This window comes from Burkholderia puraquae, from assembly GCF_002099195.1.
GTDB lineage: Bacteria > Pseudomonadota > Gammaproteobacteria > Burkholderiales > Burkholderiaceae > Burkholderia > Burkholderia puraquae.
In genome coordinates, this window is sequence record NZ_NBYX01000008.1 from 56,614 (window position 1) to 114,284 (window position 57,671).

The 57,671-nt window shown below is 67.6% G+C and carries 45 protein-coding genes and 1 pseudogene (1 of these 46 running past the window's edge); 18 read left to right on the forward strand and 28 right to left on the reverse strand.

Annotated elements, in window-relative coordinates:
• Nucleotides 1–95: 95 nt before the first annotated feature.
• From B7G54_RS17200 to B7G54_RS17210, 3 genes and pseudogenes are all read right to left on the reverse strand, one after another.
• The gene (locus B7G54_RS17200; protein ID WP_085040341.1) at nucleotides 96–1,340 is read right to left on the reverse strand and encodes a saccharopine dehydrogenase family protein; all 1,245 of its coding nucleotides are present in this window, start codon (nucleotides 1,338–1,340) and stop codon (nucleotides 96–98) included.
• A 43-nt stretch (nucleotides 1,341–1,383) separates the two neighbouring features.
• Nucleotides 1,384–2,301 (reverse strand): annotated as a pseudogene (locus B7G54_RS17205) (acetoacetate decarboxylase).
• Nucleotides 2,302–2,584: 283 nt separating this feature from the next.
• Nucleotides 2,585–3,247: a glutathione S-transferase family protein gene (locus B7G54_RS17210; protein ID WP_085040342.1), complete on the reverse strand. Its 663-nt coding sequence runs from the start codon at nucleotides 3,245–3,247 to the stop codon at nucleotides 2,585–2,587.
• Nucleotides 3,248–3,467: 220 nt separating this feature from the next.
• On the opposite strand from B7G54_RS17210, the gene B7G54_RS17215 reads away from it, so the two are divergent.
• Nucleotides 3,468–4,448, forward strand: coding sequence for a helix-turn-helix transcriptional regulator (locus tag B7G54_RS17215; RefSeq protein ID WP_085040155.1), 981 nt, complete (start codon nucleotides 3,468–3,470; stop codon nucleotides 4,446–4,448).
• Nucleotides 4,449–4,884: 436 nt separating this feature from the next.
• On the opposite strand, the gene B7G54_RS17220 is transcribed toward B7G54_RS17215, so the two are convergent.
• Nucleotides 4,885–5,529 (reverse strand): HD domain-containing protein, encoded by a 645-nt coding sequence (locus B7G54_RS17220; RefSeq protein ID WP_085040156.1) that lies wholly within the window; start codon nucleotides 5,527–5,529, stop codon nucleotides 4,885–4,887.
• 168 nt (nucleotides 5,530–5,697) lie between these two features.
• Between B7G54_RS17220 and B7G54_RS17225 the strand changes: the two genes are divergently transcribed.
• The gene (locus B7G54_RS17225) at nucleotides 5,698–6,105 is read left to right on the forward strand and encodes a DUF3224 domain-containing protein (RefSeq protein ID WP_085040157.1); all 408 of its coding nucleotides are present in this window, start codon (nucleotides 5,698–5,700) and stop codon (nucleotides 6,103–6,105) included.
• 209 nt (nucleotides 6,106–6,314) lie between these two features.
• On the opposite strand, the gene B7G54_RS17230 is transcribed toward B7G54_RS17225, so the two are convergent.
• Nucleotides 6,315–7,553: an SfnB family sulfur acquisition oxidoreductase gene (locus B7G54_RS17230; protein ID WP_085040158.1), complete on the reverse strand. Its 1,239-nt coding sequence runs from the start codon at nucleotides 7,551–7,553 to the stop codon at nucleotides 6,315–6,317.
• Between the two features lie 292 nt (nucleotides 7,554–7,845).
• Between B7G54_RS17230 and B7G54_RS17235 the strand changes: the two genes are divergently transcribed.
• Together B7G54_RS17235 and B7G54_RS17240 are read left to right on the forward strand one after the other, a co-directional pair.
• On the forward strand, nucleotides 7,846–9,117 hold the full coding sequence (locus B7G54_RS17235) for an acyl-CoA dehydrogenase family protein (protein ID WP_085040159.1): 1,272 nt from the start codon (nucleotides 7,846–7,848) through the stop codon (nucleotides 9,115–9,117).
• Entirely contained in the window at nucleotides 9,114–10,514 is a 1,401-nt protein-coding gene (locus B7G54_RS17240; RefSeq protein ID WP_085040160.1) for an LLM class flavin-dependent oxidoreductase, read from the forward strand. Before B7G54_RS17235 ends, B7G54_RS17240 begins: the two co-directional genes overlap by 4 nt.
• Nucleotides 10,515–10,762: 248 nt before the next feature.
• Here the strand turns inward: B7G54_RS17240 and B7G54_RS17245 are convergent, their stop codons facing one another.
• Nucleotides 10,763–12,190, reverse strand: a complete 1,428-nt coding sequence (locus B7G54_RS17245) for an MFS transporter (RefSeq protein ID WP_085040161.1) — start codon at nucleotides 12,188–12,190, stop codon at nucleotides 10,763–10,765.
• 346 nt (nucleotides 12,191–12,536) lie between these two features.
• On the opposite strand from B7G54_RS17245, the gene B7G54_RS17250 reads away from it, so the two are divergent.
• Genes B7G54_RS17250 through B7G54_RS17260 form a run of 3 tightly spaced genes read left to right on the forward strand, consistent with a single transcriptional unit; the run spans nucleotide 12,537 to nucleotide 15,228 of the window.
• Nucleotides 12,537–13,529 carry an aliphatic sulfonate ABC transporter substrate-binding protein gene (locus B7G54_RS17250; protein ID WP_085040162.1) on the forward strand — a complete coding sequence of 331 codons (993 nt, stop codon included), beginning with the start codon at nucleotides 12,537–12,539 and terminating at the stop codon, nucleotides 13,527–13,529.
• A gap of 11 nt (nucleotides 13,530–13,540) precedes the next feature.
• Nucleotides 13,541–14,395 carry an ABC transporter permease gene (locus B7G54_RS17255; protein WP_085040163.1) on the forward strand — a complete coding sequence of 285 codons (855 nt, stop codon included), beginning with the start codon at nucleotides 13,541–13,543 and terminating at the stop codon, nucleotides 14,393–14,395.
• Entirely contained in the window at nucleotides 14,392–15,228 is an 837-nt protein-coding gene (locus tag B7G54_RS17260; RefSeq protein ID WP_085040164.1) for an ABC transporter ATP-binding protein, read from the forward strand. Before B7G54_RS17255 ends, B7G54_RS17260 begins: the two co-directional genes overlap by 4 nt.
• 190 nt (nucleotides 15,229–15,418) lie before the next feature.
• Here the strand turns inward: B7G54_RS17260 and B7G54_RS17265 are convergent, their stop codons facing one another.
• The 5 genes from B7G54_RS17265 to B7G54_RS17290 all read right to left on the reverse strand — a co-directional run bounded on the left by B7G54_RS17265 (nucleotide 15,419) and on the right by B7G54_RS17290 (nucleotide 20,992).
• Nucleotides 15,419–15,949 (reverse strand): OsmC family protein, encoded by a 531-nt coding sequence (locus B7G54_RS17265; RefSeq protein ID WP_085040165.1) that lies wholly within the window; start codon nucleotides 15,947–15,949, stop codon nucleotides 15,419–15,421.
• Between the two features lie 490 nt (nucleotides 15,950–16,439).
• Nucleotides 16,440–18,005 (reverse strand): methyl-accepting chemotaxis protein, encoded by a 1,566-nt coding sequence (locus tag B7G54_RS17270; RefSeq protein WP_085040166.1) that lies wholly within the window; start codon nucleotides 18,003–18,005, stop codon nucleotides 16,440–16,442.
• 292 nt (nucleotides 18,006–18,297) lie between these two features.
• Nucleotides 18,298–18,708 carry a VOC family protein gene (locus B7G54_RS17275; protein ID WP_085040167.1) on the reverse strand — a complete coding sequence of 137 codons (411 nt, stop codon included), beginning with the start codon at nucleotides 18,706–18,708 and terminating at the stop codon, nucleotides 18,298–18,300.
• Between the two features lie 454 nt (nucleotides 18,709–19,162).
• Entirely contained in the window at nucleotides 19,163–20,191 is a 1,029-nt protein-coding gene (locus B7G54_RS17285) for a leucine-rich repeat domain-containing protein (RefSeq protein WP_133059180.1), read from the reverse strand.
• Nucleotides 20,192–20,308: 117 nt separating this feature from the next.
• Complete coding sequence (locus tag B7G54_RS17290; RefSeq protein ID WP_085040169.1) at nucleotides 20,309–20,992, reverse strand: TetR/AcrR family transcriptional regulator; 684 nt, start codon at nucleotides 20,990–20,992, stop codon at nucleotides 20,309–20,311.
• 53 nt (nucleotides 20,993–21,045) lie between these two features.
• Between B7G54_RS17290 and shc the strand changes: the two genes are divergently transcribed.
• On the forward strand, nucleotides 21,046–23,100 hold the full coding sequence (gene shc / locus B7G54_RS17295) for a squalene--hopene cyclase (RefSeq protein ID WP_085040170.1): 2,055 nt from the start codon (nucleotides 21,046–21,048) through the stop codon (nucleotides 23,098–23,100).
• Nucleotides 23,101–23,125: 25 nt separating this feature from the next.
• On the opposite strand, the gene B7G54_RS17300 is transcribed toward shc, so the two are convergent.
• Nucleotides 23,126–23,788, reverse strand: coding sequence for an ankyrin repeat domain-containing protein (locus B7G54_RS17300; RefSeq protein WP_085040343.1), 663 nt, complete (start codon nucleotides 23,786–23,788; stop codon nucleotides 23,126–23,128).
• Between the two features lie 224 nt (nucleotides 23,789–24,012).
• On the opposite strand from B7G54_RS17300, the gene B7G54_RS17305 reads away from it, so the two are divergent.
• On the forward strand, nucleotides 24,013–24,384 hold the full coding sequence (locus tag B7G54_RS17305) for a cupin domain-containing protein (RefSeq protein WP_425266495.1): 372 nt from the start codon (nucleotides 24,013–24,015) through the stop codon (nucleotides 24,382–24,384).
• Between the two features lie 27 nt (nucleotides 24,385–24,411).
• On the opposite strand, the gene ampC is transcribed toward B7G54_RS17305, so the two are convergent.
• Nucleotides 24,412–25,581: a class C beta-lactamase gene (gene ampC, locus B7G54_RS17310; RefSeq protein ID WP_085040172.1), complete on the reverse strand. Its 1,170-nt coding sequence runs from the start codon at nucleotides 25,579–25,581 to the stop codon at nucleotides 24,412–24,414.
• A gap of 612 nt (nucleotides 25,582–26,193) precedes the next feature.
• On the opposite strand from ampC, the gene B7G54_RS17315 reads away from it, so the two are divergent.
• From B7G54_RS17315 to B7G54_RS17325, 3 genes are read left to right on the forward strand one after another with little or no spacing between them, the layout of a single operon-like run.
• The gene (locus tag B7G54_RS17315; RefSeq protein ID WP_085040173.1) at nucleotides 26,194–27,483 is read left to right on the forward strand and encodes a hypothetical protein; all 1,290 of its coding nucleotides are present in this window, start codon (nucleotides 26,194–26,196) and stop codon (nucleotides 27,481–27,483) included.
• Nucleotides 27,477–28,259 (forward strand): DUF1266 domain-containing protein, encoded by a 783-nt coding sequence (locus B7G54_RS17320; protein ID WP_085040174.1) that lies wholly within the window; start codon nucleotides 27,477–27,479, stop codon nucleotides 28,257–28,259. The genes B7G54_RS17315 and B7G54_RS17320 overlap by 7 nt, the downstream gene beginning before the upstream one ends.
• A 14-nt stretch (nucleotides 28,260–28,273) precedes the next feature.
• Nucleotides 28,274–30,262 carry a DUF4034 domain-containing protein gene (locus B7G54_RS17325; protein ID WP_244289361.1) on the forward strand — a complete coding sequence of 663 codons (1,989 nt, stop codon included), beginning with the start codon at nucleotides 28,274–28,276 and terminating at the stop codon, nucleotides 30,260–30,262.
• 78 nt (nucleotides 30,263–30,340) lie between these two features.
• Here B7G54_RS17325 and B7G54_RS17330 read toward each other — a convergent pair whose 3' ends face one another.
• Both B7G54_RS17330 and B7G54_RS17335 read right to left on the reverse strand, forming a co-directional pair.
• Entirely contained in the window at nucleotides 30,341–31,153 is an 813-nt protein-coding gene (locus B7G54_RS17330; RefSeq protein ID WP_085040176.1) for an alpha/beta fold hydrolase, read from the reverse strand.
• A gap of 70 nt (nucleotides 31,154–31,223) precedes the next feature.
• On the reverse strand, nucleotides 31,224–31,706 hold the full coding sequence (locus tag B7G54_RS17335) for a hypothetical protein (protein ID WP_085040177.1): 483 nt from the start codon (nucleotides 31,704–31,706) through the stop codon (nucleotides 31,224–31,226).
• Nucleotides 31,707–32,109: 403 nt separating this feature from the next.
• Here B7G54_RS17335 and B7G54_RS40000 point away from each other — a divergent pair, with 403 nt between their 5' ends.
• Together B7G54_RS40000 and B7G54_RS17340 are read left to right on the forward strand one after the other, a co-directional pair.
• A complete protein-coding gene (locus B7G54_RS40000) occupies nucleotides 32,110–32,244 on the forward strand; it encodes a hypothetical protein (protein WP_006405345.1) in 135 nt (44 codons plus the stop codon).
• A 111-nt stretch (nucleotides 32,245–32,355) separates the two neighbouring features.
• A complete protein-coding gene (locus B7G54_RS17340) occupies nucleotides 32,356–33,132 on the forward strand; it encodes a class I SAM-dependent methyltransferase (RefSeq protein ID WP_085040178.1) in 777 nt (258 codons plus the stop codon).
• A 102-nt stretch (nucleotides 33,133–33,234) separates the two neighbouring features.
• Here the strand turns inward: B7G54_RS17340 and B7G54_RS17345 are convergent, their stop codons facing one another.
• On the reverse strand, nucleotides 33,235–36,114 hold the full coding sequence (locus B7G54_RS17345; RefSeq protein WP_085040179.1) for a glycoside hydrolase family 2 protein: 2,880 nt from the start codon (nucleotides 36,112–36,114) through the stop codon (nucleotides 33,235–33,237).
• 70 nt (nucleotides 36,115–36,184) lie between these two features.
• The gene (locus B7G54_RS17350; RefSeq protein ID WP_085040180.1) at nucleotides 36,185–38,869 is read right to left on the reverse strand and encodes a GH92 family glycosyl hydrolase; all 2,685 of its coding nucleotides are present in this window, start codon (nucleotides 38,867–38,869) and stop codon (nucleotides 36,185–36,187) included.
• Between B7G54_RS17350 and B7G54_RS38645 the strand changes: the two genes are divergently transcribed.
• Complete coding sequence (locus tag B7G54_RS38645; RefSeq protein ID WP_133059181.1) at nucleotides 38,857–39,282, forward strand: hypothetical protein; 426 nt, start codon at nucleotides 38,857–38,859, stop codon at nucleotides 39,280–39,282. The two genes, B7G54_RS17350 and B7G54_RS38645, sit on opposite strands and share 13 nt — an antisense overlap.
• A 34-nt stretch (nucleotides 39,283–39,316) precedes the next feature.
• On the opposite strand, the gene B7G54_RS17355 is transcribed toward B7G54_RS38645, so the two are convergent.
• The 8 genes from B7G54_RS17355 to B7G54_RS17390 form a co-directional block, all read right to left on the reverse strand.
• On the reverse strand, nucleotides 39,317–40,504 hold the full coding sequence (locus B7G54_RS17355) for a beta-propeller fold lactonase family protein (protein WP_085040181.1): 1,188 nt from the start codon (nucleotides 40,502–40,504) through the stop codon (nucleotides 39,317–39,319).
• A gap of 127 nt (nucleotides 40,505–40,631) precedes the next feature.
• Nucleotides 40,632–42,137: a M81 family metallopeptidase gene (locus tag B7G54_RS17360; RefSeq protein ID WP_085040182.1), complete on the reverse strand. Its 1,506-nt coding sequence runs from the start codon at nucleotides 42,135–42,137 to the stop codon at nucleotides 40,632–40,634.
• Complete coding sequence (locus B7G54_RS17365) at nucleotides 42,134–43,423, reverse strand: Zn-dependent hydrolase (protein WP_085040183.1); 1,290 nt, start codon at nucleotides 43,421–43,423, stop codon at nucleotides 42,134–42,136. Before B7G54_RS17365 ends, B7G54_RS17360 begins: the two co-directional genes overlap by 4 nt.
• Before the next feature lie 34 nt (nucleotides 43,424–43,457).
• A complete protein-coding gene (locus tag B7G54_RS17370) occupies nucleotides 43,458–44,159 on the reverse strand; it encodes an ABC transporter ATP-binding protein (protein WP_085040184.1) in 702 nt (233 codons plus the stop codon).
• Entirely contained in the window at nucleotides 44,156–44,923 is a 768-nt protein-coding gene (locus B7G54_RS17375; RefSeq protein ID WP_085040185.1) for an ABC transporter ATP-binding protein, read from the reverse strand. Before B7G54_RS17375 ends, B7G54_RS17370 begins: the two co-directional genes overlap by 4 nt.
• A complete protein-coding gene (locus B7G54_RS17380) occupies nucleotides 44,920–45,963 on the reverse strand; it encodes a branched-chain amino acid ABC transporter permease (protein WP_085040186.1) in 1,044 nt (347 codons plus the stop codon). Before B7G54_RS17380 ends, B7G54_RS17375 begins: the two co-directional genes overlap by 4 nt.
• Nucleotides 45,960–46,820 (reverse strand): branched-chain amino acid ABC transporter permease, encoded by an 861-nt coding sequence (locus B7G54_RS17385; protein ID WP_085040187.1) that lies wholly within the window; start codon nucleotides 46,818–46,820, stop codon nucleotides 45,960–45,962. The genes B7G54_RS17380 and B7G54_RS17385 overlap by 4 nt, the downstream gene beginning before the upstream one ends.
• Nucleotides 46,821–46,889: 69 nt before the next feature.
• On the reverse strand, nucleotides 46,890–48,098 hold the full coding sequence (locus B7G54_RS17390) for an ABC transporter substrate-binding protein (RefSeq protein WP_085040188.1): 1,209 nt from the start codon (nucleotides 48,096–48,098) through the stop codon (nucleotides 46,890–46,892).
• A 228-nt stretch (nucleotides 48,099–48,326) separates the two neighbouring features.
• Here B7G54_RS17390 and B7G54_RS17395 point away from each other — a divergent pair, with 228 nt between their 5' ends.
• The gene (locus tag B7G54_RS17395; protein ID WP_085040344.1) at nucleotides 48,327–49,178 is read left to right on the forward strand and encodes a FadR/GntR family transcriptional regulator; all 852 of its coding nucleotides are present in this window, start codon (nucleotides 48,327–48,329) and stop codon (nucleotides 49,176–49,178) included.
• A gap of 206 nt (nucleotides 49,179–49,384) precedes the next feature.
• Here the strand turns inward: B7G54_RS17395 and B7G54_RS17400 are convergent, their stop codons facing one another.
• Genes B7G54_RS17400 through B7G54_RS17410 form a run of 3 tightly spaced genes read right to left on the reverse strand, consistent with a single transcriptional unit; the run spans nucleotide 49,385 to nucleotide 53,679 of the window.
• Nucleotides 49,385–50,809, reverse strand: a complete 1,425-nt coding sequence (locus B7G54_RS17400; RefSeq protein ID WP_085040189.1) for an aldehyde dehydrogenase family protein — start codon at nucleotides 50,807–50,809, stop codon at nucleotides 49,385–49,387.
• A gap of 30 nt (nucleotides 50,810–50,839) precedes the next feature.
• Complete coding sequence (locus B7G54_RS17405; protein ID WP_085040190.1) at nucleotides 50,840–52,237, reverse strand: aspartate aminotransferase family protein; 1,398 nt, start codon at nucleotides 52,235–52,237, stop codon at nucleotides 50,840–50,842.
• Nucleotides 52,238–52,287: 50 nt separating this feature from the next.
• Complete coding sequence (locus tag B7G54_RS17410) at nucleotides 52,288–53,679, reverse strand: APC family permease (protein ID WP_085040191.1); 1,392 nt, start codon at nucleotides 53,677–53,679, stop codon at nucleotides 52,288–52,290.
• Between the two features lie 251 nt (nucleotides 53,680–53,930).
• On the opposite strand from B7G54_RS17410, the gene B7G54_RS17415 reads away from it, so the two are divergent.
• Nucleotides 53,931–55,025 carry an AraC family transcriptional regulator gene (locus tag B7G54_RS17415; protein WP_085040192.1) on the forward strand — a complete coding sequence of 365 codons (1,095 nt, stop codon included), beginning with the start codon at nucleotides 53,931–53,933 and terminating at the stop codon, nucleotides 55,023–55,025.
• A gap of 332 nt (nucleotides 55,026–55,357) precedes the next feature.
• A protein-coding gene (locus B7G54_RS17420; RefSeq protein ID WP_085040193.1) for a PEP-utilizing enzyme crosses the window boundary here: on the forward strand, nucleotides 55,358–57,671 show its 5' portion. The gene runs 122 nt beyond the window's last position; 2,314 of the gene's 2,436 nt are visible here — the first part of the coding sequence; it begins with the start codon at nucleotides 55,358–55,360; its stop codon lies off the right edge, out of view.

Consider the following 57,671-nt stretch of genomic DNA (forward strand, 5'->3'; position numbering starts at 1 on the left):
CCATCTGCCCCGTCGTGACTGTCCGTTGTCTCCCGAGGTTGATTCGCCATCCGATCTTGATCGACTTCCTGTCGAATGGCCGACGGCACGCGCGCTCAGATCACCTCGAAGCGCAACCCCGCATGGCGCACCAGCCGCTCGATATAGCGCGCGTCGAACATCGTCGCGGGCGTCCAGAAGCCGCCGCCGCGGCCGGTCTTGACGCCGTCGCCGGCGCAGTCCAGTGCAAGACTGATCGCGGCCTGGCCGAGCATCTTGCCGGTGGAGCCGTAGCCCGGATCGCGGTCGCCAGCCACTTTCACGCGCAACGTACGCCCGTCGTCGGCACGGCCGAAGAATCGCAGATCGTAGCGGCCGGCCAGTTGGGCCTCGGCGCTCGGCCCCTCGCCGGGCTTCGGCAGCAGGAAGCGCTCCATCAGGCTGCGCAGCGGCTTGATGACGACCCCCACCATGAACGCGCCGAGGCCTGCCACCATGGCCACCGCGGTCAGGCGGCCCTTGAGGCCCCTGCCCGTCATGACCGCTTCGTCATACGTGAAGCGGCTGCCGTACGCGTTGCCGGCAAGCGCATTGGAGCGATGCACGACACGCTCGTTGATCGCCGCCATCACGAATGGCGCGATCCACGCGTCGAAATCGCGATCGAATGCGGCGGATCGCACCGCACGCTGGCGCTCCGTGAAGCCATGCCCCTTCGGGCACAGCGAATAAGGATCGAGCAGTTCGCGGCGCAACGCGGGATCGGCCGCGGCTTCCCGGACGACGTTGATCACGCTCGCCACCGTGCCGCCCGACGCACCGCCCTTCAGCGTTTTCACCCGCATCTTCACCTGCGCGGCCGGCACGCCCCACTGCTGCCGCGCCTGTTGCTGCAGGAAGTACACGCCCATGTCCGACGGCACCGAATCGAAGCCGCAGCAATGGACGATGCGCGCGCCGGATTGCCGGGCCGCCGGCTCGTACTTGTCGATCATCCGTTTGATCCACTGCGTCTCGCCGGTGAGGTCGCAATAGTCGGTGCCGGTTTCCGCGCAGATCCTGACCAGCGGCTCTCCGTAAAGCGCATAGGGGCCGACGGTCGACACGACCACCCGCGTCTGCGCGCAGAGCGCACGAAGCTGCGCTTCGTCAGCCGCGTCGGCAACGATGATCGGCACGGCCTGCCCGGCCGCGCCCAGTGAATCCCTGACCTGCCTGAGCTTCGCTTCGGACCGGCCCGCAATGGCCCAGTGCAGCGTCTCGCCGGAGCCCGGCAGGTACTCGGACAGGTAGCGGGCCAGGATCTGCCCGACAAAACTGGTGGCACCAAATACGACGAGATCGTGGGTCGGCCGGTTCATGGACGGTTCCTTCGCCGCGGGCGTATCGCGGAGTTGCGTGGCGTCAGCGTTGCTTTCCGGGTTCATCGAAGGCCTTCAAGGGGGTTGGCAGGTTCAGGACCCGTTGCGCGTCCTTCACCACGTCGAGACGCAGGAGGGCGGACGCGCCAAGCCCGTCCAGCAGCTGGCTCAGCGGACCGCCGTGCCGCACGAGCTCGACGTTGCGCGGCAACAGGCGCTGGGCGAACGATAGCGCATTCGTCTGCACCCATGTCTGGTGCCATTCTCCGTCGATGCGATTGATCATGGTCGACGTGCCCATGTGCGACTGAGACGCGACGTGGGTCAACCCGGGCATCGGCACGCTCAGGCTCAAGTCCGGCCGGCCGCCCGGGCCGGCAATGCGGGCGTTGGCGACAGCACCGAGATTCACGTCGATATCGGCGAGCCGCTTGGGCAGCTGATAGCCTCGTACGCCGCGCACCCGCGTGATTTCCGTGGTGACCGGCAGCGCCAGCACGTGTGCAAAGAAGCTCCGGCGCCGCATCGAATCGATCAGCTCGAACGCGTGCGATCCTGTCGCGCCGGGCCGGCGGATCACCACCGCGACGGACACTTCGTCATACGGGTCGTTGTCGCATACCGAGTACGAGAAGAAGGTCAGCGCGACCAGCCCATACCCGGGAAGCGCGCGCAGCGGCTCGAGCGGCACCGGCAGCGTGGTTCGCAGGCGTTCGAGCGGCGCCAGGAACAGCAGCTGGATGCGGCTGGAACGGTAGTAGAAATTCGGCGCCTAGGTCGGGCCGACCCTCGACGCAACCTGACGCTTCGGAATCCGACGGAAAAAATCGATGTTCCCCGCCGCGGGATCGCGCGCCACCGCGTCGAGATCGGGCTTCGTCCGGAACCGGTCGTAGTACCCGCCTTCGGGCACGTCGACCTTGTGCGACCCGAATTCGACCTGTGTAAACCGCCTGTCCATGTTCGTCGCCTCTCGTCGATGATCGACCGTGGCAGGCAACACCCGAAGCCTGCTGACTCACTGCCGTCAGCACGCACTCCAGGAGTTAAGTCAACTTCAAGGTCAATGCGCCGAATAGAGGCGTACGTCGGATTGTGTTTGCACGACCGGCTGGCACTCGCCGTGCGGGTGCCGAATCATTTGGCGGTCGTGCCACGGCCCTTGCCGCGTGTCGCTTCCACGTCCGGATTGCGCAACCGGTCCATCGTCCGCCGCGTACGCTCCGAGCCGTTCAGTTACGCAGTTAGTCGGGCCCGCGAAGAAAATCGGGGACCCCTTCCCCGATCGATGCAAGATAGCCGGCCATCGCGCCAGCGACCTTTCGCACGGCGGGACGTGCCGTCATCCGTTCACGCCACGCAAGCAGGCGGGGCGTTTCGTCCGTCATCGGTGCGCCCTTGCGCGCGCCGAACAACTGCGCCATGTAGAACGCGATGTCGGCGTAGGAATACGACTCGGCCAGAAATTCGCGATCCGCAAGCACGTGCTCCATGCGCCGATAGTATTGCGCCGCTTCGGCGCGCGCAGCCCGAGCGGCCGGATCGTCCGGCATCGCTTCCAGCCCCATCAGCCGGATGACGTGCGGAAAATAGATTTCGTCGCTGCAGTGCTCGAGCTGACGCGCGATGGCGCGGGCCGCCGGAAACGCCGGCCATAGCGCTGGATCGGGCTTCAGATCTTCGAGATACTCGAAGATCTGCGTGGAATCGAAGAGTTCCAGATCGCCGTCGATCAGCACCGGCACCTGCCGCTTCGGGTTGATGCGCAGCACATCCGGATGTTTGGGATCGTAGCCGCGAAGCTGGCTGAACGGCACCATCACCCGCTCGAAGTCGATGCCCTTCTCGTGCGCCGCAATCTCGACCTTCGCCCCGAACATGCTCAGTGGCCCGGAAATTATCTTCATCGTCTGATCCCTCGTGATGTCATGCTGCGCAACCCGCATCGAATACGCTCACGCGCGAACCGCCGAGCGTCCGGCAGGCACCACCCGATGCGTGTCGGCAGCGCGGATCGCGCCAGTTCATGTTCGACCTCCGCGTCGATGCAACGGATCGGGAATGCGGAACAGCATAAGCCCGATAACATGACACCTCATGTCAGGTATTTGAGGTAACGTGTCATCCATGAAAGCGAGCCGCCTGTTGTCGATCATGATGATGCTGCAAGCGCGCGGCCGGATGACCGCACCGGCACTGGCCGACGCGCTGGAAGTGTCCGAGCGCACGATCCTGCGCGATATCGACCAGCTTTCCACGGCCGGCGTGCCGATCTGGGGCGATCGTGGCCGCAACGGCGGCTTTCAGTTGAGCGACGGCTGGCGTACCGATCTCACGGGGCTCACCGAGCACGAAGCGCACGCGCTGATTCTGGCGGGCCTGCCCGGGCCCGCGAGAGAACTGGGCCTCGACGGCATGGCGACCTCGGCGCGGCTGAAGATGATCGCGAGCCTGCCGCCCGGCTCGCGCGAGCACGCCGATCGCGTCGCCAGCCGGCTGCATGTCGATACCGTGGATTGGTATCGCGCGCAGGAAACGCCGGCATTCCTGCGTGAAGCCGCCGATGCGGTGTGGGGTGCGTACCGTATCGACGTGAAGTATCAGAGCTGGCGCGGCGTGTCCCGCCGCGAACTCGAGCCGCTCGGCCTCGTGCTCAAGGGGGGCGCCTGGTACCTGATTGCCCGGGTAGTCGGCAAGCCAGGCGCACTCACGTTCCGGGTCGCGAATATCCTCGAACTCAATGCATCGCGCCGCCGCTTCAAACGTCCTGCGCGATTCGACCTGGCGACGCACTGGCGCGACGCGATGAGCCGGTATGAAGCCGACCTCGATCGGCTGACCGCCCATATCGCCGTGTCGCCGCGCGGCGAAACCTGGCTGGCCAACGCGCGGATCAAGGCCGCGCCAGTCGCGCAGAAGGCAAGCAGCGCGGAGGTGCCGCCGGGATGGAAAACGTTCCTGATGCCCATCGAATCCATCGAGCATGGCGCGCGGAGACTACTGGGGTACGGTGCACATGTGAAGATCCTGGGGCCGCAGGCGCTCAAGGATCAGTTCATCGAAGAGTTGTCGCAGGTGAACGCGCTTTATCAGGCAGGCGACGATTGAAGCACCGCCTACTGCACCGATGCGGCCGCGCGATTCGGAACAATGGAACCCTTGCGCGCATCAAGTTCGAAGTCGCGCTTCTCAACGTGAGATTTCCGGGGCTCGCCGGGCGATCATCGCGCTTCGCCGCATCCCTGACCGCTACCGCCACAGTCCATCGACGGACGATGGACCGTCACCGGCGAACGGCCGACAGTTCCGGCATCGCCGCTCGATCGTGCAGGCCGGAATGCCGGGGATCGGCCGCCACGAGCGCGAGTGCCGCGCCTGTTGCAAACGCCTTGCCGCATTACGTTCCTGTTCGAGGAAGTAGAGGGAAGCGAGTTCGCGACGGAAAATGTCTCTCTCCCGTCGTGGATTTACGATCTGCGGTTTTCTCACTGCGACGACGGCCGCATCCAGATCGACCTGTATCCGTCGAGCGGCTTCGGCACAATCAGATCTCGTCGGAAAACTCGTCGAGAAAGCGCTGCAATCGATCGCGGCGGACAATCGCCAGGCGCGTACCGGTGATGGTCTGGAAACCGGTTGAAAGCTTCAGCAGCTTCGTGCGGAAGTGATCGATCGCGAATCGCGCGTCGTCGAGCTCCCGTTCCGATGCATGCGGATCGGCCGGGTCATACAGCGCGCTGCCCATTCGCCCCGCGACATAAAAGCACCGCGCGACGCCAACCATGCCGATCGCATCGAGCCGGTCGGCGTCCTGCAGCACCTTGGCTTCCAGCGTCTTCGGCGCGATACAGGCGAAAAAACTGTGCGCCTCGACCGCGTGCGCGACGGCGTCGATCTTCGCGTCCGGCCAATCCAGCGACTTCAGCACCTGCCGGGCCTTTTCCGCCGACAGCCGCGATGCCTGCGCGCGAAGCGGCGAATGCTTCTCCACCGCCACGCAGTCGTGCAGCAGTGTCGCCGCAAACAGCACCTCGGCGTCTCCCCCCTCCTTCGCCTGGATCGCGGCTGCGTTCTTCCACACGCGTTGCAGATGCGACGTGTCGTGGGAGCCATCGCCATTGGCGTCGCTCCAGTGCGCCAGCAAGGCCTTGGCCAGATCCTGAAAGGGGGCGAACGCAGGGAGAGTCATCGGGAAAGGCGGTCGAGGTCGGGATGCCGATTATCGCCGCAAGCGCCGCGCGGCACACGATCCACAAGCCGATCCGCCGTTGATTCCGACATATCGGGCAAATCGTTAACGCCGGCAGAACCCGGTTGGCTTATAGTGCGGGTTGCCAATTCGACGAGGAACGCCGCAATGACATTGCTGGCCAATGGTCCATTTGAAGTGAAACTGAATCCGGAATCCCTGAGTACCGTCGCGGAACAGACCGGGCTCGGCCGCATGTCGCTCGACAAGCAGTATCACGGCGACCTGGAAGCCGTCAGTCATGGAGAGATGCTCGCGTTTCGAAGCAGCGTCCAGGGCTCGGCGGGCTATGTGGCGATGGAAACCGTGCAAGGCGTGCTGGGCGGCCACCACGGCAGTTTTGTCCTGCAGCACAGTTCCACCATGACCCGCGGGCAGCCGCAGCAGTCGATCACCGTCGTGCCCGATTCCGGAACGGGAGAATTGCTGGGGCTTTCCGGCTCGATGATCATCATCATCGACAACGGCCAGCATTCGTACCGCTTCGACTACACGCTGCCTGACGCGCCTCGGTAAGCCGACTCAAGGCGACGCGGCAGCGTCACGGTGGCGCCGCGCCCGGACAGTGACGCGTTGCCGTCCCCGCGCAGCATTCACCTGCCCGAGACCCGGCGATCGCGCTTCGACGAAGGCATTGCCGGGTTCGCTCCGGATATCGTGGATGCGTTCGACCGCGGCAGCGCGCTCGACCATCGCCGAGCCGTCACGCGACGATCGCAACGGGTTCAATTCCACGCATGGCGCGCCGGCCGCACACCGTTCAGGTAGTAGTTGCCGACGAGGTGATACTTCCAGCGCACCGGATCGTGCAGCGTATGCGTGCGCGCGTTGCGCCAGTGCCGGTCGAGGTTGTGCTCGGCCAGCGTCGCCTGCGTGCCGGCCAGCTCGAACAGCTTCTCGCCCGCGAGCAGCGCGATCTCCGTCGTCAGCACCTTTGCCTCGCCCACCGCCACCGACGCACGCGCGACATCGTCCTCGGTCACGTCGCCGCGCGCCGCGATCTCGTCGAGCGTACGCGCCGCACGCTCGAGCAGCGCCTCCGCCGCATGCAGCTGAATATGCAGATGGCCGATCTCGCGGATCGTCAACGGATCGTCGGCCGCCCGCTCGACGCCGCTGTCGACCCACGGCCGCGAGCGCGTGCGCACGAACGCCAAGGTATCGTCGAGCGCGGCCCGGGCGATGCCCGCGTCGATCGCGGCCTGGATGATCTGCGACAGCGGGCCGTTCAGCGTCGGCAGATCCGACACGCGCTGGGCCGGCAGCACGTGCGACGCAGGCACGCGCACGTCGTCGAGCACGACGGTGCCGCTCGCGGTGGTCCGCTGCCCGAACCCCGACCAGTCGTCGATCACGGTCAGCCCCGGCGTCGGCTGGCGAATGTACGCGAGCCACGCGCGGCGCTCGTCGTCGAGGCCTAGCACCGGCACGTAATGCGCGAACAGCGCGCCGGTCGAATAGAACTTGGTGCCGTCGACGACGTAATCGTCGCCGTCCCGCCGCACGCGCGTCTTCAGGTCGAGCACGTGCTTCGTGCCCTTCTCCGAGAAGCCGTTGCCGAACCGCTTGCCGCTCAGCACTTCCGAGAAGAAGTGGCGCTTCTGCGCATCGGTGCCGGTCAGCGCGATCACGTCGACCAACCCGAAATGGTTCTGCGGCAACTGCCCGAGCGACGGATCGGCCGCCGCGACGATCTTCACCACCTCCGTCAGCGTCACGTGCGACACGCCCGCGCCGCCGTAGGCCTTCGGCACCGTGATGGCCCACAGCCCCGACTGCGAGAACCATTCGATCTCGTCACGCGGCAGCCGGCGCTCCCGGTCGCGTTCGGCCGCACCGTGCGCGAGCCGCTGCGCAAGCGCATGCGCGGCTTCGATTGCCTGCGCGTCGTCGGCGATCACGCGGGCTGCTTGCGGTTGCGTATCGGCCGGCCGTTCCTGGATCGTGGCGCTCGTCTCTGACATCGGGCTCTCCTGCTGATTGACGGAAACACTCAATCTAGCAGCGCCCCGCGCGCCGGCAAACCGAGCGATTCGCACAACGATATTCCTTCGAATGACAAACGATGCGGCGCGCCACGCGCAACGAACCGCGCGTCAGCGGCGACATCGACGCCCCGGCATCGAAGCGACGCAGCCTCGCCCGCGTAATGCCCGGTGGCGATAACGATGTATGAATCCGTTATTGGATCGTCCGCAGCGTGCTTCCTATACTGGCCTGCCGGCATCGACGGCCCCGCCTTTCAAGGAACACTGCATGACTTCGTCTCCCGCAGCAACCGAACTTTCCACCGGCACCGACTACGACGCGCTTGCCAGTCGCTTCAGGCCGATCTTCGAACGCATCGCGGCCGGCACCGCGGAACGCGAACGCCGCCGCGAACTGCCGCACGATGCAATCGGCTGGCTGAAGTCGGCCGGCTTCGGCGCCGTGCGGCTGCCGGTGCGCGACGGCGGCGCCGGCGCATCGCTGCCGCAGCTGTTCCGTCTGCTGACCGAACTCGCTGCTGCCGATTCCAATCTGCCGCAGGCGTTGCGCGGACACTTCGCGTTCGTCGAGGACTGGCTGAACGCGCCGCCCGGCGCCGACCGCCAGACATGGTTCGACCGCTTCGCGAGCGGCCAGCTCGTCGGCAACGCATGGACGGAAACCGGCGACGTGGCGCTCGGCCAGACCATCACGCAAGTCTCGGAAAAGAATGGCCGCCTCGTGCTGAACGGCCGGAAGTTCTACAGCACCGGCAGCCTGTTCGCCGACTGGATCGACGTGTTCGCACAACGCGCGGACGACGGCAGCGACGTGATCGTCGCCGTCGCGACTGCCCAGCCGGGCGTAATCCGCGACGACGACTGGGACGGCTTCGGCCAGACCACGACCGGCAGCGGCACCACGCGCTTCGAAGACGCGACGGTCGATGCACGGGACGTGATCGACTTCGCGCGACGCTTCAAGTACCAGACCGCGTTCTACCAGCTCTTCCACGTCGCGACGCTGGCCGGCATCGGCCACGCGATCGTGCGCGACGCCGGCGACCTGGTGCGCCGCCGCACCCGCGTGTACAGCCACGGCAACGCGCCGCGCGCGGCCGACGACGCGCAGCTGCAGCAGGTGATCGGCGAGATCGCGTCGTGGGCCTATGCAGCCGACGCGCTCGCGCTGCGCGCCGCGCAGCCGCTGCAACGGGCCTACGAAACGCACTTCGGTGGCGACGCGGCGGCCGAGCACGATGCGAACGTCGCGGCCGAGATCGAATCCGCGCAAAGCCAGCTCGTCGTGTCGGAACTCGTCCTGCGCGCGGCGACGCGCCTGTTCGACGCGCTCGGCGCGTCCGCGACCCGCAGCACGACGGCACTCGACCGCCACTGGCGCAACGCACGCACTGTGTCGTCGCACAATCCGCTCGTCTACAAGGCGCGGATCGTCGGCGACTGGGTCATCAACGGGCGCACGCCGCCGTTCGTCTGGCAGGTCGGCAATGGCGCAGGCACGGGCACGGCCACGCATGCAGAAACGGGAGCCGCCCGATGAGCAAGACCATCCGCTTCAATGCGTTCGAGATGAACTGCGTCGGCCACCAGTCGCCCGGGCTGTGGGCCCATCCGCGCGACCGGTCGTGGCAGTACAAGGATCTCGACTACTGGACCGACCTCGCCCGCGTGCTCGAGCGCGGGATCTTCGACGCGATCTTCATCGCGGACGTGATCGGCTACTACGACGTCTACAAGGGCAGCAACTACCACGCGCTGCACCAGGCCGCGCAAATCCCGGTCAATGATCCGCTGCAACTCGCGGCACCGATCGCGATGGCGACCGAGCATCTCGGCATCGGCATCACCGCATCGACGACGTTCGAGCACCCGTACACGTTCGCGCGCCGGCTGTCGACCGCCGACCATCACACGAAGGGCCGGCTCGCATGGAACATCGTCACGTCCTACCTCGAAAGCGGCGCGAAGAACCTCGGCGATCACGGCTTGCGCACGCACGATGATCGCTATGCGGTCGCGGCCGAATACGTCGAGGTGCTGTACAAGCTGTTCGAGGGCAGCTGGGAAGACGGCGCGGTCGTCCGCGATCGCGACGGCCGCGTGTTCACGCACCCGGAGAAAGTGCACGAGATCGGCCACAAGGGCCGCTTCTTCGACGTGCCCGGCTACCACCTGTGCGAACCTTCGCCGCAGCGCACGCCGGTGCTGTTCCAGGCCGGTGCGTCCGGCCCCGGCAAGGCATTCGCCGCGCAGCACGCGGAATGCGTGTTCGTCGCCGCGCCGACCCGCCCGCAGCTCGCGCGCTACGTGGCCGACGTGCGTGCGCAGGCCACGGCCGCCGGGCGCGACCCGAGCAAGATCCTGATCTACAACCTCGTCACCGTGATCGTCGACGAAACCGACGAGAAGGCGCAGGCCAAGTTCGACGAATATCGCAAGTACGTGTCGTACGACGGCTCGCTGGTCTTCATGTCGGGCTGGACCGGCATCGACTTCGGCCAGTACGCGCCGAACGATCCCGTCCGGCGCGTCGAGACGAATGCGATCGTGTCGGCGGTCGAGCACCTGGCAGGCGGCGACACCGCATGGACGATCGAGGCGCTGGCGGCCTGGGGCGGCATCGGCGGCCTGGGCCCGGTCTTCGTCGGCTCGGCCGCGACCGTCGCGGACATCCTGCAGGAATGGGTCGCCGCCACCGACGTGGACGGCTTCAACCTCGCGTACGCGGTCGCGCACGAAACCTTCGAGGATGTCGTGCGCTATCTCGTGCCCGAGCTGCAGCGGCGCGGCGTGTATCCGACCGGCTATGCGCCGGGCACGCTGCGCGAGAAGCTGTTCGGCGGATCGGCGCGGCTGCCGGACGAACATCCGGCCGCGCAGTTCCGCGACATCGAGCAAGTCAAGCGCGATGCCGAACACGTGACTGCCTGCGCGTGATGGCCTTGCGGCAGCGAGTCGGCCCGCGTGCGGGCCGGCCGGCTTCGCGATGAACGGCAGGGCCGCTCGCCCGACACACCGTCTGAATCTCCCCTCTCCCTTCACTCAAAGCCCGGTGCAGCCTCGATGCGCATTCGGCTTCCGCACTCGCACATCAAGCGGGCGAACGTTGCGGTTGCGGCAACGACGACGCGCGCACTCAAGCGTGCGCGCGCATTTTTTCTGGCGATGATCGATTCCGGCTGCGCTCACACAACGCCGTCGTCGTCGATGTCGCGCGCCGTCGGCTCGTAACGCACGATCAACAGGAACACGATCGGCGTCGCGGCGCTGATCGCGACGACCCAGAACATGTCCGTACCGAGCCGCGCCTGCAGGATCGGCAGCACGAACAGCGCAAGCGCCTGACCGATGCCGCACAGCGAACGCCCGAAGCCGACGCCGGTGCCGCGGATCGCCGCCGGATACGACAGTGTCGGATAGATCATCATCTGCGCGCCGGGCCCGAAACCTTCGGCGAACAACCACGTGCCGAGCATCAGCAGCACGAAGCCGATCGCGAGTGCGCCATGCGGATGCCCCGCCAGCGCAAGCGCCACGAGCGCGACGAACTGGAGCGCGAACCCGGCGATCGCGACATGACGCGACGCATGGCGATGGGCGAGGCGCATGCCCAGCAAGCCGCCGGTGAACGCAAACAGCACGTTCAGCGCCAGCGACGCCGCGATCGTTTCAAACACACCCGCGCCGAGAAACTGCGACAGGATCGACGGCAGGAAGAAGGCGATCGCCGTGTATTCGAACGGGATGCACAGGTTCATCACGCTGGCGACGATCGTGCGCCCCAGGTACGGGCGCTGGAACAGCACGCGAATTCGCACGGGCGGCTGGCTCGGCGCGCGTCGGGCGTCCTCCGCTTCATGTGCGTGAATCCCGTACGACTCGCGCAGTATCCGCGCGGCGTTGGCCAGGTCGCCCTGGTTCGCGGCCCACAGCGGCGATTCGTTCATGAAGCGGTTCCTGAACAGAATGATGACGAGGGCGGGCACCGCGCCGAAGATCAGCGACGCGCGCCAAAGCCATCCCGCATGCTCGGCAGGCAACAGGAAATACAACCCGAAGATCAGCAGGAAGCAGACCGAGGACGCCACGTACCACATCGGGCACCACGCCGCGAGCCGCGACGCCTTGTTGCCGCGGCCGTTGAACTTCGAGAATTCCGCGAGAAACGCCATCGCGACGGGCAGGTCGATGCCGACACCGAGCCCCATCACGAAGCGTGCGCCGATCAGCACCCATGCATTTGGCGCCAGCCCGGCCGCGATCGCCGCGACCACGAAAAACAGCATGTCGGCCATGAACACCTGGTAGCGGCCGATCTTGTCGGTCAGCCATCCGCCGATCAGGCTGCCGAAGATCGTACCGATCATGATCGCCGACCCGACCAGCCCGGTCAGCGCGGGTGTCAGACCGAACTCGCGCGCCACGTCGTCGATCCCGTAGGACAGCGTCGTCAGATCGTACGCGTCAAGAAAGACGCCGCCGAGCGCCAGCAGCACGATCATCCGGGCATGGCTGACCGAGCTGTCCACGGTGTTGATCAGGCGCGCGACGTCGCTTGCCGAGCGGATGGGCGAGGAAACCGGGGTGACGGCGTCAAGATCGATCGAACTCATCGCATTCCTTAGTTTTCACCGAGTAGTCGGCGATGTCAGCATGGAGCCGGAAGCCGGACGTGCTCTTTCACGACCAGCGGGGACCCGATGCAACCGCGATCCTCACGACACGCGATGCCGCCGCGTTCCGGCAGCACGCATTCTGTTCTCCCGATCCGGTTATCCCAAGCGATATAAAGCGATAAATTAATCGGCCCGCGTCATAACGTTGCTCGCCGTCCGCGCTTAGCAGCAGCGCACATGTTCAATCGCGGATTTCTTCGTTCGCGAATCGCCGGTGCTTCGTTACATTAGCCGGTCACCCTGCCTGTTCGCGGCACATTGCCGCCCTTCCGGAGAATCCCCGATGAAGCTGTCCTGGTCCCGCGCATGGCAAGCCGCGGCCCTCGTCGTTGCCGCGTTCGCCGGTCTCTTCTCGGTGCACGCCCGCGCAGCGACGCCCGCGGAAATCCGCGTCGACTATGCGTACTACTCACCGGAGAGCCTGGTGATCCGCCACTTCGGCTGGCTCGAAGACGAATTCAAGGCCGACCGCACGTCGATTCGCTGGGTGCTGAGCCTGGGCAGCAATCGCGCACTCGAATACCTGAACAGCGATGCGGTCGACTTCGGTTCCGCCGCGGGTCTCGCGTCGGTGCTCGCGCGCGCGAACGGCAACCCGATCCATACGGTCTACGTGTTCTCCCGCCCCGAGTGGACCGCGCTCGTGGTCCGCAAGGATTCGCCGATCCGCTCGCTCGCGGACCTGAAGGGCAAGAAGATCGCCGCGACGCGCGGCACCGATCCGTTCCTGTTCACGCTGCGCGCGCTGCACACGGTCGGCCTGACCCGCGACGACGTCGAGATCGTCAACCTGCAGCATCCCGACGGGCGCACCGCACTCGCGAACGGCCAGGTCGATGCGTGGGCCGGCCTCGATCCTCACATGGCTGCCGCGCAGATCGACGATGGCGCTCGCCTGCTCTACCGCAACGTTGCGTTCAACACCTATGGCTTCCTGAACGTCCGCGACGCATTCGCCAGCCAGTATCCGCAGGCGGTTACGCGCGTACTGAAGGTCTACGATCGCGCACGCCAGTGGATCATCGCGCATCCGGCCGATACGGCGCAGATCGTCGCCGACGAATCGAAGGTATCGCCGCAGGTGGCGAAACTGCAGCTTCAGCGCAACGACTTCAGCGATCCGGTTCCCGGCGAAACCCAGCGCGCGGCGCTGAGGGCGGCGGCGCCGGTGCTGACGGCCGAGCAGCTGACCAGGCCCGGCGTCGATCCCGCGAAGATCGTCGATACGCTGATCGATCCGTCGTTCGCGCGCCCGCTCGCCGCCGCTTCGCACTGAGGCGGCCGCTCATGACGGACACCGCTGCCCGCGACGACACGCTTGCGCCTCGTCGCCCCGCATCGTCGCGCGCCGGCCGGCGCGATCCGCTTCGCAAGTGGCGCATCGCGGGCCTCGCGCTGCCGTTCGCGGCGCTCGCATTGCTGGAGGTCGTCGTGCGGCACGGCTGGCTGCCGGACCATCTCGTCCCGGCGCCGAGCGAGATTCTCGACACGCTCGCCCGCATGGGCGTCACGCGCGTGGCGCGCCATGTCGGCGCGAGTACGCTGCGGGTCGCGGCGGGTTTTGCCGCGGGCGCCGCACTCGCGCTCGTCGTCGGTGCGGCGATGGGCCTCAGCCGCCGGATCGACGCGCTGCTCGAGCCGACGTTCCAGGCGCTGCGCGCGATTCCGTCGCTCGCGTGGGTGCCGGTGCTGTTGCTGTGGCTCGGCATCGACGAAGCGCCGAAGATCACGCTGATCGCCATCGGCGCCTTCTTCCCGGTCCACCTCGCGGTGGTCGCCGGCATTCGCGACGTCGACCGCCAGCTCGTCGAGCTCGGCGCGGTGTACCGGCTCGGCCCGCTCGCGCTGTTCCGTCGCATCCTGCTGCCGGCCGCGCTGCCGCAGATCGTCACCGGCTTGCGCACCGGCCTCAGTCTCGCGTGGATGTTCATGGTTGCCGCCGAGCTGATCGCGGCCACGCGCGGCCTCGGCTTCCTGTTGAGCGACGGCCGCGAAACCGGGCGCCCCGATCTCGTGTTCGGGGCGATCCTGCTGCTGGCGCTGCTCGGCAAGCTGACCGACGGCGCGATGGCGCGCATCGAGTCGCACTGGCTCGGTTGGCGCGACGCATTCGACCACACGCCGCGCAAGGTGTCGACATGAGCACGCGTCCTTCCGCGCACGCGGCGCGTGGTACCGATACACCGCTGCTCGACCTGCGAATCATCCGCAAGCTTTACGGCGATCGCACGATCCTCGCCGACGTCCCGCTGCAGGTCGCACGCGGCGAGATCGTCTGCGTGGTCGGCCCGAGCGGTTGCGGGAAGAGCACGCTGCTGCGGATCGTCGCCGGCCTTGACACCGATTTTCGCGGCAACGTGAAGCTGGAAGGCATCGCGCTCGACGGCCCCTCTCCGCGCGTCGGCGTGATCTTTCAGGAGCCGCGGCTGCTGCCGTGGCTGTCGATCGCGGATAACGTCGGCTTTGCGGCCGGCCCTCGCGGCGGGCGCGAGCCGGCCGTCGCCCGTCTGCTCGACGAAGTCGGCCTTGCCGGTGTTGCCCGGCAACTGCCGGCCACGTTGTCGGGCGGGATGGCGCAACGCGCCGCGATCGCGCGCGGCCTGTTCGGCGAACCGGATCTGCTGCTGCTCGACGAACCGTTCAGCGCGGTCGATGCGATGACCCGGATGCGGTTGCAGACGCTGCTGCTCGATGTCGTCGACCGGCACCGGATGGCCGCGATCGTCGTCACGCACGATCTGGACGAAGCGCTGTATCTCGGCGATCGTGTGCTGATGCTGGCCCCCGACCCGGGCCGCGTCGACGACGAGATCCGTGTCGACGTCGCACGGCCGCGCGATCGGCGCGATCCGTCGCTGGCCGTGCTGCGCGCGCAGTTGCTGGACGCATTCCAGCAGCTTCAGGAGCGCCGCGACGAGACGAGGCGCCGGCCGCGCGACCATCAGGCATCTGAAGCCCGACTTCGCGCCGACTGATGCATGGCCGGTGTCCCCCGGCTCCGATCCGGTACGCGTTCGGCGCCGGGATGACACATCCGTCGTGCAGTGCCCGTGCGGCAAGCATCGCCGTCGTATCGAGGCCCCAACAGGGTGCGCGGGCAGCGCGAGCGCCCGCTCGCGCCGCGGCGGCGTGAAATGCCGCGACGCGGCGGTGCACCGGCGCACTTCAACCGTGCGTATGCCGCAATTCGCCGTCGATCGTCTGCGGCAATCTCAGCAGGTTGAAGATCGGGCACACGGCCTCGACCGCCTCATGCAGCGCACGAATCGTCTCCGGCGGTTCGGGCGACACGATATCGAGCGTGTAGCGGAGGTTGTGCGGGAACACCGGCACATGTTCGAAACCGGGTTGCTGCGCGAGCGGATGCTGGTCGCCGGTCACCTCGACTTCGATCGAGTCGATCTTCAGGCCGCGCTCGGCGGCCTGGATCAGCGTGATGTGCGTCAGGCAGCTGCCCAGCACGCCGAGTTGCAGCTCCGGCGACGCCGGCCCGAGGTTGTAGCCTGCGAAATCGGGCGGGCTGTCGCTGATCACCTGGAAATCTCGAATGCGAATTTCCCGCACGCCGCTGCGGCCCAGCGCGCGCACGGTCGCTTTCAGCGGCGTCGCCTTGAGATCCGGATTGCGGTGAGCGGCATCCTTTTTCGCGAGCCAGGCGTCGCGCTTCTGTTCGAGGTAGTCGTTCAGTGTCGTCATGGTCGGGTCGGGTCGCAATGATTGGCCCCGCATACGGCGGCCAATCGAGAAGGGTCTTCATGCTATGCCCTTCCGTGACAGTCACGAAACGATCATTCCAGCAAAGCAATGCGCGGTGCGTGATGTCGCATGGCGACATGCGCGTTCAGGAATCGTGGGCGGTTCTTCACACCCCGGTTTTTCACACCCCGAAAGTTATCCACAATTTCCGTGCATAACCCTGTGGAGAACCTCGACGCAATCGACCGGTCTCCCTGCCGACAAGCATCGCTGCATTACCGTGTTCGCGTCGTGGGCACTGCATGCCGACAACATCGCACCGGGTTCTGCGATCGTCCGAATCTCGTTCTTCACCGGGTCGGTGCACGAATCGCGTCGATATCGGCAGTCCGGATGCCCGCACCAGAAATGTGCTGCTTCGACGAAGGCCGCCTCTCGTCGGATAGACACCCGGCCCGACGTGCGGGCGCCGATCGCCCGCCTCAGCGCGTCACGCGAGCGCCTCGTCACGCAGACGGAACTGCGCAACCGCCGCACTCAGCCGCGAGCCTTGTTCGTCGAGCGACAGCGCCGCGGCCGCGGCCTCCTCGACCAGCGCGGCATTGCGTTGCATCGTCTGCTCCATCTGGATGACTGCGGCGTTCACCTGCTCGATGCCTGACGACTGCTCTTCGAAGGCGTTGCTGGTTTCGCTCATGATCGTGTTGACACGCTCGACCGCGGCGACGAGCTCGGCCATCGCCGAGCCGGCCAGTGCGACGAGGCCGCTGCCGTCTTCGACGCGCTGCGTGGAATGGCCGATCAGTTCGCGGATTTCCTTCGCCGCCGACGCACAGCGCTGCGCGAGCCCGCGCACCTCGGTCGCGACGACCGCGAAGCCACGCCCCTGCTCGCCTGCGCGTGCGGCTTCAACGGCAGCGTTCAATGCGAGGATGTTGGTCTGGAACGCGATGCTCTCGATCACGCCGACGATGCCGGAGATCCGCGCGGAACCGTGCGAAATCGCCGACATCGTTTCGACGACGCGCTGCATCGCCTCGCCGCCGCGCGACGCAATGCCCGCCGCGCCCTCGACGTAGGTGCGGGCGTCGCGTGCGTTGTCCGCGTTCTGGCGCACGGCCGCGGTCAGCTGCTCGACGCTCGCCGCCGCCTGTTGCAACGATACGGCCTGCTGCTCGGTGCGCGCGGACAAGTCGACGTTGCCGCTCGCGATCGTACGGACGTCGCCGACGATCGTCTCGGTGCTTGCGCGCACCTGGCTCACGGTGTCGACGAGGCCGTCCTGCATCCGCTTCAGCGCATTCAGCAGATACGCCATTTCGTTTTCGCCCGGGACGACGACGGTGCCGGTCAGGTCGCCTTTCGAGATCTTCTCGAACTGGTCGACCGCGAGCCTGATCGGCTCGACGATCGCCTTCGCGAGCATGCGCTGCGCAAGGAAGCCGACGACGAGCGCGAAGACCGCGACCGCCGCCATCCCCCACACGATCCGGTGGAAATAGACCCCGGCCGCGTCGTAGCGCGCCTTTTCGCGCGCAACCTGGAACGATTCGAGCGCGTCGATCGCCTCCTGGTAGGCGGCGAACAGCGCGGGCGGCGCGGTACGCTGCGTATCGAGGAAGTTGAACGCATCGTCGCCGTCGAGCTGCGACAGCGCCTTCAGGAACACGCGATCGAGCAGCGCGCGCCGCTGGCTCTGCAGCGTGTCGAACAGCGCCTGCTCGCCGGCGTCGCGCGCATGCAGTCGCGTGTACGCGTCCAGTTCGTCGTTGCTCTGCTTGAGCAGCGTGTGCAGTTGCGCGATTTCCTCCTTCGCGGGCTGGCCGGCGCTGATGATCTGCGCGACGTCGCTCATGCGTTCGCGCAGGACAAGCATCCGCTCAGAGCTGGTCTTCAGGTGCAGCAGCGACGCGGTGTCATCGCGGTACATCGCTTCGAGCGAACCGTTGCCCATATAGAGGGCCGCGATGCACGCGCCGACCACCAATACGAGCAGCACGGTATAGCCGGCGATGGTCGCGACGAGACCACCACGGATAGTGAGTTGTTTTCGCATGACGTTCCCTTGCGCCGGCCGGGCGCGGCCAGCGGTGGATGTGGATTCCGGATCACGAAAGACGCGCGCCGCGTCACAACACGGGGCGCATGGGCTGCGAACGGGTTAACGGCGGGGTGAACGGAAGGGTTTTATCTGTACGCGACGTGAATCTTGACGATAGCGACAGGTAACAAGCGAAGGCGCACGTGACCGGTGTGCCAAGCAGTGCCGACGATCACTTGAGTGGGCCTCGGCCCACCTTGGGCAGGAACGGAGGCATCCTGATCGGTCGATGTATCCCGACCGATACCTAGCCGCCGTTGGCCAGCCTTGAACGGATCTCGTCGGCCGAGAGGTCGCGCTGGTGCGTCGCGATCTGCCATCTGTTCCCCCACGGATCCTTCACCATTGCCCGCCTGTCGCCGTACGGCAAGTCGGCCGGGGCTTCGAGCGGGATGGCATGCGCGGCAAGCGCCCGCCGATAGGTCAGATCGGCATCCTCGACATAGACGTACAGAAACGCGGGCATCGGATCACGCAGGCCATCTTCCCCGCTGATCATCACGACGGAATCGCCGATCCTGATTTCCGCAGGCAACCCCGGGCGGTATTCGCCCTGGGCATGAAATACCGTCCGAATGAATTCGATCAGGTTTTGCGGATCCGGCACGACGATCCGGGGCGTGACGGTAGGCCATCCGTCGAGCTGGAATTTGACCATGTCGGGCAGCCTCCGAAGAGATTTCCGGGAGTATTGTCCTCCCGGCACTCGAGATCTGCAAAGGATCGACTATGGCCGAAACGACCGGCCCGACGGCGCGCGCGAACCGCGCGGCGAGCATCGATTTTCCGGACGAGATCTCGCCGCATACCATGTGGAGCAACGCGGCATCGCTCGATGCGGTCGCGTGAAATGGCTTCCCTGTCTGCATTTCCAGCCTCTCCATCGAATGCCCGGAAAGCAAAAACCCGCCTTCCGGGCGGGTTGTGACGATATCCATTCAGTCGATCGCTATCCCGCCGGCAACATTGCGGCGCAAATAATCGAACGGGTTTGCGAATGGGTCATGCGCATCAGAATAACCAACTCCCGATCGTGAGCAAGCGGATGCGGGACGGCGCGCGTCGGCTTGCGCGCGCGAAGCCGATGCACGCACGACTGCGGCCTACGTGGATCATGGCCAGTAGCCGGCCTTTTCGCCCAGCCCTCGCGCCGCCAAACGGGCGTTGGCGTCGTCGTTCCATTTCACGCTGCCCGAAAACAGGCCGACGGAATGGCAAGCCGGCGGCCAATCGCGATCACGCAACGCATTCAGGTCGAGTGCGACGCCCGACGCACGAAATTCCCGCAACCGGTCCTGCCCGTCCAGCCCGGGCAAGTCGGCCAGCTTCCGGCAATTGAACAGCGCGAGCCGCTCCAGCTTCACGCCAGCCAGGTCCAGCGTCGTGAGCTGCAACTGATCCTCGATGCGCAACGCGGAAAGCGACGGCAAGCGCGACAGGTCGCCCAATGTGGCCAGCCCGCGCACGCGCAGGATCTGCAGCATCTCGATGGTGGCGCTCGACAGATCGTCGATGTCGTCGCGGCCGCCCAGGATCAGCGTCATTTCCGTCAAGGCCGGCATGGCCGGGATGAATCCGAGCGGATGCTTCTTTGCATGGCAACCGAGCGTCAGCTTGCGCAAGCCGGGCAGGCCTGCGATCGCATCGATCCCCTTTGCGTGGCCGTGCACGAAGAGTTCGGTCAACGATGCGCACTTCGCCAGACGCGACAGATCGATGTTCCGCTTCTGGTTTTCAGCCAGCACGAGCCGCTCGAGTCGGCCGAGGTCGAGCGTGGCGAGGAAGTCCGGCCGGTTCAGCCTGAACACGCCGAAGCTCAACCGTTTCAGCCCGGGAAGCCGGCCGATTTCTTCTTCGTGCGCGATCTCGGTCAGGCAATCGACCGACAGGTCCCGGGCGTCTGGCAGGTGGCGCAGCACGACCGCATCGAATGGTGCGCGGTAATGCCCGTAGAACCGGACCTGAAGACGATCCCCGGCCAGCCGGCAGGCTTCATTCAGCGATTGCAGGATCGCCGGCCCGTACGCTTCGGGCGTGCTGAACTGGACAACCAGTCGCTCGCGTTGCGCGCACGCTTCCACGATTTCGATCGGCGAAAGCGTTTCCGGGTCGTTCACCCGGCCACTGTGTACCTGCAGCATGCAATCCCCGCCGATTCGTTCAAGATCCCGTCATCGAGCGGCCAGGGGCGACATCCCGGGGCCGCCCTTGCCTGCGTCGATTCGCGGCCGCCGACGACATCCGGCCCGTGTCGGGCGTCATCCCGGAAACACACCCTGGCTCATCGCATCGAGTTGCCGGACGATCTCCGCGCGCAATTCGGCCGATACTTCGACGCTGTCGAGCAGTTCCGAAATCCACAGCCCATCGGCCGCGAGCCGGCAGATCATCAGCGTCGCGGCCTGCTCGAGCGGCACCGGATCGGGCCGCGTCCATTCGCGCATCGGCACCGACCATCGCGCGCGCGTGTCCTGCTCGGTAATCATCGACGCGACCAGCACGCGCAGCACATCGGTACTCGCGGCCTGATTCGCCGCATCGAGCACCGCATGCAGATAAGCGCGCGCCGCCGCGCCGTCGCCGCCGGAATCCGCGGCCATCCGTGCGGCCATCTGCGCGCCGAACCGCTCGGTCGCCTGCCCGAACAGCGCATCCAGCAGCCCCTGCTTGTTCGCGAAGTGATATTGCAGTGCGCCTTTCGTCACGCCGGCGCGCTCGGCCACCGCATCGAGCGTCAACGCGGCCACACCGTGATGTGTCGCGATTTCCGACGCGGCCGCCAGCAACTGCGCACGCACCTGATCCGGCGCTTTTTTTCGACGCACGCCGGATGTGGCGACGGCCGGCGCCGATGATGCTTCAGGCGCCCGCGCGCCGGCCGCTCCAGCCGGTTCGACGGGCGCGGACATATCGTGCGGCGCAGGTTCGAGGCGTTTTTTCATGGTGCGGATGGTAGCACCCGGGCGTCTCGATATAAACATTCCGGCTGGATGGTATGATCCGCCGCATGAACAAACCCGCCCTCTCTCCCTGGTCCGCGCTCGACACTGCCATCGCCCGTGGACGCGACGCACTCGTGCGTCTCCAGCAGCCGGACGGCAGCTGGTGTTTCGAACTCGAATCCGACGCGACGATCACCGCGGAATACATCCTGATGATGCATTTCATGGACAAGATCGACGACGTGCGCCAGGAGAAGATGGCGCGCTACCTGCGCGCGAACCAGCGGCTCGACACGCATGGCGGCTGGGCGCTGTATGTCGACGGCGAGCCGGACGTGTCGTGCAGCGTGAAGGCGTACTTCGCGCTGAAGGCGGCCGGGGACAGCGAACAGGCGCCGCACATGGTCCGCGCGCGCGACGCGATCCTGAAGCTCGGCGGCGCGGCGCGCTCGAACGTGTTCACGCGCATCCTGCTCGCGACATTCGGCCAGGTGCCGTGGCGCGCGACGCCGTTCATGCCGATCGAATTCGTGCTGTTCCCGAAGTGGGTGCCGATCTCGATGTACAAGGTCGCGTACTGGGCGCGCACGACGATGGTGCCGCTGCTCGTGCTGTGCTCGCTGAAGGCGCGCGCCCGCAATCCGCGCAACATCTCGATCCGCGAGCTGTTCGTCACACCGCCGGACGAGGAACGACACTACTTTCCGCCCGCGCGCGGCATGCGCAAGCTGTTCCTCGCGCTCGACCACACGGTGCGGCATGTCGAGCCGCTGATGCCGAAGCGCCTGCGGCAGCGCGCGATCCGCCATGCCGAGGCGTGGTGCGCGGAGCGCATGAACGGCGAGGACGGGCTCGGCGGGATCTTCCCGCCGATCGTGTATGCCAATCAAATGATGCAGGTGCTCGGCTACCCGGACGATCACCCGCTGCGGCGCGACTGCGACAATGCGCTGGAGAAGCTGCTGGTCACGCGCCCCGACGGCAGCATGTATTGCCAGCCGTGCCTGTCGCCGGTGTGGGATACCGCGTGGAGCACGATGGCGCTCGAGCAGGCGCGCGGCGTGGCGGTGCCGGAAGACGGCGAGCCGGACGACGCACGGCGCGCACTCGACGCACGCATCGCGCGCGCGTACGACTGGCTGGCCGAACGCCAGGTGAACGACCTGCGCGGCGACTGGATCGAGAACGCGCCGGCCGACGTCCAGCCGGGCGGGTGGGCGTTCCAGTACGCGAACCCGTACTACCCCGACATCGATGACACCGCGGTCGTCACCGCGATGCTCGATCGCCGCGGCCGCACGCATCGCAACGCGGACGGCACGAACCCGTATGCGCTGCGCGTCGCGCGCGCGCTCGACTGGATGCGCGGGCTGCAATCGCGCAACGGCGGCTTCGCGGCGTTCGATGCCGACTGCGACCGCATGTACCTGAACGCGATCCCGTTCGCCGATCACGGCGCCCTGCTCGATCCGCCGACCGAGGACGTGTCGGGCCGCGTGCTGCTGTGCTTCGGCGTGACGAAACGCGCGAACGAACGCGCGTCGCTCGCGCGCTGCATCGACTACGTAAAGCGCACGCAGCAGCCCGACGGCAGCTGGTGGGGCCGCTGGGGCACGAACTACATTTATGGCACGTGGAGCGTGCTGGCCGGCCTCGCGCTCGCCGGCGAGGACAAGTCGCAGCCGTATATCGCGCGCGCAATCGACTGGCTGCGCGCGCGACAGCATGCGGACGGCGGCTGGGGCGAGACGAACGACAGCTACATCGACCCGAAGCTGGCCGGCACGAACGGCGGCGAGAGCACGTCGAACTTCACCGCGTGGGCGCTGCTCGCGCAGATGGCGTTCGGCGACTGCGAATCCGATTCGGTGAAGCGCGGCATCGCGTATCTGCAGTCGGTCCAGCAGGAAGACGGCTTCTGGTGGCACCGCTCGCACAATGCGCCGGGCTTTCCGCGCATCTTCTACCTGAAGTATCACGGCTATACCGCGTACTTTCCGCTGTGGGCGCTCGCGCGCTATCGGCGGCTCGCGGGCGCGGCGGCGGCGCAGGCTTCGGCCGCGCGCGGAGCTGCGGCAGTCGCCGCAACGGACACCGCTGTCGCCTGAGCGGTCACGTGCCGGCGCAAGGCCGTCACACGAACCCTTCATCGACCAGCGTGCAGCCGTGCGCCGTGATCTCGTGCCGCTGGCCCGAGCCGCCGACCACGCGGCTCCAGCTGTCGGACACGAGCACGGCCGTGGCGCCGTCGGTGTGCAGCGCATAGCCGAACCCGCCATACATGCCCGGCACCGCGAACCATACGCGTTCGGCCTGTTCGTCGAGTTCAAGTAGCGGTTCGAGTTCGGGCAGGCGCAGCGCGTCGACGCGCAGGTGCGCGATGCGGCCGCGAATCATGTCGTGGAAATGGCGCTGGATGTCGTGCAGCGTATCGTCGGGCGCGACGCGTCGCGGCTGCGGCGTCAGCAGATCGACGAGATGCCGATGCCCGCGCGTCACCGCGATATCGATCGCACGCTCGCCGCGAGCATCGCGCAGCATGCGCCACGCGCCGAGCCGCAACAGTTCGGCAACGACCTCCTTCGGTGCGCCGCCGTATGCAGCCTGATGCAGCGGTGTATGGAGCGACGTGCCGCCCAGCCGCGTCGCGTTGACGAGCCTGGACTGTCTTGCAACGAGATCCAGCATCGTCGCCCAGTCGCCGTTGCGCGCCGCATCGGCCAACGCGTGCCGGCTCGCGACCTGCGCATCATCAAGCACGTCGGCCCCCGTGATTCCATCCCATGCGATGCTCAAGCAGCCTCCTCGTGTGTCGCGCTTGCGTGACCGTGACGTGCGCTCATCATAAGCGTTCGCCGCACCGGCGCGATCGCGCATCGCATTCAGGCCGCGATCGCACGACGCGAGACCCGCTGCCGGCAGCACCGGGAAACCGGCAACCGCCAATACCGCCCGCACTTGTGGAATCATGCGAACGCGCCGTCGGCGCGTTCATTTCACTTCGACGAAGGATGCCAGCCGTGCTCGACATTTCCGCCATCACCGACGCACTCGCCCCGAACGGCGAACCCGTGCAGTATCGCGTGCCGCCCGCGAAGCTGATTGCGGGCGACCCGCTGCAGACGCTCACCCCCGGCTTCACGAGCCCGTGCGGCCGCTTCTCGACGGGCATCTGGGAAAGCACGCCCGGCCGCTGGCACGTCGCGTACACCGAAGCCGAATACTGCGAGATCCTGGAAGGCACGTCCGTGATTGCCGATCCGGAAGGCAACACGAAGACCGTGCGCGCCGGCGATCGTTTCGTGATCCCGCCGGGCTTTCGCGGCACGTGGGAAGTCGTCGAACGCACGCGGAAGATCTTCGTCGCATACGACGAGCAGCCGCCGGCGTAATCAGCTCCGGCCCCGGCGGCGGAAACGTTACCGCCGCCCGTCGAGCGACCCGAGGATCCCGTACGCGACCTTCACACGGTCCTCGATCGGATAGCTACGGTTCGCGAGCATCACGATCGCGATCCGCTTCGCGGGGACAAACGCGACATAGGTACTGAAGCCGTTGGTCGAGCCCGTCTTGTTGATCCATGTATCGGCGCTCGGCGCGAGCGGCGGCTTGATCGCGCTGACCGGTGCCCCGTCGCGCAGCATCTTCGTCGCGTTGCCCGCGAGCAGCGTCGGCAGCGCGACCGGATACGGATACTGCTCCCAGATCAGGTCCTGTGTCATCGGCCCCGCGCGGAAATAGCCGGTGTGCGTACGCTCGAGCGCGCGCTGCAGCCGCGGCGCCGTGTCGATCAACCCCATGTTCGCCTGCACGAAGCGCAGCAGATCGGCCGCCGTGGTCCGCACGCCGTACGCCGGCTGCCACAGCATGCCGCCCGTCATCCGGATCGGCTTGCCGTCCTGCGTATAGCCCTGTGCATAGTCGGCCGTGCGCGCGTCGGGCACGTTGATGTACGTGTGCGTCATCCCCAGCGCGGGAAAGAGCCGCTGCTCCATCAGCACCGCGAAATCCTTGTGCATCGCCTTCGCGGTGAGCCACCCGAGCATCCCGATCGCGACGTTCGAGTACGTGCGGTACGTGCCCGGCGCATATGCGGGCCGCCACGCGTCGAGATAGCGGATCAGGCCCGCGTCGTCGCGGATGCTGTCCGGCACCTGCAGCGGCATGCCGCCGGGCGTGTGCGTGCCGAGATTGAGCAGCGTGACGACGCCGAACGGCTTGCCCTGCAGCGCGGGCAGGTACTTGGCCGCAGGGTCGGCAAGCGACAGTTCGCCGCCCTCCTGCGCATCGGCCGCGAGTGTCGCGGTCAGCGTCTTGCTGACGGAGCCGATTTCGAACAGCGTATCGCCGGTGACGGGCTTGCCGGTTTGCGTCGACATCACGCCGTAGTCGAACACGTAGGGCTTGCCGTCGGCGACGATGCCGATCGCCATGCCGGGAATCGCGTACTGCTTCATCAGCGGCGCGATGTGGCGGGTCACGGTGTCGTGGAGGTCGTCCTGAGTGGCGGCGGCCGCGCGGCCGGCCGCGGCGGTGGTGCACGCGGCGACGAACAGGGTCGCTGCGAAGCGGGTCGCGTTGAATCGCATGGTTGCGGTTCCTTTGATTTCTGATGGTTGCGTGGACAACGGATCCGGCCGCGCCATGCGGAACTCGCAATAGCCGGCCTGCCGAAGCAGGACTATCCACTGTCGACCGGCCGCCAACAATCGACGATATGTTGCGCGAGCCGAAAGAAAATCTTATGAGATACGCGAAGCCTTGCGTTGCCCCGATATCACTCCCGGAGCGCTCGCCGGTTTGTTGGAAAAACCTGTCGGTTTTAACAGCCTTCAATCTCGCGGCCGAATCGCCCCGCATCGAAAATCGGTGAAAAAGAGATAAGTCTTGTCAGATCCGCATACGCGGGCACACCGCGCGATTGATTCAGCCGCGCGGATCGCAGTAGACTCGCGGAAGCAAAAAATAAGATCCCTCCTGAGAGAAGCCATGTATCGCCATTCACTGATCGCCCGCTCCCGCGTCATTGGCTGCCGCCCGGTCGCGTGATTTTCACGCATCGACCGCCCCGCAGCGGGAACACGCAACGCCGCCGCGCCCCGCTCGCGCGCCCGTTCGCCGCTTCGCCCGCCAGCCGAGAGAACCGCCAGGGCCCCGTGCGCACCGCCGGTGGACGCCCTGCCTGACCGGAGAGTGACCCCGTGACCGAAACCGTGGCCGCGTCCGCCTATCGGCCGCGCGATGTCGTCAATGCGCCCGACATCAAGGCAGCCATTGCGCGCCGCAGCGCCGAGCGCGGCGATCCGGCCGACATCCGCGCGTGGCTCGGCAACCATTTCTTCCGCTGGGTCGTCGGCGCGTTCGAGCAGGCGCAGCCGCTCGATTCGCTTGCCGACTACCGTGCACTCGCCGGCACCGGCCGGCCGGCGCCCGACTGGCTCGTGCGCCGGCTCCGCCCGCAACCGGCATCGGTCGCCGCCGATCCAGTGCCGCCACCCGCGGTCGAGCCGAAGCCGCTCTACTTCATCGATCCCGAGCACATGCTGCTGATCGAGCGCGAGCGCATGCTGGTCGAATTCCTGCGCTCGCGCGCCGGCACGCGGCTCGCGCAAAAGCTGCAGCGCATCACGTGCGCGATGGCCCTCGACATGTGGGCGCGCGAGCACCAGCGGATGCAGGCGCGCCGCGACAAGGGCTGGGTGCCGAGCAGCGGCCTCGCGCTGCGCGAGGTGCTGCGCACGCCGAACGGGATCGTGTTCGAATTAGCGGGCGGCCACGCAGCGCTGCGCGAGGAACTGGCCTACGAGTCGTACTACATGCAGCATTGCCTCGGCCAGTTCGCCGATCGCCGCCGGCTGCGCGGCGGGTACGGCGAGCAGTACGCGCAAGCCGCGCAGGACGGACGGCTGCGCCTGTTCACGCTGCGCGGCGCGGGCAACCAGCCGCACGTGACGATCAGCCTGTCGGTGACCGGCGACGGCCTGCGCATCGACCAGATCAAGGGCAAGCAGAACCGCCATCCGGTGCGCCGCTACGCCGACGATGTCCGCCAGTTCCTGCGCGCGCTCGCGCCGCACGGCGAACGCCATCCCGATTGCGAGGGCATGGGGCTCGTGTTCGAGCCCGAGACGGCAGGCGCGGCCGCCGGCGCGTGGACATTCGTCACCGACGTGCGCTCGCCCGACCATCTGCTGAGCGTGATGAGCGAGAACTTCCACCTGATCGAACATTTCGCGCAGCCGCCCGCCGTGCTGCAATGGCTGCTGCTGCGCAACGCACCGTACGCGCTCGGCCAGCTCAGGCAGATCGACCCGGCCGTGGCGGCGGCCGCGCGGCACGCGTTGCCGGCCGATGCGCTGCCCGCCGCGCGCGATCCGGCCGCGCCGCCGGCCGATACCGCGGCCTTCGCGATCGAAGGCATTCCGATCGATCCCGCGCTGTGCGCAGCGCTCGCGTTTCCCGCGACGGCGGACGGGAGCCCGTCATGCTGAAGCTGCTGATCGGCACGGCCGTGCTGTGGCTCGTCTGGTACGTGTGGCGGTCGATCCGGGTCGCCGCGCGGATGGTGCGCGAAGTCGACGCGGACCAGGCCGCGGGCACCGACGCCACGGTAACGGTCCGGCAGACTGCGGCCATCAAGCTCGCACATACGCTCGCCGACCAGGCGCCGCCGAACCGACGCCGCTGGTCGCTTGCACTCGCCGACATCCTGCTGATCCGAAACGGGCTGCGCTGCGATTGCGACGACCTCGTATACGCACTGCCGGACGCGCAGCGCGACAAGCTCGCGGCCCAGTTGCGGCGCGAACTCGACATGCCGGCCAACCTGCCCGAGTGGCAGATCGTGCAGCGCGTGCCGTCGATCCTCGCGGGCTGGATCCGCGGCGTCGGCCGATCACACGAAGGCTTCTACGAACAGCTCGCGGCTGAAGGCCGCGTGCGCGACGCGCTGGCGTTCGATTGCGCGCGCACCGCATTCCTCGTGCGCTGCATCGCGCTGCTCGGCTGGGCGTCCGAACAGCACGCGTGGGTCGTGCTGCTGCTCAATGCGCAGCGCGCGCAGGACAGCTTCGACAGCTGGGAAGACTTCGGGCTCGCGTATGCGCGGGCGCGCCAGCACTGGCTGCGCGGCAGCGGCCAGGACGGCCCCGCGTCGTCGCGCGCCACGCAGGAAGTACGCGAGCACCTGCGCAATCCGTCCGGAAACTGGCTTGCGCTGCCGTGGAAGCGCTACCGCATCTTCGATCCTCAACCCGTTTCGTCATGACCGCCGATACCGACATGTCCTCCGCTCCAGCCGACCTGATTCCGCCCGCGAAGTCCCGATGGCTCATCTGCGACGTCGACGCGCTGCTGCGCGCGGGCGATTTCGCCGCGCTCGACACGCAGCTCGACGCCGCGCTCGCGGCCAGCTTCGCCGACCGCACGGCCGAAGCGCGGTACGTCGACGCGCTGCCGGCCGACCTCCAGCCCTGCCTCGACGCAGGCGCCGAAGGCCTCGCGCGCCTGCGCGCGTGGCAGGCCGCGAACCCGCGATCGGCACACGCGTGGCTGTGCGAAGCGCACTACTGGCATCACTGGGCATACGAGTATCGCGGCGGCGGCTGGGCCGAGACGGTGACCGAAGCCGGCTGGATCTGCGCGCACGCCTGCGCGACGCTGACGATCGTCGCCGCGCTGCGCGCGCTGGTGCTCGCGCCGACGATGTGGAGCGCGCCGAAGGTGATCTTCACGAGCGTGTCGTCGTTCGGCGAGCCCGAGTGGCTCACGCAGCTCGTGCGCGAGCGCCGCTGGCCCGTCACCGAACTGCACCTGAACATCGGCGCCGAAGACGAAGCCACGCGCGCCGAACTGCCGCGCATGCTCGCGCGCTCGGGATTGAATCCCGACGTGCCGGTCGCCTGCCCCGCCGAATTTCCCGACGCGCTGCCCGGCCCCGTCCAGGGCAAGAAGCTGCGCAAGGAAAAGTGGTACTGGATGGAGGCAACGCTGCACATCCACCCGAACCAGTACTTCTCGATGCGCACGTTCATCTGGTACATGCAGCCGCGCTGGGGCGGCTCGCACGACCACGTCCGCGCGTTCGTCGCGTCCGACGCGTGCGCGCACCTCGACGCGGTCGAGAAGGACCGGCTGCTGCACGAGATCTGGCGCGACGAATACTACGGCAATACGCTGGATTCGGATGACGACGACGAAGATGCACGCCGCGCGATCGCCGCGACGCTCGCGCGCGCCAAGGCCGCGCTGCATCCGTATCACCGCTGGGAAACGCTGCACTGGCTCGCGCACAGCCATTTCATGCGCAGCGAATACGAACAGGCGTACGCCCGCCTGCAGGAAGCCGAGCACCACCAGCCGATCGACGACAACCATGCTTTGGCGATGGGCGTGCGCCTGGTGCTCGACCTTGATCCGCAAGGGGCCTGGCTGACCGGGGCGATCGAGCGCGCGTCCGATGCGCGCGCGTGCACGTCGGCGATGATTCTGCGCGGTTACGCCCATCGCACCGGCACGTTCGGTTTCGCACGGGACGATGCACGCGGCGCGGCGTGGCTCGAGGCCGCCCGCACGAACGAGCCCGGCTCGCTCGCATGGAACCAGCTCGCGTCCGCGATGCGCGACGAAGGCCGCCGCCCGGCCGATGCCGTCGCGCTGTGCGAGCTCGGCTACGAGGCCGGCGGCGATTCGTGCGACTACCTGCTCGGCTGCTTCTACGAAGAGGGCATGCACGTCAAGCGGGATCTGTACCGCGCCGCCCATTACTTCCGCGAATCGATGACCGAGGGCGGCAACATGGCTGCGTACAAGCTCGGGTTTGCGTACTACCACATCGCGGAGGCCAGCAAGGACGAAGCCGAACGGATGCGCATGCAGGTCGAGGCGGTCGAGGCCGCGCGCAAGGCGCACGAGATGGGCCATTCCGAGGGCCTCGAAACGATGCTGATGTTCATCGCCGACGTCGACGATCTCCCGTCTCGCCATCGGTACGTCGGCGAACTGCGCAGCCATGCGGAAAGCGGCCATCCGGCGGCGATGGCCGCGCTGTCGTCGATCCTGGCCGACAGCCGCGACAAGTCGGTCTACAACTATCGCGAAAGCGTGCGCTGGATCATGGGCGCCCAAGCGATCGCGCCGGACGACGCATACGTGCGCAACATCACGCGCCTGCGCCACGAGGACGGCATGCTCGGCAAGCTGCTGTACAAGCTGCATCGCAAGCAGATCAAGGCGCACGAGATTCCGGGCGCCGACAACGCGATGGTCTGAGCCCCGGGCGGCTAACGCGCGGGGCCGCGGTCGGGCCTCGCGTGCCGCCTGCATGTCGGCCCGCGGTCGTCCCGTGCATCACCCCGGCAGCCGGTCGAGGAACGCCAGCATCGCCGCATTGAACCGCGCGGGCCGCTGCAGCGGCGCGAAATGGCTCACGCCGGGCAGGATCGTCAGCGTCGCATCGGGAATCGTGCGCGCCAGGTATGCCGCATGCTCGGGCCGGATGAATTCGTCATGCTCGCCCAGCACGATCGTCACCGGCACGGCGATCGCCGCGAGATCCTGCGCGCTGTAATCCGGTTGCGTACGCATCATTTCGCTGACGGCCGCGACGAATGCATCGAACCGGTCCGGCGTCGCCGACAGTTGTACGTAGTCCTTGCGGTGCCGCGCGAAGCAGCGGTCGAGCAGCGGGCTCGGCACAATCTCCTTCGTGCCGCCCGGGTCCATGTTGCATGCGAAGAAGAACACGCCGGCCGCACGTTCCGGCGCGCGATCGGCCAGCACGAGCGCGATGCACGCGCCGTCGCTCCAGCCGACGAAGCGCGCACGGTCGACGTGCAACGCGTCGAGAACCGCGAGCACGTCCGTCGCCATGCGTTCATAGGAATAGGGTCGGTCGTCGCGCGTGCTGCGGCCGTGGCCGCGGCTGTCGATCACGATCGCGCGGTAGCCTGCCGCAAGCAGCGCGGGCACCTGGTTGCCCCAGTTGCCGCTGTGGCCGAGGCCGCCGTGCAGCAGCACGACCGGCGGGCCGTGGCCGAACGACGCGTGCCAGAGGCGCGCACCGTCGTGCTCCAGCCATCCTTGCTCATCGGCCGGCGGCAGCGGCGTGCCGCCCTGCGCGTCGAAGCGAACGAGGTCGTCGTCGTTCAGTGCCGCATTCATCGTTCTGCCGTCCTGTCGAGTGAGACGTGCTTGCGATTGTAATGCGGGCGGCCGACGCGGCCACGACCGGTCAGGCCTGCGTCGATACCAGCCCGCCCGCCGACGAGCCGCCTGTCTTCTGGATCGCCGCCGCGAGTTGCGCGATCGCGGTCGCCAGCGCCCCCGAGATTGCGCCGGCTTCCGCGCTCAGCGACTGCTGTTCGATCGCCGCGGCCGGGTCGTCCTTCGCGCGCTGCGCCGCGCTCGCCATCTGGCGCTCGATCGTGGCCAGCTGCTTCTGCAGCCGGTCGATCAACGCCTTCAGTTGCGCAACGGCCGGGCTGTCCGACGACGCGCCCGATGCACCGAGCGTTTCGCCGGTCGCACCGGTCGAACCCCGCGTGCCGGTGGTGCCGGTCGTACTCGTCGCGCCCGTGGTATTTGTCGCGCCGTCGGTGGATGACGTGGCGCCAGGCGCGGCCGACGTGGTCGCCGCGGCGCCCGGCGAAGCATTTGCGTTCAGGCTGCCGTCCGCCAGCGGGGCGCGCGTGGTCGTGGAGAAATCGATCTGCATCGTGTCGGTCCGTGTGTCGGTAAGCGAATCGTGACTGGGGCAAAACTGCCTTCCAATACGTTTACGGCATTCGTCACACGAAACTTGAGTATCGGGGCCGGACTGATTTGGCCGAAGATCGCCGGGTTTTAGCCGCGAAAGGGCCAGATTGGCGACTGCGCGGCGCTGGTAAAATCGCGGGTTCGCCAGCGGCGATTCGCGCGCCCACCGCCTTCCGGCACAAGCGCGCCACGCCGCCGGTCTCGACTCCCGCCCTTCCGGGCTCGGCACGCAACACGTGCCGACGCCGCGGTTGCGGCTGCGCGGGTCGCCTTTTCCGTCCGCCTGTGCGCCCCGCTCGCCGATTCGAGCGGCGAACGCCGTGCGGCGACGCTCACTTCATCACGCATTCGAGGAGCATACGATGGCCCGCATCGGCGCCTTCTGCATCACGACGTGGCTTGCCGCCGCGATTCTTTACTTCGGCCAGCACTCCGTCGCGATGATCGCGTTGAGCGGTGTCGTCGTATTCGGCGGATTCGATCTGCTGCGTCCGTAGGCACGCGCGGCGCCGCCGCCGCGCATGGTCGCGACGGCCGACGCGACTGTGATAGCCTCTCTCGCACCATCCGTCACGCGCTCGCCTCGCCGGCGAACAGGAGAAGGGGATTTGAATCACGACCTGCATCGCCACCCGGCGGCCATTGCCTGCAAAGTGTGTTCGGCCCACGCCCCCATCTGCGGCCTGGTCGATTTCTCGCGCTGCGGCGCCGACTTCATCGCCGGGAAGAAAGTCGACCCTTATGCGGGGGTTCCGGTCTACTACCACGCTTGCCAGGAATGCGGCTTCACATGGGCACCCATGTTCGACAGCTGGACCCACGACGATTTCGCGCAGCATGTGTACAACGCCGACTATGCGCGCCACGACCCCGAGTATCTCGAGATCCGTCCGCAACAGCTGGCCGACCTGATCTGCACCAGTTTTCCGGACATGCGGGAAGACCGGGTGCTCGATTTCGGCTCGGGGCTCGGCTTGCTGGAACGGAAACTGTCGTCGCGCGGCTTCACGGACGTGACGTCGTACGATCCGTTCTCGCACCCGGTTCCCCCCGACGGCACGTTCGATACGATCCTGTCGTTCGAAGTGTTCGAGCATCATCCGGCGCCGTTCGACCTCTTCGACCAGATCATGCGTTATCGGAAGCCCGACGGCGCGCTGCTGTTCCAGACGTCGCTGATCACCCGGGAGATCATCGATCACGGCATCGATCAGTGGTGGTATTGCGTGCCGCGCAACGGGCACATCTCGTTTTACACCCCCCAGTCCCTGACGCTCCTTGCCCAACGCCACGGGCTCGAATACGGCACGTTCAGTCCATCGCTGCACGTCGTCTTCGACCGCGCGGCGAGACCGCGCTGGCTCGACAAATTTCTCAATCCGTAACGGCTTGCCGGCCGTCCTGCATACAGCGCAGGCCGTCCGCATTCGACCGGCGTTTCACCCGCTCGCTACCGGTTGCACGGCATCACGCAGCATGCGCCTCCGTCAGCATGCGCCGAACGTCGGCACCGCCGGATCGACCGCCAGCGCGCGCTCGTTGAACACGACCGGCACGCCGCCGAGCCCCAGCCTGCAGTTCGGGCGATCGAGCCGCCACCCGTCGACACGCAGCGCGACGCGCGACACCGGCGCGCCGCCCGCATGCGGCAGGTCGATCGCGATCTGCCGCTTCGCGCCCGGCACCAGGTTCAGGTAGTTGTCGCTGTAGAACGCGGGCAGCACACGCGCGCCGGTCGCCGGATCGAACACCTGCAGGTGCGTCATCAGCGCGACGGTGGCGCCGATGTTCGCGACGTCGACCGTGATGCGCGTCGTCACGTCGTCGGCCTCGGCCGACGACGCACGGATCGCGACGGCCGCGCCCGGCATCGTATCGAGCGACGCATACGCGGTGTCGCTGCCGTCGCGCTGGCGCCAGTAGACGTTCTCGGCGAGCGTATTGCCGCCCGAATCGGTCAGCGCGAGCGCGACGATGCACACGCCGGACTTCGCGGCAGCCAGCGCCGACGCGAGGTTCGCCACCACGCGATACGACGCCTTCGCGACGCCGCCGACATCCGCGGTGGCCCGGCTGTTCAGCGTGCCGTCGAGGTTGTACACGCGCATCTCGACGCGGCCGGTGACGGCCGCGGCCGTGTGATTCGCGATCGTCACATCGGCCGTGCTCGCATCGAGAAGCGCATTGACGCGGCGGCACCCGTGCTGCACCGCGAAGAACGACGCATGCGCCTCGAGATCGTGGCTGTACATCTGCCACACGAAACTCGGCTGCGCGGGGTTCGTCATCCACATGATCACGCCGGTGGCCGGCGACGTGATCTTCCCGGCCACGGGGCCGAGCATCACGGCCGCGTTCGCCTCGTAGATCGAGCGGATGCATTCGTAGTTCATCATCTGCGCCTTGCGCACGAAGTCCGCGAGATTCCGGATCGCGCCGTAGCGCAGCGCCGTCATCGCGATGTAGCCGGCGCCGCCCTGCTTGCCGACCGCGGGGTAGTACGCGCCGTTGCCGTTCATGTCGCGGTCGGCCCAGAAGTCGTCGGGGCATTCGTACGAACCGGGCGGCAGCATCGATTCGACGAATTCGAGCGTCGGGATCGAATGCGAGCCGACTTCGTTGTGAAACGCGACCGACGTCGTGCCGTAGCCGCGGCTGAACGCGGCCTGCGGCGATGCCCAGTTGTACGGGCCGCCGGACGAATAGCCGTTCACCGCGCCGGCGCCCGTATCGCCGGCCGAACTCGTGAGGCAAAGGCGTTGCGGGTCCAGTTCGGCGACGAGCGCGTCGAGCCCCTTGACGAGCGCCGGCGGCGGCGAACCTTCGTTACCGCCGCACCAGAGCAGGATCGACGGACGATGCCGGTTGCGTGCGATCACGTCGCGGATGTCGTCGAGATCGCGCGGCACGTTGGCCGGGCCCGACCCGTCCCCTTCCGTCGAGAAGAAGAAATCCTGCCAGACGAGGATCCCGTGGCGGTCGCACGCGTCGAAGAAATCGTCGCTCGTGCTTTGCCCGTTCCAGTTGCGGATCAGGTTGAGGTTCGCATCGCGATGGAGCCGCACCTGGTTGAACAGCCGCGCGCGCGGAATGCGCTTCAGCGCTTCGTCGAGCCCCCAGTTGCCGCCCATCACGAGGATCGGCAGGCCGTTCACGGTAATGGCGAGCTGCCGGCCCATGCCGATGTCGCGCGCGTACTCGATGCGGCGCAGGCCGATGTTCAGCGTGCGCTCGTCCGAGCGCCTGCGCGCCACCTCGATGCCGACCTTCACCGCGTAGAGATTCGGCTCGCCATACCCGTTCGGCCACCACAGGCGCGGCTGCCTGATCGACAGCGCCGCGATATCCGACGACGTGAGCGACACCTTCGTCGTCGTGCTCGATGCGGGAATCGTGAGGTCGTGGCGAAACGGCGCACCGTTGCCGATGGTGCCGACCACGGTCGCGACGAGGTCCGTGCCGGAGCCGTTGTCCAGTTCGAGATCGAGCCGCAACTCGGCGCGCGACAGGTCGGTGGACAACGTGTGCGCGACATTGATCGCCGCGATGCGCACCGCGCCGGTCGTGAACCACGTCACTGGCTGCCAGATGCCGAGCGCTCGATCGGGGATCGTCGGCAGCCAGTCCCAGCCCGCCGAGCAGAAGAACGTCGGCCCGTTCTTCAGCGTGACGCCGGTCGGGCCGCCGTTGCGCCCGCCGCGCGTGACGCCGCTCTTGTAGCTCGGCAGCAGCGGCCCTTCGGAGAAATCCAGCTTGAGGACGCGTACCGCGAGGTTGGCTGTGCCGCCCGCTTGCGGCACGAGCCGCGTGATATCGAATGCGCCCTGTTTGAACGCGCCTTCCAGCCGGCCGACGGGCGCGCCGTTCAGCCAGACCTCGGCGCAGTAATTGACGCCGCCGAAACGCAGCCACAGCCGCTGCCCCGGCTGCCGTGCGGGTGCCGCGAAGGTCGTCCGGTACCAGTAGTCGGTGTCCTTCAGCGTATCGGGAACGGTGTCCGTGACGATGCGGCCGTAGAACGGATCGGGATACTTGCCGTTGACGATCATGCAGTTCAGCACGGTGCCGGGCACCGTCGCCGGCGCCATGCCCGTCACGGCGGCCGCACCCGACAGTTGCGCACCGCCGGCACCCGGCAGGCTGCTCGCCGATGCGAACGTCCAGTTCGTGGCGAGTTCCTGCGCGGCCAGCAGGCTGGGCTCTGGGTCGCCCGGCACGGTGGGCGTGACCGTCGCGGGGCCGTCGGCGCGCGGCGTGCCGGCGGCGCCTGACGCCGGATCGATATCGCCATTGCAGCCGGCGAGCCAGCCCGTGCCGACGAATGCGGCGCTGTAGGACAGGAATTTCCGGCGCGCTTTCGATTTCATCTTGTCGTTCTCCCGGATGACGTCGTCTCGACGGGCGCGCAGGGTGGCCCCTGCGCGTGCCCGCTTGCGTTTATCGCGCGCCGGCCTGGCGCAGGTCCATCGCGGCCGACGAGCCGCCGGCCGTCATCCGCGTGTAATCCGCGTTCGGCCCGGATGGCGGCGTCAGGTGGTCGGCGGCCGCCCATTGCGTCGGCGTCGCGGACAGCACGTAGTTCATCGTGCCGCCGTTGGCGATCTTGCCCAGCGGCAGCCATGACCCCGCGTAGTCAGCACCGTTGACCTTCAGCGACTGGATATACGCAAACGACGGGCGTCCCGAGCTGTCCATCGCCACCTGCCTGTCGCTTTCGAGCCGCAGCGTCTTGCCGTTGCCGAACCAGACGGTGATCCCGCTGAACTGCGGCGTGGACAGCGCGAGCCCCGCTTCCGACGGAATGACCGGGAACATGCCGAGTGCCGCCCACACGTACCAGCTCGACGTCGCGCCCATGTCGTCGTTGCCCGGCAGCCCGTCGCGACCGGTCGTGAACGACTTCGACATGATGATCGGGAGAACGTACTGTGCGCCGCTCGGCTGCCCGGCCCAGTTGTACCCCCACGGCGACTGGAACGACGGTTCGTTGCCGATGTACAGGGCGTTCGACGATTCGCCGCCGTTCAGGTCGCTGGAGGTCGGCACGGTCGAGAACGGCGTGGTGATCGCAAACAGCGTGTTCAGCCGCTTGACGGCCGCCTGCTTGCCGCCGATCGCGTCGATCAGCGCGCTCCAGTCCTGCGCGAAGGTCCAGAAGTAGTTCGGTTCCGTCGATTCATGGAACGAGCCCTGCACGAGCGTGCCCAGCGTGCCGGGCGCCGAGCCGGCCGGCGGCGCGTTGCGCGCGGCGATCACCTTGTTCGTGTAGTCGAAGATGTTGCGCCACCACCCGGCGCGCGTGTACAGCGTGCCGACGTTGTCCGGCGTCACGCCGACCGACGGCGCGTTCAGCACGCTGGCGGGCAACGCCTGCAGGAACGCGGCCGCGGAACGGTCGCTCAGCACGCGCTCGATGGTCGCCGACGACGAATGGCCGTCGTCGCTCTGCGACAGGTAGTGGGCCGTCAGGAAATTGGCGAGCCCCGCTGCACTCGTGCGGTCGTTGCACGCGCTGGACGGATCGAACACGGACTGCTTCGTCAGGCGGGCGGCCGATACCAGGTCGAAATCGGTCGCGCCGAACTTGTACGCGCCGGCGATCACGTTCAGCGCATTGTCGCCCGCCATCGGCGTCGAGTCGTCGCTGCCGTCGACCCAGTGCGGGAACGCGCCGCACTGCAACGCGTCGACGACGAGCGACTGCATCATGTCGCTCGATTCCTTCGGTGCGAGCAGCGCCAGCAACTGCGCCTGCGACCGATAGGTATCCCACAGCGAGAAGCCCGTGTAGTGGTTGCCCGCGCCGCCCTGCGATCCGTCGGTGCGCCGGAATGCATAGTCGCCAACCCTGGCCGTCGCGCGCGGCGGAATGGTGCCGGTCTGGTCGACCGACTTCGGATAGCTGCCGTCCGCGTTCCTCGGCTGGCGCATGCTGCGGAATTCGCCGTTCGTGTCGCTGTAGAGCGTCGGCGTGCCGAACACGCGATAGAGCGCGGTGTAGAACTTCGTCAGATTCGCCTTCTGCGTCGTGTTCAGCGATGCAGGTGTCGCGGCCTGGTCGATCTGGATCGTGTTGAGCCGGTCGTTCCACAGGCCGGACGCATGCTTGCGTGCGTCGTCGAACGCAAGCTTCTCGCCTTCGGCTTTCAGGTTGGCCTGCGCATTCTGGATGCTGACGGACGAGACCCCGACTTTCACGGTGACGGTCCGGTCCGCGTCGGTCAGGTCGAACTGCAGCGTCGCCGCGCCGTTGCTGGCGGTATTCACCGCCGATGTGCCCGACTGCTTGCGAAGCGGCTTGTCGAAGGTCGCATAGAAATACACGGGCGCATTCCACACCGTGCCGTACGGCGTGCAGAACGCCGGTGCGACAGCCTGCCCGCTGATCGACTTGCCATCGCTTGCGAACGCCAGCGCGACGTTGTTCGCCGTGACCTTCGTGCTGCCCGAATCGCTGTTGCCGTTCAGCTTCGCGTCGATCGAGAAGAAGCCCTTGTCCTTGTGCGTGTACGTGAAGCGCGCGAGGCCGGCGCGCGCCGTCGCGCTCAGCTCCGTCACGATGCCGTTCGCGAGGCGAACCTTGTAGTACCCGGGTTCGGCCGTTTCATCCGCATAGCTGTACCCGATCCCGATCGGCCGGCCGCCCGATGCCACGGCCGTCGCCGTATCGGTCGGCAGCATCGCGACGGTGCCCTGCCCCGGGCACCCGACCCCGCTCAGGTGTGTCACGCTGAAGAAGTCGATCGTGCCGCCCGACCCACCCGACGACAGGTAGCCGCCCGAGCCGTTGAAGTTGTAGCGCGGCGTGTTCGGCCCGACATTCACCATCCCGAACGGCACCATCGCGCCCGGGCTCACGTTGCCCGCGTAGCCTGAATCCGCGTTGACCTGCGTGCCGATCAGCGGATTGACGAACTGCGTCAACGGCAGGTTGATGCGCTTCGGCGGAGCCGGTTGATCCGGCTGCGACGGTTGCGAGGGCCCCGAGGCGGGCGGCACGGTCGACGGCGTGTCCCCTGCGCCGTTGCTGGCCGTCGGCACACTGTTCACATCGTCGCCGCCACACGCGGCAAGCGCCGCACAAGTCAGCACGGCGACGAGCAAGAGTCGTGGGTTTTTCATTTTTTCGTTTAGTACCGTTAATTAAAGCGATTGATCCGGCGCCGACGATCATCCGGCATGCCGCCTCGCTTGCGGCTCTGCGGGGCACCGCGATGCCGCACGGCGTGACGTCGCCTGCCCCCCCAAGCGATGTCACGCAGACTTTCACGTGCGAATACCCGGCGACGATCGTTGCTGCCGCAACCGTCGCCTCCACCACCCTGTCTCCGGGAATGTCACAGGCTTCCCAGGGGCTTACAGTGCCGCAACGACTGTTTATTCACCACGAGAAGTTTCCCGAATTTTCAGTTTGTTTAACTAAACAATCCGGCGTTAAATGTATTTGGGTGCAAAATTCCGCCATTTGTTGCGTTGCAACGGCGGCGCACGGGGGGGGCATTGACCGGCGCCCGGCGAATCCGGGCGCCGCATGAACGTGTGGAACTGAGCGGGCGGATGCCGTTCGCGTCAGCGCGGCAACGTCCGCAACGAGGACGGCCCGCCCGTCAGCGCGATCCGCTTGCCCGTATCGCGCAGCTTGCCGCCTTCGACCGAATAGAGCGCGAGCTGCCGTTCGACGTTGAACTGCACGATCACGTGCCGGCTGTCGGCGGTGAACACGATGCCTTGCGCGGCTTCGCCGCCGGGCAACTCGCTCACCTTCACGGCCTGCCCGTTACGGATCTCGAACAGCAGCACCTTGCCGATCTTGTGGCGGCCCGGATTGTCGGTCGTCAGGTTCGAGCCGTCCATCGCCTGCACGGCGATCCACTTTCCGTTCGGCGAGATCGCGACGCCTTCCGGCAGCGACGGCACGTTCAGGTACTGGACGGTGCGGAACGGTACGCGCGACACGTCGATCAGCGCGACTGAATCGGCGTCGCCTGCAAGGGTGCCCGTATAGCCCGGCAGCCCCGCGAGCCCGACGTTGCTGACGACGGCCCAGCGGTTGTCGCTCGACACGTCGATCGTGTAAGGCGCGACGCCAGTGCTCAGGCGCGACCCGCTGTCGGTCACCTTGCCGTCGTCGACGTTCAGCACCGCGATGCCCTGCTCGTCGCGCAGCGACACGAGCGCATGCTTGCCGTCGTGCGTGAAGCTGATCCCGGCCAGCCGCTTCTTGCCGATCTTCAGGCTGCCGTCGAGCGTCACCTGTGTGCCGTCGATGCGCAGGATCGACACACTGCCGTCGACGTTCGCGACCAGCGCGAGCTTGCCCGAGCGGTCGATCGCAATGCCTTGCGGATGCGTGCCGAGCTCGATGCGCGAAACCGAGGGCGGCGCGGCATCGAGACTCACGACCTGCAGGAACGTGTCGAACACGAGCTGCTTCGCGGCCGTGTCGTAGCGCGTCGGCGCGCCGACGAGCGCGAGCTTCGCGTCGGGCGTGATCGCAACGGCCTGCGGCGGCCCCTGGATACCGTTCTCGACGTCGACCTGCAGCGCGACCTTCGGCGGGAACGTGCTGGCATCGAGCAGCGTCAGCGTGTCGGCGGGCGGGGACGCCAGATAGGTGTCGCGGCCCTCGACGCGCTGATACTTGCCGTCGTTGCCCGACACGATCCAGTCGGCGGCATGTGCGGCAACGGCCGTCGTGGCGAGGGTCAGCGCGGCGAGCAGGCGCGCGCTGCGCGGGCGAAAAGGATTCGAATGCATGGCGGTCGGTTCTCCGGATCGGTTGCGGACGCAATGGATGGCTCGACCCTGCTGCTCGACGGGTCGATGCCATCGCATGATGCCCGAAAGCCGGCGAATCCGGCGCCTCGCGCCCGGTTCGTTTCCGTCAATCTGGCCGTCGCGCGCCGGACGACGACCACTCGCCGACATCGTCGAGCGGATACACCGGCCGCGCAAGCCGCTCGTAGCGGAACAGCCCGTAGTCCGAACCCGTCACGCCGCGGCTGTCGCATTCGACCAGCGCGGCCGCGATCGGCACGAACACCGGCCGGCAATACATCCGCGATTTCAGCAGCAGGAAGCGCGCGCGGCGCGGATCGACGCCGGCGCTCTCGAACACGCCGAGATCCCACGGCTCCTGCGTGCGTTCGGTGATGACGAGCGTGGCCGCGCCGATATCGAGCACGGCCGTGCGGCCCATGTACGCGCGCTGGCCCGTATAAGTCGGCCCCGTGATCACGTATTCGCCGTCGGTCAGCGCGCGCACGATGCCCGTCGCACGAAACGGCTCGCGCCGCACACCGCCGTGCGACGGCAGGCGGTTGCCGACCGGTACCGTGACGGTCGCACCGACACCCGCGTCGATCAGCGCCGCGACGGCTTGCGGGTCGCACAGCGGCCCGCTGACGATGCCGTCGAGCCCGTGCGCAAGCGCGGCCTCGAGCAGGTCCATCGTGTCGCACGGGCCGCCCGACATGCAGTTGTCACCGTGATCGAGCATCAGCACGGGCCGATCCGCGCCACGCGCGAGCGCCGCCGCCTGCGCGACCGATTCGGCGAGCGGCGCGCTGCGATAGACGAACGCGTCGCGCGCGTCCCAGATCTGCTGCGCGATGCGCTCGGCCACCGCATCGGCCGCGGCCCGGTCGCCATCGGCCACCACGACGACGCTGATACACGGCGCGGGAATGTCCGCGAGCGAGAAGCCGGGCAGCACCGATACCGCGAGCATCCCGTCGGCCTCGGCCGCGCGCGCGGCCTCCACCGCGCGCTGCATCGCGCCTTCGGCACTCGCGCTGCGCAGCGTCGACGCCATCAGCGGCGGCTGCCGCCACGCGAGCACGGGCCGCGCGCGGCCGTGCAGCCGGTCGAGCAGCACGCGTGCCGCATGCTCGCCCGTCTCGTACATGTCGACGTGAGGATAGGTCTTGAAACTGACGATCACGTCCGCATGATCGACCATCTTCTGCGTGACGTTCGCGTGCAGGTCGAGCGCGACCGCGATCGGCGCGCCGGGCAGTGCCGCGCGCACACGTTCGAGCAGGTCGCCCTCGCCGTCCGCGCTCTGCTCGGCGACCATCGCGCCGTGCAGGTCGAGCATCACCGCGTCGCAGCCGGGCGCGGCCGCGACGATCGCGTCGCAGATCGCCGCATATGCATCGGCCGCGACAGGCCCGCTCGGGTTGGCGGCCGCCGATACGGGCGTCACGATCTCGGCGCCTTCACGCTCGGCCGCGTCGAGGAAGGCGGCCATCGCGGTGCGCATCCCGCGATTCGCGCGATACGCGTCGTCGCCCCAGTCGGGGCCGGTGCGGCCGAACGCGGCCAGCGGCGTTGGCACCGGCGAGAACGTGTTGGTCTCGTGGTTCATCCGGGCGATCAGGATTTTCATCGTGCGCGGCCCTCCACGATCCCGGCGGCGCCCAGCATCGCGTGCAGCAATACGTTGCAGCCGGCCTCCAGATGCGCGGGATCGGCCTCCTCGATCTCGTTGTGACTGATCCCGTCCTTGCACGGCACGAAGATCATCGCGGTCGGTGCGACGCGCGCGAGATACACGGCGTCGTGGCCCGCCCCGCTGATCACGTTCATCGACGACAGCCCGAGCGTGCTCGCGCCCGCGCGAACCTGCTCGACGAGTGCCGTATCGAACGGCTGCGGCGGGAAGTACACGACCTGCTCGACGTCGATCGGCATGCCGGCCGATGCGCCCAGCTCGGTGCACGCCGCGCGCAGTTCGGCATCCATCGCCGCAAGCGTCGCATCGTCGGCCGCGCGCAGGTCGACGGTCAGCGTCACGCGGCCCGGAATCACGTTGCGCGAATTCGGGTGCACGTCGACCCAGCCGACCGTGCCGCGTCCATGCGGCGGATGCGCGCACGCGATGGCGTTCACCTTGCGCACGAGATCGGACGCGACGAGCAGCGCGTCGCGCCGCAGCGCCATCGGCGTCGGGCCGGCGTGCGCCTCCATGCCGTGCACGGTCACGTCATACCAGCGCTGCCCGAGCGCGCCCTCGACCACGCCGATCGTCGTGTCGTGCGCCTCCAGTACCGGGCCCTGCTCGATATGCGCTTCGAAATACGCGCCGACCGGATGAGCGCTCCGCCCGTCGCCCGCATCGCCCGCATAGCCGATCGCGGCCAGCGCGTCGCGCACCGACACGCCGTCGCGGTCGCACTGTGCGAGCGCATGGTCGAGCGTGAACGCGCCCGCGAACACGCCGGAGCCCATCATCACGGGCACGAAGCGCGAGCCTTCCTCGTTGGTCCAGACCGCGACCTCGAGCGGCGCCCGCGTGCGCACGCCCGCGTCGTCGAGCGTGCGCAGCACTTCGAGGCCCGCGAGCACGCCGTAGTTGCCGTCGAACTTGCCGCCGGTCGGCTGCGTGTCGATATGGCTGCCCGTCGTCACGGGCGGCAGGTCGTCGCGTTCGCCCGCGCGCCGCGCGAATATGTTGCCGATCGCGTCGACCCGTACCGTGCAGCCGGCTTCCTTCGCCCATGCGGTGAACAGGTCGCGCGCCTCGCGATCGAGTTCGGTGAGCGCGAGGCGGCATACGCCCCCTTTGTCGGTCGCGCCGATCCGCGCGAGACGCATCAGGCTGTCCCACAGCCGCGCGCCGTCGACGCGCAAGCCGGACGCCGCGACGCCCGGTGTCGAATCCTGAACTTGCATCGATGGAATTCCTCGCAATGAAAGGGCGCGGCGCTTACGCGACACCGACGCCCAGGTAACGGTCCTTCACCTCGTGATCGGCCGCGAACGCCGCGTTGCTGCCTTCGTAGACGATCACGCCCTGTTCGATCACGAAGTGGCGGTCGGCGAGCTGCGTGCACACTTCGAGGTTCTGTTCGACGAGCAGGATCGCGACGCCGGCCGCCTTGATCTGCTTCAGCTGCGCGACGATCTCCTCGACGATCACCGGCGCGAGCCCCTCCACCGGCTCGTCGAGCATCAGCAGCCGCGGGTGGTTCATCAGCGCGCGGCCGATCGCGAGCATCTGCTGCTCGCCGCCCGACAACTGCGCGCCGCCGTTGCGGCGGCGCTCCTTCAGGCGCGGGAAGATCCGGTAGATGTCGTCGAGCTGCCACGGCGATTCGCGGCGCGCACCGAGCCGCAGGTTCTCCTCGACCGACAGCAGGCGGAAAATCCCGCGATGCTCGGGCACGAAGCACAGGCCGCGCGCGGCGATCCGGTGCGCGGGCTGCCCGGACACCGGCCGGCCCGCGAACGTCACCGTGCCGCCGGTCGGTGCGACAACGCCCGCGATCGTCTTGAGCGTCGTCGACTTGCCCGCGCCGTTGCGGCCGAGCAGCGTCACCGTCTCGCCTTCGTTCACGTTCAGCGAAAGGCCCTGCAGGATGTGGCTCTTGCCGTAGCAGGCATGGACTTCCTTCACGTCGAGCATCATGCGCGGCCTCCCGTGATCATGTTGCCGAGATACGCGCTGCGCACGCGCTCGTCGCCGCGAATCGCATCCGGCTTGCCTTCGACCAGCACGCGGCCCTGCTGCATCACCGTAATCGTGTCCGAGATGTCCATCACGATGCCCATGTTGTGTTCGATCAGCACGACCGTGTAGTCGTCGCGCAGGCCACGGATCAGCGCCTTCATGTCGTCGAGATCGTCGATCCCCATGCCCGAAGTCGGCTCGTCGAGAAAGATCGCGCGCGGCCGCGCCGCCAGCGCCATCCCGACCTCGAGCCGGCGCTGCTGGCCGTGCGACAGCACGCCGGCCGCCGTATCGGCGAAGCGCTGCAGGCCGAGCCGCTCGAGCACGTCGTCGACGATGCCGTCGTGCGCGAGCGCACCGCGCGGCGGCGCCCACGGATTCAGCGCACGCCGCGATTCGACGCCCTGCGCGGCGACGCGCAGGTTCTCGCGCACGCTCAGGTTCGGAAACAGGCTCGTCACCTGGAACGAGCGCGCGATGCCGCGCCGCACGCGCTTGTGGTCGGGTTCGCGCGACACGTCGTGACCGTCGAACAGGATCGAGCCCGCCGTGATCGGCAACGTGCCCGTCAGCGTATGGAACAGCGTCGTCTTGCCCGCACCGTTCGGCCCGATCACCGAATGCACGGTGCGCGGCATGATCCGCAGATCGACACCGCCCAGCGCCGTGAACTTGCCGTAGCGCTTGACGATGCCGCGCGCCTCGAGAATCGCTTCGCTCATTGCCGCTCCCCGGTCGTCGCTGCCGTGCGTCCGCCGCGCCGCAGCGACGCCGCGATACGTTCACCCAATCCCCACAACCCGCGCTGCATGAACAGGCTGACCGCGATCAGCACGAGGCCGAGCAGCAGCAGCCAGCGCGGCCACAACGTCGACAGCCAGTCCGCGAACAGCACGTAGAACGCCGCGCCGAGCACCGACGCGAACAGGTTGCCCGTGCCGCCGATCACCGTCATCACGAGGATCATCTCGCTCGTGTGGTAGTCGATGTTCGACAACGGCGCGATGCCCGTCATCAACGCGTGCAGCGCACCGGCGAGGCCCGTGACGGCCCCCGAGATCACGAACGCCGCGAGCTTGAAGCGCTTCACGTCGTAGCCGGCCGCGGCCGCGCGCGCCTCGTTGTCGCGGATCGCGAGCAGCGTGCGGCCGAACACCGAGCGCGACACGCGCAACAGCAGCCAGAACACCACGACGAACAGCACCGCGACGAAGCCGTAGTAGCGCCACGGCGAATCGATCGGGACGAGCGGATGCCCGAATGCGGACAGCACGGGGCGCGGAATGTCGAGCAGCCCATTGTCGCCGCCCGTGAGGTCCGGCGTCGTGTAGGCGAGAAAGTAGAACAGCTGTCCGAACGCGAGCGTCAGCATCACGAAGTAAGTGCCGCGCTGCCGGATCGAGAACCAGCCGACGAGCGCGGCCGCGACGGCACCGAGCACGGCGGCGGCGACCAGCGCGGCGGTCACCGACGCGACGCCGTGCGTCAGCACCAGCCCCGCCGCGTAGCTGCCGAGCCCGAAGAAGATGCCCTGCCCGAACGACAGCAGCCCCGTGTAGCCGAGCAGCAGGTTGCAGCCGAGCGCGGCGAGCGCGAACACCAGCACTTCGGTCGCGAGCGAGCCCGAGCTCAGTGCGACCGGCAGCACGCACACGACGGCCACCGCGAGCCAGCCTTCCGGCCGCCGCAGCGCGCCGCGCCACGGCTGCGGGCGTGACGTGGCCGCCGTCCCGGGCGGCAGCGGTTTCGACGATTCGATCATGCGGCCCTCCCCAGCAACCCGTTCGGACGCAGCAGCAGCACGGCCGCCATTGCGACATAGATCATCAGCCGCGCACCTTCCGGCCACAGCGTGCTCATCAGGCTCTGCACGATGCCGACCAGCAGCCCGCCGACGAGCGCCCCGAGAAAATTCCCCATCCCGCCGACGACGACCACGACGAACGCGACGCCGAGCGCCTCGATTCCCATGAACGGGTCGACGCCGCGGATCGGCGCGGCGAGCACGCCCGCGAGTGCCGCCGTCGCCGCGCCGAGCGCGAACACGAGGCTGAACACGCGCGTCACGTTGATGCCGAGCAGCGACACCATCTCCGACGATTCGCTGCCCGCGCGCACCGTACTGCCGAGCCGCGTGCCTTCGAGCACCCACCACAGCAACGCGGCGAGCACGGCCGTGAACGCGATCACGAACAGCCGGTATTTCGGGTAGACGAAGCCGCCCCAGATCACGACGCCGTTCAGCGCGTCGGGCGGCGGCACGTTGTCGCCGAGCGGGCCCCAGGCGAGGATCGCGCATTCCTGCAGCACGAGCGCGAGCCCGACCGTCGCCAGGATGTGGAATTCGTGCTGCTGCGCGTACACGTGACGCAGCACGAGCTTTTCGACGCCCCACGCGAACGCGCCGACGACGAGCGGCACGACCGCGAGCGCGACCCAGAAATTCGCCGACCATTGCAGCGCCTGGTAGCAGAGATACGCGCCGAGCAGGTAGAACGCGCCGTGAGCGAAATTCACGAAGCGCAGCAGGCCGAACACGATCGACAGGCCGACGGCGAGCAGGAAATACAGCATGCCCACGCCGATGCCGTTGACGATCTGCAGCAGATAGACGTTCATGGCTTCCGTGTCAGAAAGGAAGGTAACGGACGCCCGCGGCGCACGACGGCCGCGGGCGCATGCACTGCGTCACGCGAGCTTGCAGCTCGTCTTGTCGACCGGCAGGAACGACTGGCCCGAGCTGACGATGTCGGCGTAGTCGTCCGCGTTCTTCATCCGGCTCTTCGGCTTGCCCTTCAGCAGGTAGTAGTTCTTCAGCACCTGGTGGTCGCCCTTGCGGATTTCCTCCGGGCCCGTGAGGCCGTCGTACTTCATGCCCTCCATCGCCGCGACGACCTTCTTCGGATCGGCGCTGCCGGCCTTCACCATCGCGTCGACCAGGATCTTCGAGCAGATATACGAGCCCGCGAGGCTGTAGTTCGGGTTCGCCTTGAACGTGGCGTTCGCACGCTTCACGAGGTCGCGGTTCAGCGGCGAATCGATGCCGTGCCAGTACTGCGCGCCGAAATACACGCCGTCGCAGATGTCGGGCCCGAGCGCCTCGAACTGCTCGAGGCCGGACGCCCACGCGAGCAGGATCGTGCAGTTGCGCTTCATCCCGAAGCTGACGGCCTGGCGCAGCGTGTCCGACGATTGCGAGCCGAAATTCAGGATCAGGAGCACGTCCGGCTGCGCGGCCGCCGCATTCGTCAGGTAGCCGCTGAACTCCTTCTCGGCGAGCGAGTGGTAGCTGTTGCCGACATGCTCGATGCCCTTCTCCTTGAAGATCGCCTTCGCGGCCGACAGCAGGCCGTCGCCGAACACGTATTGCGGCGTGATCGTGTACCAGCGCTTCGCCTTCGGCAGCATCTGGGTCAACGGGCGCACCGTCTGCTCGATCGCGCCGAAGGTCGGCACCGACCAGCGGAACGTCGCGGCATTGCAATCCTTGCCGGTGATCTCGTCCGCGCCGGCCGTCGTGATGAACACGCCGCCCGCCTTCTGGACTTCCTTGCCCATCGCCAGCGATTCGGACGACAGGATGCCGCCCGCGAAGAAACGCACGCCCTTCTGCTGCGCGATCTCCTGCACGCGCCGCACGGCGGTTGCGGGCTTGCCCTCGGTGTCGAGCGCCGTGTAGGCGAGCGGCGCGCCGAGCACCTTGCCGTATTGCTGGACGACGAGCTTCATGCCGAGATCGGCGTACTTGCCGTTGGCGGCGAACGGCCCCGACATCGGCACCGGGCACGCCAGCTGGATGGATGAACCCTGCGCGAACGCGGCACGGGACGACATGCTGCCGAGCGCACCCGGCACGGCCGACAGCGCGGCCAGTTTCAACAGTTCTCGGCGATTCAAGTTGACGCTCCTGATAAAGGGGGACACACGCGATGCGACCGACTGCCAAACCGTGCCCACGCCCTGCAGGATGCGCGCCGCCGGTTGATCCTATTTATCATGATAAATAGAATGAACCTGATGCTAAAGTTGATCAAAATTGGTGTCAATCAGGCAAAATTCCGTACCCGCGCCGGAACGGATCGTCGACGATGACGCGGCGCGCAGTCAGACAAAGGAGTCGTGAAGATGGTCATGGACCGAGCCAGGGCGGGCCTCGCGGTCGAAATCAAGCAGCCGAAGCGGGCCGACCTCGTCGCCGAGGAGATCAAGCGGCTGATCACCGAGAAGGACCTGAAGCCGGGCGACCGCCTGCCGCGCGAAGCCGAGCTGCAGCAGCTCTACGCCGTGAGCAAGAGCACGATCCGCGAGGCGTTGAAGTCGCTCGAGGTGCAGGGGCTCATCAAGGTCACGACCGGGCCGTCGGGCGGCGGGATGGTCGTCGAGGTGCCGCTCGACCGCACGCTGCAGCTCCTGCAGAACTACCTGTTCTTCAAGGACGTGACGATCGACGACATCTACACCGTGCGCAAGCTGCTCGAACCCGAGCTGGCGGCCGGTGCCGTGCCGCACCTGACCGAGCGCGACTTCGCGGCACTGGAGGCGAACATCGCGTGCTGCGACGGCGCGTCGGGCGTGCACGACCGCGGCCACATGCTGCGCCAGCGGCAGGAGGACACGACGTTCCACGACATCCTCGCGGCCGCGAACCCGAACCCGTTCCTGCGCTTCAGCTGCGAGCTGATCAACGAGATGATCCGGCAGCTGATCGAGTTCCGGAACGATACGCCGCTCGTGGAGCACAAGCGCTTCGGCGAAGCGAACGTGTCGATCCACAAGGCGATCCTGCAAGCTGCGCGCGAGCGCGACGCCGAACGCGTCCGGGCGCTGATGGTCGAGCACATGACCGAGGCGCCCAAGCATGTGAAGCGGATGAAGGGCAAGCTGCGCGGGCGGTTGATCCTCGATTCCGAGATCCGCAGGCGGGCCGCCGCGCCCATCGGCGGACCCGATGCGGGCGCAACGGATCCCGACGACTGATTGCCCGCGGGCGCGGCGTCGGCTCGACGCCGCGTGCTTCGCCGCGCACGGGATGCGTCAGCCGCGCCGTGGATGCCGAGGCGGCTCCGGGTCGCTACGGTTGTCATGGCCGCGACGGCCGGACGCCGCGAGCGGCGTCGACACCGGCGAGTACGCATCCGTGCCTCGCTTTCCCCGGGCGGCCGGGATCGTCATCTCCCGCACGCTCACGCGTACCCCGTCGTCCCCTTCGTCTCCAGATACTCGACGAGGCCGAACTCCGCATACTCGCGGCCGTTGCCCGAGCGCTTGTAGCCGCCGAACGGGGCGGCCGGGTTCCACGGCGGGTAGTTGATGTGGACATTGCCGACCCGCAGCCGCGCCGCCACCCTGCGTGCGCGATCGAGATCCTTCGACTGCACGTAGGCCGCGAGCCCGTAGACCGAATCGTTCGCGAGCGCGACGGCCTCGTCCTCGGTGCGGTAGGTCATGATCGCGAGCACCGGCCCGAAGATCTCCTCGCGCGCGATCGTCATGTCCGGCGTGACGTTCGAGAACACCGTCGGCCGCACGTAGAAGCCGTCAGCGAGCCCCTCTGGCCGCCCGGGGCCGCCGGCGACGAGCGTCGCGCCTTCTTCGATCCCGAGCCGGATGAAGTGCTGGATGCGGTCGAACTGCGTGCGGCTGACCACCGGCCCGATGCCGGCATCCGTCGAACGCGGATCGCCGACGATCGTGCGTTCCGCTTCCCGGCGCGCGACCTGCTCGGCCAGCGCGAGATGGTCTGCATGCACGAGCATGCGCGTCGGCGCATTGCACGACTGGCCGCTGTTGCTGAAACAGCTGCGCACGCCGCGCGCGACCGCATCGTCGATGTCGGCGTCGGGCAGGATCAGGTTCGGGCTCTTGCTGCCGAGCTCCTGGTGCACGCGCTTCACCGTGTCGGCGGCCGCCTTCGCGACCTCGACGCCCGCGCGCGTCGACCCGGTGAACGACACCATGTCGACATCCGGATGCCACGACAGCGCGTCGCCCACTTCATGCCCGTAGCCGTGCACGAGGTTGAACACGCCGGGCGGCACGCCGGCTTCGTGCAGGATCTCGGCAAACAGGATCGCGCTGAACGGTGCGATCTCGCTCGGCTTGAGCACCATCGTGCAGCCGGCCGCGAGGGCCGGCGCGACCTTGCACACGATCTGGTTGATCGGCCAGTTCCACGGCGTGATCAACGCGCACACGCCGATCGGTTCGTACGACACCAGCAGCGAATCGGTCTGCGTGCTGAAGCGGAACGACTGCAGCGCGCGGATCGTCTGCTCGAGGTGCGCGGTGCCGACCGCCGCCTGCATCGCGCGCGCGAATGCGATCGGCGCGCCCATCTCCTGGCTGATCGTCTGCGCGACCTCCTCGTAGCGGCGCTGGTAGATCTCGAGCACACGCAGCAGCAGCGCGACGCGCTCGCCCACGGGCCAGCGCGAATACGTGTCGAAGGCCTGCTTCGCCGCGCCGACCGCGCGGTCGATGTCGGCCGCACCGCCGATCCTGAGCTGCGCATACGGCCGCGCCGTGCTCGGGTCGATCACGTCGATCGACTTCGCATCGGCCGGATCGAGCCACTGGCCGTCGATATAGGACTGTTGTGACGTTCGCATCGAATGCTCCTGAAATGAAGGACGCCACGCTCAGCGCGTCGCACGCGCAAAGGTATCGACGAGGATGTCGCGGATCTGCGCGACGAACCACACGATCTCGTCGCGCGACATCACGAGCGGCGGCGAGAACTGCACGATCGGCGTGCCTTCATGATCGACGCCCGCGCGGCACAGCAGCCCCGCATCGAAGATCGCGGGCGCGAGCAGCGTCGACACGAACGCCTGCGCGCCGATGCCCGCTGCCCAGCGGCGCGCGGCCTTGTCGGTCACGAGTTCGAGCGAGTAGTGATAGCCGTCGCCGCGCACGTCGCCGACGCACGGCAGCTCGAGCAGGCCGTCGAGCGTCCGGCGGAACACCGCTTCGTTGCTGCGCACGTTCTCGAGCACGCCTTCGCGCTCCATGATCGCGAGGTTCGCGAGCGCGGCCGCGCATGCGACCGGGTGGCCGCCGTACGTCGCGCCGTGCAGGAACATCTGCTGCGGGCCGTCGAGCACGGTGTCGACGACCGCGTCGCTCGCGATCACGCCGCCCAGCGGCACGTAGCCCGACGCGATGCCTTTCGCGAACGTGATGATGTCCGGCTTCAGCCCGTAGCGCGCGGAGCCGAAATATTCGCCGAGCCGGCCGAACCCGCAGATCACCTCGTCCGCGACGAGCAGCACGCCGTGCCGGTCGCAGATGTCGCGCAGCCCGGCCGCGTAGCCGGCCGGCGGCGTCAGGCTGCCGCCCGCGTTCTGCAGCGGCTCGACGACGATCGCGGCGACGGTATCCGGCCCTTCCTGCACGATCAGCGATTCGATTTCGTCGAGCAGATGGCGCGTGAACTGCGCTTCCGTCTCGCCGGCCGGGCGGCCGTAGCGCTTCGTGTTGCCCACGTGCCGCACGCCCGACATCAGCGGCTCGAAATGCTTGCGGAAGTTCGTCATCCCGTTCAGCGCGAGCGCGCCGAACGACGTGCCGTGATACGCGACACGCCGCGCGATGAACTTGCGCCGCTGCGGCTCGCCGCGCGACTGGTGGTACTGGCGCACCAGCTTGATCGCCGATTCGTTCGACTCCGAGCCGCTCGATGTGAAGAACACGCGGTTCAGGCCCTCGGGCGCGAGCGCCGCGAGCTTGTGCGCGAGCTTGATCGCCGGCTCGTGGCCCGCCCCCCAGTTGGTCGCGAACGGCAGCCGCACCATCTGCTCGCGGATCGCGTCGCCGATTTCCGCGCCGTGGCTGTAGCCGATCTGCACGCAGTACAGCCCGGCCAGCGCATCGAAGTAGCGCTTGCCGCTGCGGTCGACGAGCCAGCAGCCTTCGCCGCGATCGAACACGGTCAGCGCGTGGTCGCGATACGCATCGGCATGCGTGAAATGCATCAGCAGGTGGCGCTTGCCGAGCGCCTGCAGGTCCGCATCGAGATTGACGTCAACAGCGTTCATGGGTCACTCCTCCTTCAGGGGTTCAAGTCCGGCGCAGCGCGACCGGTCATTCAATTCATCGACAGCGTCGGCGCCGGGCGCGTGAAGCCGCGCGTCAGCCACACGAGCTGGCAGAGTCCGAGCACGAGCCAGCCGGTGCCGACGTAGAACGTCTGGCGCGACAGTCCCGACCAGAGCCACACGTTCATCGCAAAGCCGAGCGCCGGCATCACGCCGAACGTGATCCAGCCCGCGAAACGGCGATGCTCGGGGCGGCACAGATAGCTGCGCATCACGCACAGGTTGACGATCGCGAACGCGACGAGTGCGCCGAAGCTGATCATCGTCGACGCGAGATCGAGCGTGATGAACAGCGCGGACAGCGACACGACGCCGACCGCGAGCGTCGCACGCACCGGCGTGCGCAGCCGCGCATGCAGGTGGCCGAATACGCATTCGGGCAGCACCCGGTCGCGGCCCATCGCGAACAGCACGCGCGTCACGCTCGCCTGCCCGGCCATCGCGCTCGCGAAACAGCCGGCCACGTACACCGCGACGAAGAACGCCGACAGCGTGCCGCCGCCGATGCGCCGCATCAGCTCGAGGCTGGCCGAATCGAGATCCTTGAATGCGTGCCAGTCGGGAAACACCACTTGCCCGACATACGCAATCAGCATGAACAGCACGCCGCTCGCCAGCGTGCAGAGCAGGATCGCGCGCGGCACCGTGCGCTTCGGCTCGCGCGTTTCCTCCGACAGCGTGGTGACCGCATCGAAGCCGAGGAACGACAGGCACAGGATCGCGGACCCGGCGAAGATCGCGCGTGCATCGCCCGACGACGGCAGCGCGACGGCCATCGACAGCCCTTCGCCGGCCGCGACGCGCGCCGATGCGACGACGAAGATCGCGATGAACACGAGCTGGCTCGCGATCAGGATCAGGTTCACGCGATTGACGAGCCGGATGCCGACGATGTTCAGCCCGGTAATCAGCGCGATGCTGCCGACGATCCACACGCTGGCCGGTACCGCCGGAAAAATCTGCTTCATGTAGATGCCGATCGCGAGGTAGCTGATCATCGGGATGAACAGGTAGTCCATCAGCAATGCCCAGCCGACCATGAAGCCGGCCGACGTGCCGAAGTTGCGGCTCGCGAACGTATAGGCGGACCCGGCGCTCGGCATCAGCCGCGCCATGTGGCCATAGCTGCGCGCGGTGAACAGCATCGCGACCAGCGTGACCGCATACGCGGCCGTCAGGTGCCCGTTCGTCTCGCTAGAGACGAGCCCGTAGGTCGTGAATACCGTCATCGGCAGCATGTACGCGAGGCCGAAGATCACGAGCGTCGCGAGTCCGAGCGGGTGCGGCTTGCGGCGTTCGTCCGCATCGTTGCGCATCGCGTGCGTCCCGAAGTCATGCGTCGCGGCGGCCGATGCGTATCGACCTGGGCTGTCGTTGTCCATGCTGTCCTCACGTGGGTGGCGTTCACGGCTTCAACACTCGTTCGCCCGGCACGGCCGGCGGCGCACGACTCGGAGAAAGTGTGGTGCGCCAAAAATTCGGCCACGAATGAGAAAAGCGGACGTAATCAGGGGATATTTCCGGACACATCGCCGCACGTCGCGCCGGCGATTCATGCATGGTGCTGTGCCGCACTGGCGTTTTGCGGACATTCCGGCTATGTTCTACGCGACCCAGTCGCCCCGTCAGCATCATGGACAGCCGTTCCCATCGAAACCAGAGCCGGGCCGAGCGCAGCCTGCGTTCGTCGCTCGGCCTCGCGCGTCCGGCCGGACGCCAGGAGGACATTCCCGCCACCGTCCACGCGATCGCGGTCGCGCTGGACGAGTGCCGCGTACGGCATATCGACGGTGCCGCGCTGCTCGAAGGCACGGGGCTCGGCGCGGACGAAGTCGCGTCGCCGAACCTGCACGTGAATCGCGGCCAGGAGCAGCGCTGCTTCCGCAACCTGCTGCAGTGCAGCGGCGTGCCGTCGATCGGGCTGTCGATCGGTGCACGGCTGCACGTGTCGACGCTCGGCCTCGCCGGCTACGCGATGCTGATCAGCGGCTCGGTGATGCAGGCATTCCGGTGCATGGGGCAGTTTCCGCTGTTCATGGGGCTGTATTTCGACGTGCGTATCGATGCGCACGCGGGCGGCATGAGCGTGACGATCCGCCGCTACAACGGCGAGCCCGATCTCGAGGTGTTCCAGGTCGACATGTGCCTGTCGAGCCTGCGCCTGATCGTGTCCGATCTCGTCGGCAAGCCGGTCTGGCCCGAGCAGGTGCAGCTCGCGCGCCGCACGCCGCGCAATGCGGCCGACTACGCGCGCCACTTCGGCTGCAAGATCGCGTTCAATGCGGGCGACAACCGGCTCGTGTTCACGTCGGTGAACGGCACGGAGATGCCGCTTCTCGCGAACGAAGTCAGCTTCAATGCACTGCACGGCCAGTGCGAGGCGCTCGAACGGCAGTGGGCCGCGTCGGTCGGCACGCGCTTCGCCGATCGCGCGAAGGAGCTGATGGCACGCGACCTCACTCGTTTCAAGTCGATGACGTCGCTCGCGAGCGCGCTGCACCTGACGGAGCGCACGCTGCGCCGGCGGCTCGACAAGGACGGCCTCACGTTCCAGTCGCTGCTCGACGACGTGCGCCGCGACGAAGCGGTGCGGATGCTCGACGACCCTGAGTTGACGGTCGCGGCGATCGCGGAACGTCTCGGCTACAGCGAGCCGCGCAGCTTCCGTCATGCATATCGGCGCTGGACCGGGCGCACGCCGCGCGCCGGTGCGGATCCCGACGCGTAAAGCGCAATGGACGACCGTTTAAAAGGCCTGCAGCAAAAGTTTTCCCGACGAACGATGGCAAGCCGGTTTCAATACCGGCACCAGGGCTTTCGGCACACGTCATTCATTACCGGCGCCTAAATGGTGTCGCGCTGGACATGGCGGCAGTCATCCGAATCGACTCGCGTAAAATGCCCGCAGCAATCGAGCATCGAGCCGAGCGGGCCACGCCTCCATTCCACTCGCACCGGCGCAACGCGAACAAGACGACACGAACAAGACCTGCGGCATCCGCAAACGGCGCCGCCCCGACCGGGCGAGCGCCGCGCCGATCGCCCGCCGACGACGCCTCCATGAGCAAACCGATCCTGTACCTCCTCGCCGGCAACGGCAGCGCGGCCGACTGGTGGGACGATGCACTGCCCCACTTCCGGCATTACCGGCCCGTGCCGCTGGAACTGCCGGGCTTCGGCGACAATCCCGCGCCGCCCTGCGAAGACCTCGCCGCGTATGCGCAAGCGCTGCTCGACACGACCGAACCGGGCCACGCGATCATGGCGGTCGGCGTGAACGCGCTGCTGGTACTGCACGCATTGCAGCGGCGGCCCGGCCATTTCAGCCGCAGCGTGCTGCTCGCGCCCGTCGGTGCATTTCTGTGGGAACGGCGCCTGCCGAAGCTGATGGCGCCGAAGCCACTGCGCAAGACCATCCACTGGCTCCTCGCGCACTACCCGACGCTGTTCGCCCGCAAGTTCTCGAACCTGACCTGGACGCGCGCGCAGTACCGCCGCATGGGTGCCGGCTATGCGCGCTGCCGCGCGTTCCTGCCGCACTGGGATCTCGTGCGCGCCGATACCGCGCTGCCGCTGCTCGAGTGGGTCACCGATCGCATCGAACTCGTGTGGGGCGACCAGGACAACGTGCTCGGCGTGCGCCAGGCCGCCGCGTGGTCGGCCATCCTCGCGCGTGCCGACCTGAGCGTCACGCTGCAGGCCGGCTGGGGACACTATCCGTGGATCGACGCGCCGGCGGCATTCGTGCAATGGCTCGAAGCGGGCGACGCCGGCTTCGTCGCGCACACCAAGGGCGGGCGCCTGGCGCTGGCCACGATGGCCGGCCTGCCCGTGCCGCCCGCGCTGTCGCTGACCCGCGCCGACGATCCGCGCCTGCCCGGCTTTCTCGCGAGCCAGCCCGACGCCGAGTGGGCGATCCGCTCGTCGAGCCACGGCGAAGACCAGGCCGATGCGGCCAATGCCGGCCTGCACACCACGTTCCTGCGCGTACCGGCACCGCAGGCGGCCGCGCGTGTGGCCGAACTGCTCGACGGCGGCCTCGAGGAAACGGTCGTGCAACGCTTCATCACGCCCGTGCTGTCGGGCATCGCGTTCGTGCGGCATCTCGCGGTTGAGGTCGAGTGGGTCGAAGGCCACCTCGAAACGCTCGCCGACGGGCAGGCCAGCCCGCAACGCGCGATCCTGTCGCGGCTCGGCGAGCCCTGGCAGCGCGGCACGTTCCCGACCGTGCACGGCCTGAGCGCGGCACAGCTGTGGGCCTTCCTGCAACGCGTGCTGCGGGCGTTCCACTACGTGCCGGGCGACGTCGAATGGGCATGGGACGGCAAGCTGCTATGGCTGCTGCAGTACCGCCCGATCAGCAGCTACGGCTGGCACCGGCACCTGACCGCCGCGAACATCGCCGAGATCCTGCCGCCGCAGCCGAGCCGGCTGGTCGAGTACGCGCAACGGCGCGCGGCCGGCAGCATCCCGGCCGTCATGGCGCGCTGGGATGCACGTGTCCTGCAGGATAACGAACCATTCACCGCGCTCTATGGCGGTGCGTCGTACATCAACAACGACCTGTTCCTCGCCCGCCTTGCCGACTGGGGCGTGTCGGCCGGCAACTACCGCGGCGAGATCGGCGGTGCGACACCGCCGCTGCGCTGGCGCCCGCTGCGGCTGCTGCGTTCGCTGCCGGTGTTCTGGCGCATGCTGCGCGTCGCGCGCGGGCATCTGCCGACGCTCGAGCGCGGCCTGCAGCGCTTCGACCGGGAACTCGCAACGCTCGTCGAACGACGCGCCGACGGCCAGCAGCTGGCCGACTGGTTCACGCGCTTCTACGTGTTCGTGGTGCAAGGCAACCTGTGCATCGCGTCGTCGCTGGCCAGCAGCGGCGGCGCACTGTGGGGCCGTCCGCCGACCGCGTACGGCCAACTCGACGACAGCCCGCATCGCCTGCCGTGGGAAACCGATCCGGGCACCCCACGGCCCGCGCCCACCAGCCTGCCGCTGCAGGCGTTTCCCGCCTGGCCGCTGCCGGTCCGCGTGCTCCACGCGCTCGGCGCACCCGGCATGCGCGGCTGGTATCTGCAGGTACGCGAGTGGTATCGCGACAACCTGATGCGCGTGTTCTTCCGCCTGCATCATGCGATGCCGGCCGCCGACCGCGACGCGTGGTTCGCACCCCATCCCGATCGCCGCGAACGCAACGGCAGCTTCTGGCAGGACGGCAGCGAAGGCACCGACGAGGCCGCCGGCTTCATGATCTACCCGGGCCACACGCAGGGCGTGCTCGGCCACGACATCCTGCTGGAAGACACGCTCGACCCGGGCCGGCACGCGCAGTACCACGCCGCGCGCGCCGTGATCGCTCGGATGGGCGGCCGGCTGT

What these genes read in the sequence shown, in the direction of transcription:
- ampC (WP_085040172.1), bottom strand. Translation starts at nt 25,581, where the DNA reads ATGCGATTCAACGCGACCCGCTTCGCAGCGACCCTGTTCGTCGCCGCG.
- B7G54_RS17285 (WP_133059180.1), bottom strand. Translation starts at nt 20,191, where the DNA reads ATGCTGCAGGTACACAGTGGCCGGGTGAACGACCCGGAAACGCTTTCG.
- B7G54_RS17200 (WP_085040341.1), bottom strand. Translation starts at nt 1,340, where the DNA reads ATGAACCGGCCGACCCACGATCTCGTCGTATTTGGTGCCACCAGTTTT.
- B7G54_RS17245 (WP_085040161.1), bottom strand. Translation starts at nt 12,190, where the DNA reads ATGAGTTCGATCGATCTTGACGCCGTCACCCCGGTTTCCTCGCCCATC.
- B7G54_RS17345 (WP_085040179.1), bottom strand. Translation starts at nt 36,114, where the DNA reads ATGAAATCGAAAGCGCGCCGGAAATTCCTGTCCTACAGCGCCGCATTC.
- B7G54_RS17400 (WP_085040189.1), bottom strand. Translation starts at nt 50,809, where the DNA reads ATGCGAACGTCACAACAGTCCTATATCGACGGCCAGTGGCTCGATCCG.
- B7G54_RS17225 (WP_085040157.1), top strand. Translation starts at nt 5,698, where the DNA reads ATGACATTGCTGGCCAATGGTCCATTTGAAGTGAAACTGAATCCGGAA.
- B7G54_RS17260 (WP_085040164.1), top strand. Translation starts at nt 14,392, where the DNA reads ATGAGCACGCGTCCTTCCGCGCACGCGGCGCGTGGTACCGATACACCG.
- B7G54_RS17255 (WP_085040163.1), top strand. Translation starts at nt 13,541, where the DNA reads ATGACGGACACCGCTGCCCGCGACGACACGCTTGCGCCTCGTCGCCCC.
- B7G54_RS17365 (WP_085040183.1), bottom strand. Translation starts at nt 43,423, where the DNA reads ATGCAAGTTCAGGATTCGACACCGGGCGTCGCGGCGTCCGGCTTGCGC.
- B7G54_RS17415 (WP_085040192.1), top strand. Translation starts at nt 53,931, where the DNA reads ATGGACAGCCGTTCCCATCGAAACCAGAGCCGGGCCGAGCGCAGCCTG.
- B7G54_RS40000 (WP_006405345.1), top strand. Translation starts at nt 32,110, where the DNA reads ATGGCCCGCATCGGCGCCTTCTGCATCACGACGTGGCTTGCCGCCGCG.
- B7G54_RS17375 (WP_085040185.1), bottom strand. Translation starts at nt 44,923, where the DNA reads ATGAGCGAAGCGATTCTCGAGGCGCGCGGCATCGTCAAGCGCTACGGC.
- B7G54_RS17325 (WP_244289361.1), top strand. Translation starts at nt 28,274, where the DNA reads ATGTCCTCCGCTCCAGCCGACCTGATTCCGCCCGCGAAGTCCCGATGG.
- B7G54_RS17330 (WP_085040176.1), bottom strand. Translation starts at nt 31,153, where the DNA reads ATGAATGCGGCACTGAACGACGACGACCTCGTTCGCTTCGACGCGCAG.
- B7G54_RS17335 (WP_085040177.1), bottom strand. Translation starts at nt 31,706, where the DNA reads ATGCAGATCGATTTCTCCACGACCACGCGCGCCCCGCTGGCGGACGGC.
- B7G54_RS17355 (WP_085040181.1), bottom strand. Translation starts at nt 40,504, where the DNA reads ATGCATTCGAATCCTTTTCGCCCGCGCAGCGCGCGCCTGCTCGCCGCG.
- B7G54_RS17405 (WP_085040190.1), bottom strand. Translation starts at nt 52,237, where the DNA reads ATGAACGCTGTTGACGTCAATCTCGATGCGGACCTGCAGGCGCTCGGC.
- B7G54_RS17370 (WP_085040184.1), bottom strand. Translation starts at nt 44,159, where the DNA reads ATGATGCTCGACGTGAAGGAAGTCCATGCCTGCTACGGCAAGAGCCAC.
- B7G54_RS17215 (WP_085040155.1), top strand. Translation starts at nt 3,468, where the DNA reads ATGAAAGCGAGCCGCCTGTTGTCGATCATGATGATGCTGCAAGCGCGC.
- B7G54_RS17230 (WP_085040158.1), bottom strand. Translation starts at nt 7,553, where the DNA reads ATGTCAGAGACGAGCGCCACGATCCAGGAACGGCCGGCCGATACGCAA.
- B7G54_RS17275 (WP_085040167.1), bottom strand. Translation starts at nt 18,708, where the DNA reads ATGGTCAAATTCCAGCTCGACGGATGGCCTACCGTCACGCCCCGGATC.
- B7G54_RS17240 (WP_085040160.1), top strand. Translation starts at nt 9,114, where the DNA reads ATGAGCAAGACCATCCGCTTCAATGCGTTCGAGATGAACTGCGTCGGC.
- B7G54_RS17385 (WP_085040187.1), bottom strand. Translation starts at nt 46,820, where the DNA reads ATGAACGTCTATCTGCTGCAGATCGTCAACGGCATCGGCGTGGGCATG.
- B7G54_RS17265 (WP_085040165.1), bottom strand. Translation starts at nt 15,949, where the DNA reads ATGACGACACTGAACGACTACCTCGAACAGAAGCGCGACGCCTGGCTC.
- B7G54_RS17320 (WP_085040174.1), top strand. Translation starts at nt 27,477, where the DNA reads ATGCTGAAGCTGCTGATCGGCACGGCCGTGCTGTGGCTCGTCTGGTAC.
- B7G54_RS17220 (WP_085040156.1), bottom strand. Translation starts at nt 5,529, where the DNA reads ATGACTCTCCCTGCGTTCGCCCCCTTTCAGGATCTGGCCAAGGCCTTG.
- B7G54_RS17380 (WP_085040186.1), bottom strand. Translation starts at nt 45,963, where the DNA reads ATGATCGAATCGTCGAAACCGCTGCCGCCCGGGACGGCGGCCACGTCA.
- B7G54_RS17410 (WP_085040191.1), bottom strand. Translation starts at nt 53,679, where the DNA reads ATGGACAACGACAGCCCAGGTCGATACGCATCGGCCGCCGCGACGCAT.
- B7G54_RS17250 (WP_085040162.1), top strand. Translation starts at nt 12,537, where the DNA reads ATGAAGCTGTCCTGGTCCCGCGCATGGCAAGCCGCGGCCCTCGTCGTT.
- B7G54_RS17360 (WP_085040182.1), bottom strand. Translation starts at nt 42,137, where the DNA reads ATGAAAATCCTGATCGCCCGGATGAACCACGAGACCAACACGTTCTCG.
- B7G54_RS17290 (WP_085040169.1), bottom strand. Translation starts at nt 20,992, where the DNA reads ATGAAAAAACGCCTCGAACCTGCGCCGCACGATATGTCCGCGCCCGTC.
- B7G54_RS17235 (WP_085040159.1), top strand. Translation starts at nt 7,846, where the DNA reads ATGACTTCGTCTCCCGCAGCAACCGAACTTTCCACCGGCACCGACTAC.
- shc (WP_085040170.1), top strand. Translation starts at nt 21,046, where the DNA reads ATGATCCGCCGCATGAACAAACCCGCCCTCTCTCCCTGGTCCGCGCTC.
- B7G54_RS17395 (WP_085040344.1), top strand. Translation starts at nt 48,327, where the DNA reads ATGGTCATGGACCGAGCCAGGGCGGGCCTCGCGGTCGAAATCAAGCAG.
- B7G54_RS17210 (WP_085040342.1), bottom strand. Translation starts at nt 3,247, where the DNA reads ATGAAGATAATTTCCGGGCCACTGAGCATGTTCGGGGCGAAGGTCGAG.
- B7G54_RS17270 (WP_085040166.1), bottom strand. Translation starts at nt 18,005, where the DNA reads ATGCGAAAACAACTCACTATCCGTGGTGGTCTCGTCGCGACCATCGCC.
- B7G54_RS17350 (WP_085040180.1), bottom strand. Translation starts at nt 38,869, where the DNA reads ATGAAAAACCCACGACTCTTGCTCGTCGCCGTGCTGACTTGTGCGGCG.